Origin of the sequence: Acinetobacter sp. YH16044 (assembly GCF_013417145.1) — a bacterium.
Taxonomy (GTDB): Bacteria; Pseudomonadota; Gammaproteobacteria; order Pseudomonadales; family Moraxellaceae; genus Acinetobacter; species Acinetobacter amyesii.
Map to the genome: position 1 here is coordinate 57672 of NZ_VPEK01000007.1, position 57671 is coordinate 115342.

49 protein-coding genes and 1 pseudogene (2 of these 50 cut by a window edge) are annotated in these 57671 nt (G+C 40.5%); 26 read left to right on the forward strand and 24 right to left on the reverse strand.

What is annotated here, in order from left to right:
* The 3 genes in view from murB to FTV38_RS06665 are tightly spaced (at most 22 nt apart) and all read left to right on the forward strand, a layout consistent with a single transcriptional unit that may run on beyond the window.
* A protein-coding gene (gene murB / locus FTV38_RS06655) for a UDP-N-acetylmuramate dehydrogenase (RefSeq protein WP_180022008.1) crosses the window boundary here: on the forward strand, positions 1-406 show its 3' portion. 629 nt of this gene lie to the left of the window's left edge; 406 of the gene's 1035 nt are visible here — the last part of the coding sequence; its start codon lies off the left edge, out of view; it ends in the stop codon at positions 404-406.
* 22 nt (positions 407-428) lie between these two features.
* Positions 429-1568: a YdcF family protein gene (locus tag FTV38_RS06660; protein WP_168377748.1), complete on the forward strand. Its 1140-nt coding sequence runs from the start codon at positions 429-431 to the stop codon at positions 1566-1568.
* The gene (locus FTV38_RS06665) at positions 1568-2611 is read left to right on the forward strand and encodes an alpha/beta hydrolase (RefSeq protein ID WP_168377747.1); all 1044 of its coding nucleotides are present in this window, start codon (positions 1568-1570) and stop codon (positions 2609-2611) included. Before FTV38_RS06660 ends, FTV38_RS06665 begins: the two co-directional genes overlap by 1 nt.
* A 450-nt stretch (positions 2612-3061) precedes the next feature.
* On the opposite strand, the gene FTV38_RS06670 is transcribed toward FTV38_RS06665, so the two are convergent.
* Both FTV38_RS06670 and FTV38_RS06675 read right to left on the reverse strand, forming a co-directional pair.
* On the reverse strand, positions 3062-4732 hold the full coding sequence (locus FTV38_RS06670) for an FMN-binding glutamate synthase family protein (protein WP_180022009.1): 1671 nt from the start codon (positions 4730-4732) through the stop codon (positions 3062-3064).
* 837 nt (positions 4733-5569) lie between these two features.
* Positions 5570-6568, reverse strand: a complete 999-nt coding sequence (locus FTV38_RS06675) for a YafY family protein (protein ID WP_180022010.1) — start codon at positions 6566-6568, stop codon at positions 5570-5572.
* A gap of 260 nt (positions 6569-6828) precedes the next feature.
* Between FTV38_RS06675 and FTV38_RS06680 the strand changes: the two genes are divergently transcribed.
* From FTV38_RS06680 to FTV38_RS06695, 4 genes are read left to right on the forward strand one after another with little or no spacing between them, the layout of a single operon-like run.
* Complete coding sequence (locus tag FTV38_RS06680; protein WP_180022011.1) at positions 6829-8376, forward strand: circularly permuted type 2 ATP-grasp protein; 1548 nt, start codon at positions 6829-6831, stop codon at positions 8374-8376.
* A 22-nt stretch (positions 8377-8398) separates the two neighbouring features.
* On the forward strand, positions 8399-9001 hold the full coding sequence (locus tag FTV38_RS06685; RefSeq protein WP_180022012.1) for an alpha-E domain-containing protein: 603 nt from the start codon (positions 8399-8401) through the stop codon (positions 8999-9001).
* Positions 8998-9777, forward strand: a complete 780-nt coding sequence (locus tag FTV38_RS06690) for a transglutaminase family protein (protein WP_180022013.1) — start codon at positions 8998-9000, stop codon at positions 9775-9777. The genes FTV38_RS06685 and FTV38_RS06690 overlap by 4 nt, the downstream gene beginning before the upstream one ends.
* A 17-nt stretch (positions 9778-9794) precedes the next feature.
* Positions 9795-10529, forward strand: coding sequence for a proteasome-type protease (locus FTV38_RS06695; RefSeq protein WP_168377741.1), 735 nt, complete (start codon positions 9795-9797; stop codon positions 10527-10529).
* A gap of 81 nt (positions 10530-10610) precedes the next feature.
* Here FTV38_RS06695 and alr read toward each other — a convergent pair whose 3' ends face one another.
* The 12 genes from alr to ppsA all read right to left on the reverse strand — a co-directional run bounded on the left by alr (position 10611) and on the right by ppsA (position 23457).
* The gene (gene alr / locus FTV38_RS06700) at positions 10611-11684 is read right to left on the reverse strand and encodes an alanine racemase (protein ID WP_180007907.1); all 1074 of its coding nucleotides are present in this window, start codon (positions 11682-11684) and stop codon (positions 10611-10613) included.
* Between the two features lie 48 nt (positions 11685-11732).
* A complete protein-coding gene (gene dnaB / locus FTV38_RS06705; RefSeq protein WP_078188586.1) occupies positions 11733-13172 on the reverse strand; it encodes a replicative DNA helicase in 1440 nt (479 codons plus the stop codon).
* Between the two features lie 238 nt (positions 13173-13410).
* Positions 13411-13857, reverse strand: a complete 447-nt coding sequence (rplI, locus tag FTV38_RS06710) for a 50S ribosomal protein L9 (RefSeq protein ID WP_078188585.1) — start codon at positions 13855-13857, stop codon at positions 13411-13413.
* Between the two features lie 9 nt (positions 13858-13866).
* Positions 13867-14094, reverse strand: a complete 228-nt coding sequence (rpsR, locus tag FTV38_RS06715) for a 30S ribosomal protein S18 (RefSeq protein ID WP_004278792.1) — start codon at positions 14092-14094, stop codon at positions 13867-13869.
* 12 nt (positions 14095-14106) lie between these two features.
* Positions 14107-14493 carry a 30S ribosomal protein S6 gene (rpsF, locus tag FTV38_RS06720; RefSeq protein WP_004696436.1) on the reverse strand — a complete coding sequence of 129 codons (387 nt, stop codon included), beginning with the start codon at positions 14491-14493 and terminating at the stop codon, positions 14107-14109.
* A gap of 518 nt (positions 14494-15011) precedes the next feature.
* Entirely contained in the window at positions 15012-15890 is an 879-nt protein-coding gene (cyoE, locus tag FTV38_RS06725) for a heme o synthase (protein WP_180022014.1), read from the reverse strand.
* Between the two features lie 10 nt (positions 15891-15900).
* Positions 15901-16227, reverse strand: a complete 327-nt coding sequence (locus tag FTV38_RS06730) for a cytochrome o ubiquinol oxidase subunit IV (protein WP_078188582.1) — start codon at positions 16225-16227, stop codon at positions 15901-15903.
* Positions 16227-16847, reverse strand: coding sequence for a cytochrome o ubiquinol oxidase subunit III (gene cyoC / locus FTV38_RS06735; protein WP_078188581.1), 621 nt, complete (start codon positions 16845-16847; stop codon positions 16227-16229). The genes FTV38_RS06730 and cyoC overlap by 1 nt, the downstream gene beginning before the upstream one ends.
* A 4-nt stretch (positions 16848-16851) precedes the next feature.
* The gene (cyoB, locus tag FTV38_RS06740; RefSeq protein ID WP_067767311.1) at positions 16852-18840 is read right to left on the reverse strand and encodes a cytochrome o ubiquinol oxidase subunit I; all 1989 of its coding nucleotides are present in this window, start codon (positions 18838-18840) and stop codon (positions 16852-16854) included.
* 3 nt (positions 18841-18843) lie between these two features.
* The gene (cyoA, locus tag FTV38_RS06745; RefSeq protein WP_078188579.1) at positions 18844-19911 is read right to left on the reverse strand and encodes a ubiquinol oxidase subunit II; all 1068 of its coding nucleotides are present in this window, start codon (positions 19909-19911) and stop codon (positions 18844-18846) included.
* 302 nt (positions 19912-20213) lie between these two features.
* Entirely contained in the window at positions 20214-20996 is a 783-nt protein-coding gene (locus FTV38_RS06750) for an RDD family protein (RefSeq protein ID WP_180022015.1), read from the reverse strand.
* An 82-nt stretch (positions 20997-21078) separates the two neighbouring features.
* A complete protein-coding gene (gene ppsA, locus FTV38_RS06755; protein WP_180005234.1) occupies positions 21079-23457 on the reverse strand; it encodes a phosphoenolpyruvate synthase in 2379 nt (792 codons plus the stop codon).
* A 153-nt stretch (positions 23458-23610) separates the two neighbouring features.
* Between ppsA and FTV38_RS06760 the strand changes: the two genes are divergently transcribed.
* Positions 23611-24447 (forward strand): pyruvate, water dikinase regulatory protein, encoded by an 837-nt coding sequence (locus FTV38_RS06760; RefSeq protein ID WP_168377735.1) that lies wholly within the window; start codon positions 23611-23613, stop codon positions 24445-24447.
* Between the two features lie 999 nt (positions 24448-25446).
* Here the strand turns inward: FTV38_RS06760 and FTV38_RS06765 are convergent.
* From FTV38_RS06765 to FTV38_RS06785, 5 genes are all read right to left on the reverse strand, one after another.
* Positions 25447-26019, reverse strand: coding sequence for a flavoprotein (locus tag FTV38_RS06765; RefSeq protein ID WP_180022016.1), 573 nt, complete (start codon positions 26017-26019; stop codon positions 25447-25449).
* Between the two features lie 263 nt (positions 26020-26282).
* Positions 26283-26759 (reverse strand): inner membrane protein YiaA, encoded by a 477-nt coding sequence (gene yiaA, locus FTV38_RS06770; protein ID WP_180007913.1) that lies wholly within the window; start codon positions 26757-26759, stop codon positions 26283-26285.
* A gap of 233 nt (positions 26760-26992) precedes the next feature.
* Positions 26993-28000, reverse strand: coding sequence for an LLM class flavin-dependent oxidoreductase (locus FTV38_RS06775; protein WP_180022017.1), 1008 nt, complete (start codon positions 27998-28000; stop codon positions 26993-26995).
* A 178-nt stretch (positions 28001-28178) separates the two neighbouring features.
* Complete coding sequence (locus tag FTV38_RS06780) at positions 28179-28694, reverse strand: hypothetical protein (RefSeq protein ID WP_180022018.1); 516 nt, start codon at positions 28692-28694, stop codon at positions 28179-28181.
* Between the two features lie 289 nt (positions 28695-28983).
* Positions 28984-29412 (reverse strand): glycine zipper domain-containing protein, encoded by a 429-nt coding sequence (locus FTV38_RS06785; RefSeq protein WP_078193959.1) that lies wholly within the window; start codon positions 29410-29412, stop codon positions 28984-28986.
* 368 nt (positions 29413-29780) lie between these two features.
* On the opposite strand from FTV38_RS06785, the gene prfA reads away from it, so the two are divergent.
* Together prfA and prmC are read left to right on the forward strand one after the other, a co-directional pair.
* Positions 29781-30869 carry a peptide chain release factor 1 gene (gene prfA, locus FTV38_RS06790; RefSeq protein ID WP_180022019.1) on the forward strand — a complete coding sequence of 363 codons (1089 nt, stop codon included), beginning with the start codon at positions 29781-29783 and terminating at the stop codon, positions 30867-30869.
* Positions 30869-31687 carry a peptide chain release factor N(5)-glutamine methyltransferase gene (prmC, locus tag FTV38_RS06795; RefSeq protein WP_180010360.1) on the forward strand — a complete coding sequence of 273 codons (819 nt, stop codon included), beginning with the start codon at positions 30869-30871 and terminating at the stop codon, positions 31685-31687. Before prfA ends, prmC begins: the two co-directional genes overlap by 1 nt.
* Positions 31688-31763: 76 nt before the next feature.
* Here prmC and FTV38_RS06800 read toward each other — a convergent pair whose 3' ends face one another.
* Together FTV38_RS06800 and FTV38_RS06805 are read right to left on the reverse strand one after the other, a co-directional pair.
* Positions 31764-32117 (reverse strand): hypothetical protein, encoded by a 354-nt coding sequence (locus tag FTV38_RS06800; RefSeq protein WP_078188566.1) that lies wholly within the window; start codon positions 32115-32117, stop codon positions 31764-31766.
* A gap of 200 nt (positions 32118-32317) precedes the next feature.
* Positions 32318-33352: an AraC family transcriptional regulator gene (locus tag FTV38_RS06805; protein ID WP_180022020.1), complete on the reverse strand. Its 1035-nt coding sequence runs from the start codon at positions 33350-33352 to the stop codon at positions 32318-32320.
* 141 nt (positions 33353-33493) lie between these two features.
* On the opposite strand from FTV38_RS06805, the gene FTV38_RS06810 reads away from it, so the two are divergent.
* The 3 genes from FTV38_RS06810 to FTV38_RS06820 all read left to right on the forward strand — a co-directional run bounded on the left by FTV38_RS06810 (position 33494) and on the right by FTV38_RS06820 (position 37661).
* Positions 33494-34264: a 3-hydroxyacyl-CoA dehydrogenase gene (locus FTV38_RS06810; RefSeq protein WP_180022021.1), complete on the forward strand. Its 771-nt coding sequence runs from the start codon at positions 33494-33496 to the stop codon at positions 34262-34264.
* A 319-nt stretch (positions 34265-34583) separates the two neighbouring features.
* Positions 34584-35720: an acyl-CoA dehydrogenase family protein gene (locus FTV38_RS06815; RefSeq protein WP_180022022.1), complete on the forward strand. Its 1137-nt coding sequence runs from the start codon at positions 34584-34586 to the stop codon at positions 35718-35720.
* A 297-nt stretch (positions 35721-36017) separates the two neighbouring features.
* A complete protein-coding gene (locus FTV38_RS06820; protein WP_180022023.1) occupies positions 36018-37661 on the forward strand; it encodes an AMP-binding protein in 1644 nt (547 codons plus the stop codon).
* Between the two features lie 98 nt (positions 37662-37759).
* On the opposite strand, the gene FTV38_RS06825 is transcribed toward FTV38_RS06820, so the two are convergent.
* A complete protein-coding gene (locus tag FTV38_RS06825; protein WP_257220683.1) occupies positions 37760-38959 on the reverse strand; it encodes a multidrug effflux MFS transporter in 1200 nt (399 codons plus the stop codon).
* Positions 38960-39030: 71 nt separating this feature from the next.
* On the opposite strand from FTV38_RS06825, the gene FTV38_RS06830 reads away from it, so the two are divergent.
* The 7 genes from FTV38_RS06830 (at position 39031) to FTV38_RS06860 (ending at position 44243) form a co-directional block, all read left to right on the forward strand.
* Positions 39031-39633, forward strand: a complete 603-nt coding sequence (locus tag FTV38_RS06830) for a TetR/AcrR family transcriptional regulator (protein ID WP_180022024.1) — start codon at positions 39031-39033, stop codon at positions 39631-39633.
* Between the two features lie 104 nt (positions 39634-39737).
* Positions 39738-40517 carry a HesA/MoeB/ThiF family protein gene (locus FTV38_RS06835; protein WP_180022025.1) on the forward strand — a complete coding sequence of 260 codons (780 nt, stop codon included), beginning with the start codon at positions 39738-39740 and terminating at the stop codon, positions 40515-40517.
* Positions 40518-40575: 58 nt separating this feature from the next.
* Entirely contained in the window at positions 40576-41874 is a 1299-nt protein-coding gene (locus FTV38_RS06840; protein WP_078193949.1) for an AarF/ABC1/UbiB kinase family protein, read from the forward strand.
* An 83-nt stretch (positions 41875-41957) separates the two neighbouring features.
* Complete coding sequence (gene folB, locus FTV38_RS06845) at positions 41958-42338, forward strand: dihydroneopterin aldolase (protein ID WP_180022026.1); 381 nt, start codon at positions 41958-41960, stop codon at positions 42336-42338.
* Complete coding sequence (locus FTV38_RS06850; protein ID WP_180022027.1) at positions 42295-42744, forward strand: 2-amino-4-hydroxy-6-hydroxymethyldihydropteridine diphosphokinase; 450 nt, start codon at positions 42295-42297, stop codon at positions 42742-42744. Before folB ends, FTV38_RS06850 begins: the two co-directional genes overlap by 44 nt.
* Positions 42745-42906: 162 nt before the next feature.
* On the forward strand, positions 42907-43485 hold the full coding sequence (locus FTV38_RS06855; protein WP_257228720.1) for a DedA family protein: 579 nt from the start codon (positions 42907-42909) through the stop codon (positions 43483-43485).
* 77 nt (positions 43486-43562) lie between these two features.
* A complete protein-coding gene (locus FTV38_RS06860; RefSeq protein WP_180022028.1) occupies positions 43563-44243 on the forward strand; it encodes a hypothetical protein in 681 nt (226 codons plus the stop codon).
* 69 nt (positions 44244-44312) lie between these two features.
* Here FTV38_RS06860 and coq7 read toward each other — a convergent pair whose 3' ends face one another.
* Together coq7 and FTV38_RS06870 are read right to left on the reverse strand one after the other, a co-directional pair.
* Positions 44313-44948, reverse strand: coding sequence for a 2-polyprenyl-3-methyl-6-methoxy-1,4-benzoquinone monooxygenase (gene coq7 / locus FTV38_RS06865; RefSeq protein ID WP_180022029.1), 636 nt, complete (start codon positions 44946-44948; stop codon positions 44313-44315).
* Positions 44949-44951: 3 nt separating this feature from the next.
* A complete protein-coding gene (locus FTV38_RS06870) occupies positions 44952-46271 on the reverse strand; it encodes an MFS transporter (RefSeq protein WP_180022030.1) in 1320 nt (439 codons plus the stop codon).
* 177 nt (positions 46272-46448) lie between these two features.
* On the opposite strand from FTV38_RS06870, the gene FTV38_RS06875 reads away from it, so the two are divergent.
* The 6 genes and pseudogenes from FTV38_RS06875 to rapA form a co-directional block, all read left to right on the forward strand.
* Positions 46449-49190, forward strand: a complete 2742-nt coding sequence (locus tag FTV38_RS06875) for an autotransporter assembly complex family protein (protein ID WP_180022031.1) — start codon at positions 46449-46451, stop codon at positions 49188-49190.
* Positions 49191-49211: 21 nt separating this feature from the next.
* Positions 49212-53732, forward strand: a complete 4521-nt coding sequence (locus FTV38_RS06880) for a translocation/assembly module TamB domain-containing protein (RefSeq protein WP_180022032.1) — start codon at positions 49212-49214, stop codon at positions 53730-53732.
* Positions 53733-54070: 338 nt separating this feature from the next.
* Positions 54071-54401: pseudogene (locus tag FTV38_RS18045) on the forward strand (IS3 family transposase); the annotation flags it as partial.
* A 119-nt stretch (positions 54402-54520) separates the two neighbouring features.
* Positions 54521-55225, forward strand: coding sequence for a phosphopantetheine-binding protein (locus FTV38_RS06885; protein WP_180022033.1), 705 nt, complete (start codon positions 54521-54523; stop codon positions 55223-55225).
* A gap of 133 nt (positions 55226-55358) precedes the next feature.
* Complete coding sequence (locus tag FTV38_RS06890) at positions 55359-56003, forward strand: RluA family pseudouridine synthase (RefSeq protein ID WP_180003800.1); 645 nt, start codon at positions 55359-55361, stop codon at positions 56001-56003.
* A 141-nt stretch (positions 56004-56144) separates the two neighbouring features.
* Positions 56145-57671 carry the 5' portion of an RNA polymerase-associated protein RapA gene (gene rapA, locus FTV38_RS06895; protein ID WP_180022034.1) on the forward strand. 1311 nt of this gene lie beyond the right edge of the window, so the window shows 1527 of its 2838 coding nt (coding positions 1-1527); the start codon lies at positions 56145-56147; its stop codon lies beyond the right edge, outside the window.

A 57671-nucleotide genomic window follows, 5' to 3' on the forward strand; every position in this document is an offset into this window, starting at 1 on the left:
ACAACAACAAGTCATTCATATCCGTCAAACCAAACTTCCAGATCCGAAAGAATTTCCAAATGTCGGAAGTTTCTTTAAAAATCCTGTGATTAGCCAGCAAGCCTTTGACCAAATTGCGCTGCAATTTCCAAATTTACCCCATTATCCACAACCGAATAATGCGGTAAAACTGGCAGCTGGCTGGTTGATTGATCAAGCGGGTTGGAAAGGGAAATCTGTGGGTTCAGTGGGTATGTTCCATAAGCAAGCTTTGGTGTTGGTCAATTATCAGGACGCCACGCTGCAAGATGTACGTACAACTTACAAAGCTGTACAACATGATGTTTTTGAAAAATTTAATATTGAACTACATCCTGAGCCTGTATTATTTGATACAAATGGCTTGATTCGATCTCACGCAGATTAATAAAAACATAGGTTTTAGATTTATGCATAAAACACATTGGATGGTTCGCTTAGTACAAATTGCCGCAGTGCTATTTGTACTTTTGGGCTGTCTGATGATTTTTATCTATACGCCGTTTTATTCTAAATTGATCGTTAAAAGTTTAAATTATTTCGTTCCTGTAGAAGTCAATCAGCTCGCAGCGCAAAGTCAAAAACTCGGTGCTTTGAGTGATGATGATAATTATGAGCCGGGTTCTGACTTATGGATCGCGCGCCAAGCGTATTTAAAACTCATGGAGCAAGCCATACAGTCTGATGAGCCTCAAGACTTGACCCTTATACAAGCGCGTTATAAGGCTTTACAGCAGCTCATTGAAGAAGAACATGAAAAAGAAATAAGTGATAATCAAAAGGACATACCGAAAGTTCCTTTGCTGAATCCTTCTGCATCCGAGGCGGCATCCTCTGAAGCAATGGCGGAAAATCCTGCTCAAAAAATGAAAGAGCTGCTCGAACTCAATAGTGCGGAAAATAAAGGACTCATGACGCAATATACAGAGTTCTTAAAAACTCATGAAATTGAACAAGCTGCTTCAGAAGCGGAACCGATCGATGATGAAACCTATCTTGATCTAGCCAAAATGAAAGATAAAACCCTGAAGCAGCCAACCGCAGATCCGTATGCGATCGTGGTGTTAGGTGGTGGCTTAACTTTAGATAAAAATGATAAAGATATCGTGGTGAATGACTACACACGACTTCGACTGGAAAAAACACTCGATGTCGAACGCACACATAAGCTACCGATTGTACTGAGTGGTGTGGAAGCACCGTATATGCAAGCTTGGTTAAAGCAATATGATGTCGATGCGAAATTGCTTGAAAACCGGAGTATGAATACTTGCGAAAATTCACGCTTTAGTTCGTTACTTTTACAGAAAAAAGGCGGCGCACCGACGGTTATTTTAATCACCGACCAATATCATATGCCTCGAACACGGCGTTTATTTGCATTAAATGGTATCGAAACCGTTCCTGTTGTTGCACCTATGCCAACGACATTAACCACATGGCGACCAAGTGAAAAAAATTATGACCATAGTCGTCGTGCCAATTATGAATTATTAGCTACCTTACGTGACGTTTGGTTTGGCTCAAGTGACTGTCGGGAGGTCCCATAATGTCAGATATCCCATTTCTTAATCCTTCGATCCTTAAACAATTAGATCTTCCTGTTCCAAGTCGAGAATTAACCCCACAATTATTAGAACCGCTAAATTTAAATCGGCCGTTTGAGCCTAGTGTCGAAATACAATCTTATCGACGACTCTACGGCTTAGATGCCTTGAACTGCGAACATTGGCAAGGCTATGTAGAAATGCCTTTGTTCAAACTACATGTACAAGTGTTTCAACCGAAACTAAAGGCTGAAACAGATGTCATTAAAGGCACTGTATTTTTATTACATGGTTATTTAGAGCATAGTGGAATATATCAGCCGATTATTCGTGAGCTCTTAGATCAAGGTTTTAGTGTTTTGACCTATGATTTACCGGGGCATGGTCTAAGCAATGGCTCGCCAGCCAGTATTCAAAACTTTGACCATTACCAACAAGTTTTGGAAGCGGTATATCGTTATGTGAAACATGCAGCTCAATTACCGACACCGTGGTTAGGGATTGGGCAGAGTACGGGTGGTGCGATTTGGCTGCATCATCTGTTAGATTTTGCTGAACATCGCAAAAACCCTTATGTCGAACGGGTTTTATTATTATCTCCGCTGATTCGTCCTGCAAAAACGGCATGGTGGCATAACTCGGTTGGATTAGGCATTATTCGTCGTATTAAACGTGAAGTGCCACGTCATTTTAGACGGAATAATCACAACCCTGAGTTTTTACGTTTTGTACGTTTAAAGGATCCTCTACAACCTCGAATGATGGGGATGGATTGGATTTTGGCCATGTCAAAATGGATGCAGGAAATGGAAGAACGACCTGCGTGTCGTATTCCAGTGTGGTTAGCTCAAGGCGCACAGGATCAAACGGTGGATTGGCGTTATAACATTGAGTTTATACGTCGTAAATTCCGTTTACAGACGCTTCTCATGCTTGAAGAAGGTTCACATCAGCTGATTAATGAACGTGCCGATATTCGTGCTGCATTAACAGGTTTGATCCCGGCATTCTTGCATGCTCAATCGAATAGTAAGTCTTATTACTAACTGATGTTACGCACTAACATCAGGAGCGTAATTTGATTCAAATAAAAGTACGATACGCGGGAAGTTCATCCGCAAGTGTTTGAGACAGGACTACTTCTAATCAAAAATGTTTTTGCAATACTTTGAATAATTTGACGCTAGTGAACGAGTTTTGTCGGTGAGGTGCATTGCACCGCAAGATGGTTTCCTTGCGAAGCTTTGCTTCTCATTTTGCCTAATGAGAAACATCGTTTCGTAAGAGTACCTCCAGCCGAAGGGTAATCCCTTTATTTAAGCCCTAGATGTAAGACTCCGTCGAATAGGCTTAAAAATTATTTTAAAAATGCGTATTTACTTTTACGCGCGTAACATCAGTTACTAATTGACGATTGAGCACAGCTTACCTTAATCAGTGTGATGGATCTAGACGAAAAAAAGAGGCGTGGTCGCCTCTTTTTTATGCGGTAGGGATTAGAACTTTTCTAGATGTGCCATATTCCACATACGGAAATAGAAGTTTTCTTCATCTTTATTTTCACAACTGAGCAGCTCACCATCTTTTAACCAAAAATGTAGCTGTGCATAGTTTTTAATTTCACGGTTATTAATGCGCTGCGCTAGATGGTGTGCACGGATATCCGATGGATGTTGTAAACCTGCTGAGGCAATAAGTTCAGATAAACCATGCATGGTGTTTTTGTGGAAATTAAAAACACGTTCTGCCTTTGTAGGAACATGAATGGCTTTTTGACGGTCTTTGTCCTGTGTTGCAACCCCAACAGGACATTGGTTGGTATGACAGCTTTGAGCTTGAATACACCCGACTGCAAACATAAAGCCACGAGCTGAGTTCACCCAATCTGCGCCAATCGCCATGGTACTGGCAATATCAAAAGCACTAATAATTTTACCACTGGCACCGACTTTAATTTTTGCACGTAAGCCTGCACCAATTAGGGTGTTATTGACAAAGAGTAGGCCTTCACGCAGTGGCGTACCCATATTATCGATCAATTCAATCGGCGCAGCGCCAGTCCCACCTTCAGAACCATCCACTACGATAAAATCAGGTGTAATCCCTGTATGTAACATGGCTTTTACGATACTCATAAATTGCCATGGTTGCCCGATACATAGTTTAAAACCTACAGGTTTACCTTCTGACAGTTCGCGCAATTGCTGAATAAATTGCATCATTTCAATAGGGGTGCTAAAGGCAGGATGGCTAGATGGAGAGATACAGTCATGTTCACGGCTGACACCACGGATTTGAGCAATCTCTTCGGAAATTTTGTCTTTAGGTAAAATGCCACCATGGCCTGGTTTTGCACCTTGAGATAATTTGATCTCAATCATTTTGACTTGAGGGTGCTTGGCTTGTTCAGCAAAACGTACAGGGTCGAATTGACCATCAATCGTACGGCAGCCAAAGTAACCACTACCGAGTTCCCAAACAATATCGCCACCATTTTCCAAGTGATAAGGACTAATACTGCCTTCACCGGTGTCATGGTAGAAATTGCCCATTTTTGCGCCTAAGTTTAAGGCACGAATGGCATTGGCACTTAAGCTACCAAAGCTCATCGCAGAGATGTTTAATATTGATGCGCTATACGGTTGCTTACATTGCTCATTGCCGATGTTAATACGGAATGTTTCAGGAATGGCAGGAATGCAAGGTGACAAGGAGTGATTGATAAAGCGGTAATCATTTTGGTAAACATCAACAATTGAACCAAATGGTTTATCTGCATTTTGGTTTTTTGCACGTTGATAGACCAAGCTACGTTGCATACGAGAAAAGGGCAGTGCATCTTGATCAGATTCAATAAAATATTGGCGAATCTCAGGTCGAAATTCTTCAAATAGAAAACGAAAGTGCCCCATGATGGGGTAATTTTTTAAGATCGAATGTTTGTTTTGTATGACGTCATACAAACCCAATAAGCTCAAAAGCCCAGTAATGACCCAGATGCTATTCAATAAGGTTTGTGGAATAAAATATTGAATATAGCGAGGGGAATAACCTAAATGAAAACTCGAAATGAGTAGGAAGATAAAAATACAAGCAAACCAAATGGAATGTCGAGAGAAAAAAGTATTTAAAAGTTTATGTCTGATAGTTTGTGCTGGACTTGGCATGTTTTAAAAAATCTTATGAGCTCAGTTTCTATTAATTTGCCGAGTTTATGTACAATGCTCAAGCGTTAATTTGTTGATTCAGTGTAGCTTTATAAAAATAGTACATAAGAATTTTTAAATTTTCATTTAAAGCCAAATCAGATAAGAAAAGCAGAAATGTTCTTTAAGAAAATTTATGAAAAGTAGCGCGGTTCTTGTTATTTCACAGTGTACAAAATGGAGGTTAAAGTGATTTTACTTTCTAAACACGAGGTGCTGAATATGACTATGAAATCTATTCGTTATAATAATGCCGACCTAGCCTGCCTATGTCAGTAATTGATTATAGCCATGAGAAATTAGCGCTACGGCATAAGGTATTCAGCAGATACTTATGCTGTAGTTCCTTTGACCTAAACGACTAAAATTACAAAAATATTCTAAGAAATTATCCAGTCCCAGCGTTGGGACTTTTTTATGTGTTGATATTTTAAGGGAAAATCTAAGCATAAATAATGTACTAGATATTCATTATGCGTTAGAAGTTGTCACCTCAAATAAAAGAATGATACGCGGTAAGGTCATCCGCAAGTGTTTGAGACAGGGCTACATTTATTTAAAAATGTTTTTGCGATACTTTGAATAAGTAGACGTTAGTGAACGAGTTTTGCGGATGACAATGGTTTTGGGTACTTTTGCCGAAACAAAAGTACCTCCAGCCGAAGGCTAATTCCTTTATTTAAACCCTAGATGTAAGACTCCGTCGAATAGACTTAAAAATCATTTTTAAAATGCGAAATTACTTTTATGTGCGTAACATTAGTTAGTATTTAAGGTAGCAGAAAACCTTAGATCGGTTTAATCATTGCGTTGTTGTACAACTATAGCGACTTCTTCAGGTTCAATTTTGTGAATCTTTTTCCCAAAACTACGCAGCCACCATGTTAACTGAGATGTAAATGGTACTGTTGCACTAACTTCAACCCAGCCATCTTCGGTTTTTTGAATCACTTGATCTTTACTTAGCTGACTTTCTTCAAAATAAACCGCCTCTGCTTCAGACATGGTTAATTTGAGTTGAATCATTTCAGTCGGCTTATTGAAGTCCACGCGGAAACCAAGTGCTCCAGAGTCAATATAGGCATCAATATCAAAATCGACAGGATGTAATGCACGTGAATTTAAGACCGTAGCTGATTTAAAACGATGTAAAGCAAAGGTTTGGATGTCCGTTTTGTCATGACGGGTGCATACCAAATAAATAATCGCACCTTTTTGGACCAACGCCAGTGGATTTAAAATATAGGTCTTTTCTTCGCTTTGTTGTCCACGACCTTGATACAGGCATTCAAGTTGTTTGTCTTGTAGTAAGCCTTCATAAATCGATTGTTGTGCGGCTTTTTCAACTACAGGAGGAATCAATGGCTGAGTAGCTGGCACGATCCGCACGCGGTTAATCCACTGACGGACATTATTTTGCGACGACAGACTTCGACGTGCGAGGTCAAACCAAGGATTCATTTCTTCAATTAAGCTTGGCGGAAGCAAATGCTTTAGATGCTCCTCAACCATCATAAAGGTGACCGCTTGTGAGCTGGTCATATGAGGCAGGCTTTGAATCGGTGCATCAGAACGCCAACGCCAGCCTTGCGGCGTTGTTTTACTGCTCTCAATTGGGAAACGTAGAGAAATTTGATTTAAGTCACGCTGAATGGTGCGTAGGCTGATATCAATGCCTTCACGGTTCAGTATTTCTTGTAATTCACGGGTACCCATCCACTTACCTGTGGACAGTCGTGAAAGAATTTGCCACTGACGATAGAGGCTGTTCGACGTTTCTTTTTCTTGTGAAGACATAATCTAGTGCTTGAACTTGGACTTAAATGAATAAAATGATGCTGTGGGACACAATAAGAAATCTTCCTGCGTTAAGCAAGTCTTCATCTAAAAAAACTAAGATGATTTTAATAACGCAATTTGACACAACTTGAGCAGTTACATGCTGTACCACTTTGCAAAAATGATGCATAAATAATCAAAGAGAAGCAGCATATGTATTGATGGCATATATATTGCTTTATCTGATTTACAAAACATGACAAAAACATGGAGTTGCTATGCTGAAAGAAAATCGTAATACAACTTCAAATGGAATTGAGGGTTATGAGGCAAAGTTGGTTAATACTTCTGTCTCTACATTAAAAACTTTACCACTTGCTCGAGGATATGCGCTGTTTAATCAATTCAATTCGGATTTTTTTAATGAAATGCGCGACAGCAAAACGGTAGCTAAAGAATCATGCCAACGGATAGAGCAGTGGTTATCACAGCATACGCTTGATGAATTGAAGCAACTAAATCAGGTTGCAAAACAACATTTTCTCTATGAAGGCATTACTTTTACAGTGTATGGCGAAGATGAGGGCATTGAACGCACCATACCTTATGATCTTATTCCGCGTGTGATTGCACGAAAGGAATGGAATAATTTATCTCTAGGCTGCGCACAGCGCGTGAAAGCACTCAATCTGTTTTTACATGATGTCTATCATCAACAAGATATTTTAAAAGCAGGAATTATTCCTGAACTGCAAGTCTTAACCCATGAAGCCTATTTGCCACAAATGTATATGCATGGGCTAAAAGGTAAAATTTATAGCCAAATCAGTGGCATTGATATCATCCGAGATCAATCAGGCGAATTTTACGTCCTTGAGGATAATCTTAGAACACCGTCTGGTGTGTCGTATATGCTAGAAAGCCGTAAGATCAGTCAAAAACTGATGCCTGAACTTTGCCAGCAAAGCAACATCATGGGGATTGAGCAGTATCCGCAGCTTTTACGTGAAATTCTTGCAGAAAATGCCTACGTCGATAACCCGTTTATCGTGGTTTTAACCCCAGGGCGTTTTAACAGTGCTTATTATGAACATGCTTTTTTGGCAAGGGAGATGGATGTACCCTTAGTGACATCGCGTGACCTTTATGTAGAAAACGATAAGGTTTATGTGAAAACCATTAAAGGCCGACAACAGGTTGATGTAATTTATCGTCGTGTGGATGATGCTTTTCTCGATCCATTATGTTTCAAACCTGACAGTACTTTGGGCGTAGCAGGGCTCATGTCAGCGTATATGCAACATAATGTGGTCATTGCAAATGCACCGGGAACAGGCGTAGCAGATGATAAATCGATTTATCCATATGTGGATAAAATGATTCATTTCTATTTAGGCGAACAAGCGATCCTGAAAAATGTGCCGACCTATCAATGTCGTGAGCAGAACGACTTGGACTATGTGCTGTCGAATATCGAAAAATTGGTGGTCAAAGAAGCACAGGGTTCAGGTGGATACGGCATGCTGATCGGTCCACAAGCCTCTTTACAAGAATTAAATAGCTTTAAAGATAAGGTGGCCGCAGCACCACATTTATATATTGCACAGCCGACTTTAAATTTATCTGTCAGCCCAACCCTAAGTGAGGCCGGTGTTTCGGAACGCCATATCGATTTGCGTCCATTTGTACTGAGCTCTCCATATCGAACTGAAATTGTGCCGGGTGGCTTAACTCGTGTCGCGATGCAAGCAGGTTCATTGGTAGTGAATTCTTCGCAAGGCGGCGGTATTAAAGATACGTGGGTAGTAGATGATTTACGCTCATAGCACTCCAGTGAAGGAGCAAAACATGATTTTATTAAACAGTAATGCAGAACATATATTTTGGCTGGGACGTTATTTAGCACGTACTCAATATTTATGCAGTATTTTTCCATTTCAAGATGTCGATACAGCATTGAACTATGCACATGCTTTTTGTTTACCAGCCTTCGATGCCGACTCAATGAATAAATTGGTTTTAAATGCGGAGCAGCCGGCGTCATTTTCCAGCCAATTTCAATATGCACAAAGTAATATTCAGGATTTAAGGGGTGTACTTTCAGCAAAAAGTTATGCAGAACTCAGCCGTTTAATTCGTAATGCGAGTGATAACCCGGGTTATATCTGTGACGTGGTAACAGATTGCCAAGATGTTTTAGAGTCCGAATCTGAAGATGTATTTTTATTTTTTAGTTTAGGACAAGCTATAGAGCAGCTTGATCGCCAGTTACGCATGCAGCAGGACATTCAACACACCCTAGCGAAGATTGAACATATTGTCATGGCTTTGGTTCAGTTTGGCTGGGAAAGCGTGCAAGAGGCATGGCAGGCACTAAAGCAACAACCGAATAGCCAAAATTTTTACCATTTCAGTGATCATATCCAAAATATGTTTGAGGTGGCTGTATGAGGCTCATGATCAACCATCAGACCCATTATGTTTACACTGATGTGGTTAGCAGAAGCATTCAATATATCAAAATGACCCCATCCACTAATGCGCATCAACAGGTGCAAAATTGGGATGTGAGTGTGCCGGGGCAACGTGATATGCAATTGGATACTTTTGGTAATGTGTGGTTGACCACAACGCAGCGCGAACCTTATCTGCAAATGACCATTATGGCGCAGGGCATCGTAGAGATGAATTTGAGTTCAAATGATTCAAATGCGGATGATTTAAACCCGAAATTATTTTTACAGCCAACGCCGAGTACGCAGTGCGATATTCACATGAAAAGTTTTGCCGATTGTTATGTCCCTCGTATCAATCGTGCCAATCTGATTCGTTTGGCTGAAGCGATATTGGCGCATATTCCCTATGTTTCGAATCAGACATCTGTACATACTTCTGCAATAGATGCTTTTCATTATAAGCAGGGGGTATGTCAGGATCATACTCATGTCATGATCGCAATGTGTCGCTATTTGGGTATTCCTGCACGATATATTTCTGGGTATTTATTTGTACCGAATAGTAGCCATCTTGCTAGTCACGCTTGGGTAGAAGTCTATATCGAAAATAAATGGTATTGTTTTGATGTCAGTAATCAGCTATTTACACCACAATCACATATTTATATCGCGATTGGGCGGGATTACTGGGATGTAGCTCCTGTTCGAGGTGTTCGTGATAAAGGTGGTACTGAGTCAATGAGCTCAATTGTACAAGTGTTGAGTTGTTAATCATTTGAGGGATAAAAATGACCTATTGTTGTGCATTACGATTAAAAGATGGCATGGTATTTATCAGTGATACACGGACAAATGCAGGTGTTGACCATATTTCAGTTTTTCGCAAACTTTATTCCTTTGGTATTGTGGGTGAGCGATTTATTACCATCCAAACCTCTGGAAATTTAGCCACAACACAAGCGGTCATTGGGCATTTACAAAATCAGCTAGAGGTCAAACAAGAGCCGAATTTATATAGTGTAAATACGATGTTCGAAGTGGCTGAATTGGTCGGGCATACCTTAAAAAAAGTCATCTCAGATGTCACCTCAGATATTTTAGAACAAAGTAATTATTACTGTAGTTTATTGGTAGGCGGTCAAATTGGCAGTGCGGATATGCAGTTATATAACATCTATCCACAAGGCAACTTTATTTGTGCAACACCTGATACCCCATATTTTCAAATTGGCGAAAGCAAATATGGCAAGCCGATACTCGACCGAACTTTGCGTTACGATATGCCACTCGATGAAGCAATGCGTTGTAGCTTAATTTCTTTTGATTCAACGATACGCTCAAATGTGTCAGTGGGTATGCCTTTAGATGCTTTGGTTTATAAAAAGGACAGTTTAGAAATACCAAATGGTAAGCGCATTTATGAAGAGGACCCATATTTCACCATGATCAGTAAAGGCTGGTCAGAAGCATTGCGTCAGGGTTTGATTGAATTGGCAAAACCAACAGCTGACTATTTTCAATAACCATTTGATCAACAAATCGATCAATTTAAAAAGTGAATAAAAAAAGCCCAGATTTGATCTGGGCTTTTTGATTTGGCGTAATTAAGCTAATTTACGTACAGGGCGCGCGCTCATACGGCATAATAATTCATAGCCAATGGTTCCGTTCGCTTCTGCAACGTCATCAACCAGACGATCTTTGCCCCAAAGCTCAACTTCAGTGCCTATCGGTGCATGCATACCGGTGATATCAATCGCAATCATATCCATGGCAACACGGCCAATCACACGCGTTTTCTGTCCATGGATGGATACATAGTTTTGTTTAGGGAAGGCACGTGGATAACCGTCACCATAACCAATCGACACAATCGCAAGATTCATTTCTTGTTCTGCAACGAAAGTCGATCCATAACCCACAGATTCACCAGCTTGAATGGTATTTAAAGCAATCACTTCAGCGGTAAAGGTCATCACCGGTTTAAGATCTAATGCTTCTACAGAACGGTCTGAGAAAGGTGTCGCGCCATATAGCATGATGCCTGGGCGAACAAAATCAAAATTCAGTTCTGGCCATTTGAAAATCGCAGCCGAGTTACAGCACGAACCCATGATTGGCGCACAAGCTTCTTTTACGTGTAAGAATTGTTCACGTTGTTGGTCATTTAAAGGATGATTTTCTGCGTCGGCATTGGCAAAGTGCATCGCCAGTACGCAAGTAAAACCTTCCGCCTTTAATGCATTGATGACATCAATAATTTCAGGCACTTTAAAACCTAAACGGTTCATACCGCTGTTGAGTTTGACCCAAACTTTCAGACCTTGAGCGATATAGGCCTCTTTATGCGCACGTAACCAATCTAGTTGTTGCTGATGATGCACCACACATTCAATTTTTTTATCGATGATAATTTGCATTTCATCATCTGAGAAAATGCCTTCAATCAACGTAATGGGTTGTTCATAACCCAGTTCACGAATTTCTAAGGCTTCTTCTAGGCAGGCAACACCGAAGGCATCACTGTCTTTTAAGGCTGCTAAGCAGTCTTTAACTCCATGTCCATAAGCATTGGCTTTCACCATACTTACAATTTTAGCGGTTGGGGCAAGTTGTTTGACACGGTTTAAATTATATTGAAGTGCTTGTTGATCAATATAAACTGTAGCTTGGCGCACCCTAAATACTCCTACAGGGTCGATGAATTAATGGATGATAAAAAGTCTTTACTCTTCATCATCATACTGAGCATAAAACTCAGGGGAGAGGTTACTAAATTTGGTGTATTGACCTTCAAAGGCAAGACGCACAGTACCAATTGGACCGTTACGCTGTTTACCAATAATAATTTCTGCAGTACCCGCTTCTTTAGATTCTTTGTTATAAACCTCGTCGCGGTAAATAAACATGATCAAATCGGCATCCTGCTCGATTGCACCTGATTCACGTAAGTCGGACATCACAGGGCGTTTATTAGGACGGTTTTCCAGTGATCGGTTCAACTGTGACAGTGCAATTACTGGGCAGTGCATTTCTTTAGCCAGTGCTTTTAAGCTTCGGGAAATTTCTGAGATCTCGCCAACACGGTTATCGCCCATACCGGGTACTTTCATAAGCTGCAAGTAATCTACCATGATACAGCCAAGTTTACCGCCGTGCATTTTGGCAATTCGGCGCGCGCGGGCACGTACTTCCGTTGGAGGTAGTGCAGACGAGTCATCGATATACAAATTCTTTTCTTGGAGATGCACAATGGTACTGGTTACTTTCGACCATTCATCTGCATCCATTTTACCTGCACGTAAATGCCCTTGGTGTACACGACCGAACGAGGATATCAAACGCATTGCAATCGAGTCCGCGGGCATCTCCATAGAGTAAACTAGAGCGGGCAGGTTGTTATTAAACAGCACACTTTCAACCAAGTTCATGGCAAAAGTAGTTTTACCCATCGATGGACGAGCCGCTACAATAATTAAATCGCCTGCTTGCATACCTGAGGTTTTATTATCAAGTTCAACAAATCCAGTAGTTAAACCCGTGATACTACCTTCAGTTTGTGAAAGTTCATTCAACTTATCAAAAACACTGGCAACGACAGAGTTAATGGCTTTAGGGCCTTGTGCTTTGGCGTTATTGTTGTGTTGTTCGGCAATCGAGAAAATATTGGTTTCTGCTAGATCTAAAATTTCACTGACCGTACGACCTTTGGTGTCATAGGCATTTTGTAAAATCTCCGAGCTGACTTTAATCATGCTGCGTAAAGTGGAAAATTCTTTAATTTTTGCAGCATAAGTTTCAAGGTTATAGAAACTTGAAGGTGAATCTGACATGAGTTGCATCAGATATTCTTCGCCACCTGCAGCATCGAGCAAGTTTTGTTTAATCAGCCAGTCATTGACCAAGACCGCATCATAAGGTGAGCTATCTTTTGATAGTTGATCGATTGCTCGGAAAATATATTTATGACGGGTCGCATAAAAATCAGCTTCAGTCAGTACATCACCCACTTGCTCAAATGATTCTGCAACGGTCATCAGTGCAGCAAGCACAGCTTGTTCAATCGCAAGGTTATGGGGTGGGGTACGAAACTCTTTCAACGAACTTTGTTCTGTGGTTTTTGCTGTTGGCGTAGAGTTTGGCTTGCTGGCATTCGCCTGTGACATAAAAATCCCTGATGCTGAAACCATTTAATGTGATGGAAATGGGTGCTAATTACAGTTTTTTCAACTCTTCATTAAACTGAAATGATAGGCGTTTTCTACAGAAATGCGAACAAGTATTTCCGATTAATTCGTCACACATTGAATTGAATGAAGAGTTGAAAATGTAAAAAAGTGGAGCACTATTTTTTTACAGATAAAAAAAGAGCATGCGTAAGCATGCTCTTTTCTTTGCAAGAAATTACTCAGCTACGATAGTAACTAGAACTTCTGCAACAACATCATGATGCAATTGGATTGCGATGTTGAATTCACCAGTGTTGCGAAGCGCACCATTTGGTAAACGAACTTCTGCGCGGTCTACAACAAGACCAGCATTAGTTAACGCGTCAGCGATGTCACGAGTACCGATAGAACCGAATAGTTTACCTTCGTCACCAGCTTTAGCAGTGATTACGATGTTAACTTCGTTCAATTGGTCAGCACGTGCTTGAGCAGCAGCTAATACTTCAGCTTCTTGTTTCTCAAGTTCAGCACGACGAGCTTCAAATGCAGCAGTGTTAGCTTCAGTAGCAGCAACTGCTTTACCTTGAGGGATAAGGAAGTTACGGCCGTAACCAGCTTTAACTGAAACTTTATCGCCTAATTTACCAAGGTTTTTAATGCGTTGTAATAAGATAATATCCACAGCTCAACCTCACTTATGATTGTCAGTGTAAGGGATCAAAGACAAGTAGCGAGCTTGTTTGATAGCAAGCGCTAATTGACGTTGGTAACGAGCTTTAGTACCTGTAATACGGCTAGGAACAATCTTGCCGTTTTCAGTGATGTACTGTTTTAAAGTGTCGATATCTTTGTAGTCGATGTACGTAACGTTCTCAGCTGTAAAGCGGCAGAACTTGCGACGACGGTAAAAACGTGCCATGTTATGTTCTCCTTATGCTTCAGCAGAGTCTTGAGCTTGTTGTGCTTCTTCACGTTGAGCTTTACGCGCACGTTTTTCTTCAGCACTCTTAGCCAATAGTGACTCTTCAGTGATAGCGTTTTCACGACGGATGATAAGGCTACGAATGATTGCATCGTTGTAACGGAACAATTCTTCTAGCTCATCAAGAGTAGTTTGACCACACTCAACATTCATAAGAATGTAGTGAGCTTTGTGGATCTTGTTGATTGGGTAAGCCAATTGACGACGACCCCAGTCTTCAAGACGGTGGATTTGACCTTCAGCTTCTTTGATGTGAGTTAGGTAACGTTCTACCATACCCACAACTTGATCGCTTTGGTCTGGATGTACCAATAGTACGATTTCGTAGTGACGCATTGTCAGCTCCTTACGGTTTAGGCAGCCCCAATCATTAATTGATTGAAGCAAGGAGTCACAACCAAAGTTGTGTCGCAATAATTGCGAAGCGTGAATTCTAGAGCGTTTAGGTTTGAAATACAAGGTATACGCCTAAAAAGGCTTAATTATTTTGTGGTTTAATGACTATCTTTAGGACACAACTAGAATCGGATGCAGATTGTAAAATAGGATATTTGTTCTCAATCTTGGGGAGCTTATCTTGTATTTTATGAGTTAAGAACATATAGACGTTGTAATGATATAAATTTGATTTAAATTAAAGGTCTTTTGTCATATTTGATTGTAGATATCGCTTTGAATGCTAGTACGAATATGAAATATTTTTGTACTTGTCTGAAATTTATTGTACATGGGTAGATATTGGGAGAATCAGCGTTAAAACAGTTTTAGTGTGTATAGCAGTATTTCGACTTAAATTTTTGCTTTGCATTGAAGATATCTAGAAATAAAAAAGATAGAGTAATACTCTATCTTTTTTAAAAAAATACAATTGGCTTTAGAGGGGCAGTGGAAGTAAAATAAAAAATTAAACTAATCACTGTGATCAATTTGACCGAAAACATGAAATATTGTTTTGCCCAAACTTGATCATCTTCAGCTTTGAATCCTTGAATGGTTAAATAAATCCAATACAGACTTAAGGCATTCAGGACAATCATATAAATCCAATTGGCATAACCATAAAAGTATAAACCGTTCATGGTGATGCAGAACAAAATCACGTAAACCAAAGATTCAACCTTGGTTCGATGAATTGAACGTGCTACAGGTAAAATTGGAATTCCTGCATTTTTGTAGTCATCAAATCGGTAAACTGCAATTCCCCAAGAATGAGGCATTTGCCAAAATGCATAACCAATAAAAATCAGTAATGCACCTAAATCAAACTGGTTTGCAACTGCCGTATACCCGATTACAGGTGGCGCTGCGCCAGAAAGACTGCCGATAATGGTTTGATGGATTGTTGTTCGTTTTGTCCATAAGCTATAAAAACCAACGTATACGACAAAACCAATAACAGCAAAAAGAAAAGCGTAAGCATTTACCCAGAACCATAAAATGCTAAAACCAATTACACCTAAAACTAAAGCAAAAACTAAAGCAACAGGAATCGAGATTGATTTTTTAACCATCGCACGATTTTGTGTGCGTTGCATTTTTGAGTCGATGTCTTGGTCAATAACGTTATTGACAACACATCCAGAAGCGACCACAAAGAGGGTGCCTAAGAGGGTAAGAAGCAACAGAAGGAAATCTACAGAACCTTGGGCAGCTACAAAGTAGCCACCCAAAGCGGTAACAAAGTTACCAAAGAGAATTCCTGGTTTAGTCAGGAATAAATACTTTTTCAGCATGACGACCAGTTTAGATCATCATGTTGAAGTGAAGGTAGTTCATAATCCACACAGAACCTACTAAAAGGATAGCAATTGTGAGGATTGTATAAACAAATGCAATCACGTTCCAGCGTTGCTCTGAAGAAGAGTTCATATGCAGGAAGTAAACTAACTGAATAAGAACCTGAGCAACCGCAGTAATCGCGATTACGGCAACCAATAGACCGCGGCTAAAACCACCTGCCATTACCATACCGAATGGAATTACGGTAAGTAGAACAGAAAGGATAAATCCGATTGTATATTGTTTAACGTTACCGTGAGCTGCACCAGCAGAGTTATGATCGTGACTCATTAGATAACTCCCATCAAGTAAACAACGCTGAATACGCAGATCCAAACGATGTCAAGGAAGTGCCAGAACAAGCTTAGGCAAGCAAGACGACGAGTGTTTGGAAGTGTCAAACCATATTTCTTGATTTGGAACATCAACACAAGCATCCATACCAAACCAGAAGTTACGTGAATACCGTGCGTACCAACTAAAGTAAAGAACGCAGATAAGAACGCACTTGTGCTTGGGCCATGACCAGCATGAACTAAATGATTGAACTCATAAAGCTCCATGCCAATGAAGGCTGCACCAAATACCCAAGTAACTGCTAACCAAGTTAAAACTTGACCAACATTTTTCTTGTATGCTGCAAGAACAGCAAAACCAAAAGTTACAGAAGAGATAAGAAGGGCGAAAGTTTCAGTTAAAACGAAACCTAAAGATTCACCAAACAGCTCTTGTGCACTTGGCGTACCCACTGGAACGTGGCTACTTAATACAGCGAACGCGATGAAGAGTGTCCCGAAAAGAACCAAGTCACTCATCAAGTAAGTCCAGAAACCAAAGACAGTGATGTCAGTATCATCGTGATGATGATGTTCGTCATGTCCGTGGTTGTCGTGATGAAGTACTTCAGCCATTGTCTTAGTCCTTCTTCAAATGTTTTTCAAGAAGCGCGTAGCGTTCATTTTCAATACGTTCAACTTCTGCAGCTGGAACATAGTAGTCAACTTTCTTAGTGAAAGAAGAAACGATGAAGCTGATAATTGAAGCAATGAAAGTTACAACGACTAACCACCAGATATGCCAGATTAATGCGAAGCCCATAACTGTAATAAACATTGCAATTACGAAACCTGCCGCACGGTTTGTAGGCATATGGATGTCTTCGTATGTAGTTGGCTTAGCGTAAGCAACACCATTTTCTTTGTCAGTCCAGAAAGTATCAATACCATTGATCTTTGGAAGATAAGCAAAGTTATAGAATGGTGAAGGAGATGAAGTAGCCCACTCAAGAGTACGACCATCCCAGATATCGCCAGTAACGTCCATGTTGTCTTTGCGTTGAAGGAAACCAACAACGATTTGCATAACAAAACAGAAGATACCGATAGCAACCAATACAGAACCAAATAAAGCGATCGCTAAGTACGGATCCCATTCAGGGTTGTCATATGTATTCAAACGACGAGTCATACCCATGAAACCAAGGATATAAAGTGGCATGAATGCAAAGTAGAAACCGAAGAACCAGAACCAGAACGCTGCTTTACCCCAAGTTTCATTCAATTTCCAACCAAACATTTTTGGCCAGTAGAAAATGATACCCGCGAACATCGCGAACACTACACCACCAATAATTACGTTATGGAAGTGAGCGATAAGGAATAAAGAGTTGTGTACTAAGAAGTCCGCTGGTGGAACTGCCATTAATACGCCTGTTAAACCACCAATACCGAAAGTCACAAGGAAGCCAAGTGTCCAAAGCATTGGAGTTGTATAGGTGATGCGGCCCTTGTACATAGTGAATAACCAAGAGAAGATTTTCACACCAGTAGGGATCGCAATGATCATGGTCATGATACCGAAAAACGCGTTAACGTTGGCACCAGCACCCATTGTAAAGAAGTGGTGAACCCATACAACTAGTGAAAGAACACCAATTGCTACAGTTGCGTACACCATTGATTTATAGCCGAACAACGCTTTGCGTGAGAACACAGCAGTAACTTCTGAGTAAATACCAAAAGCTGGTAATACCAAGATGTAAACTTCCGGGTGACCCCAAGTCCAAATCAAGTTTACATACAACATTGGGCTACCACCCATGTCATTTGTAAAGAAATGGAAGCCGAAGTAACGGTCAAGTGAAAGCATTGCAATAGTCGCAGTCAAAACTGGGAAAGTTGCAACGATAAGCACTACAGTAACTAATGCAGTCCAAGTGAAAATAGGCATGTCCATAAGTTTCATGCCAGGCGCACGCATTTTAATGATGGTAACGAAGAAGTTAACACCAGTAAGAAGCGTACCTAGACCAGAAACCTGAAGTGCCCAGATATAGTAGTCTACACCTACACCTGGAGAGTATTCGATGCCAGAAAGTGGAGGGTAAGCCATCCAACCTGTTGCAGCGAATTCACCAATTGCAAGAGAAGCCATCATTAAGCCCGCAGCGCCGGCGAATAACCAGAAGCTAAGAGAGTTTAATAATGGGAATGCTACGTCACGCGCACCAATTTGAAGTGGTACAGCAACGTTCATTAAACCAACAACTAGACCCATTGCTACGAAGAAGATCATGATTACGCCGTGGGCAGTAAAGATCTGGTCATAGTGTTCTGGGTGTAAGTAACCTTCACCGCCACCTTTTGCAAGGAACAGTTGAAGACGCATCATAATCGCATCGGCAAAACCACGCACAAGCATGACAATTGACACGAGGATATACATGATACCAATTTTTTTATGGTCTACAGATGTGAACCATTCGTTCCACAAGTAGCCCCATTTTTTAAAGTAGGTGATACCAGCAACAACTGCGATACCGCCAAGGATCATCATTGCAACAGTAACCAACACGATTGGATCGTGTGGAATTGCATCTGGTCCTAACTTACCTAATAAGCTCATGTCTTATTCCCCTGCAACAGTCGCATGTTCAACGCCTGCATGAGCTTCAGAAGCAGCAGCTTCGTGTCCAACAGTAGCTGTATGATCAGCACCGTGGTAGTTACTCATGTATTTATTGATCACTGATTCGAACAATTTAGGTTCTACTGAAGAGTAATAAGTCACTGGATGTGGCTTAGTAGGGTAAGGCTTCATTGCTTCAGCTTTAGCCTTTTCTTCAGGAGTAGTTGCTCTAGCAACTAAAGCTTCGATCTGATGTTTAGAGCGGTCGCCGTCTTTAAGAGTTTGGAATTCAGCTTGGTCTAAAACAGTTTTTTGAACTGCTTGTGGATTCACTGAAGTACCATTACCAGCTTTAACAGCAGAAACCCATTCAGCAAACTGAGTATCTGTCACAGAGTGAGCGCGGAAGCGCATTTGTGAGAAACCGTAACCTGAGTAGTTAGATGAGAAACCACGGAAGCCTTCAGCAGGACTAAGTTCGTCAGCTAAAAGGTTCAGGTGAGTTTGCATACCCGCCATTGCATAAATCTGACCACCTAACGCAGGGATGAAGAATGAGTTCATCGTAAAGTTAGATGTAATACGAAGCGATACCGGAGTTTTCTCTGGGAAACGCATTTCGTTTACAGTCGCGATGCCTTGTTCCGGGTAGATAAAGATCCATTTAAATTGTTCAGCAATAACTTGAACTGTTAATGGTGCTTTTTCTGATTTTAATGGTTTGTATGGATCGTACTCGTGTGAGCCCCACCATGTTAATGCCGCTAAAATACCAATAATAATGACAGGAATACCCCAAACTACAACTTCAATTGCAGTCGAGTGTGCCCAAGTAGGTTTATAGTCTGCATCTTTATTTGACGCGCGATATTTCCAACCAAACCATAACGCCATAAGTGCTGATGGAATAACGACCAACAACATTAGGTAGATCGCAGTAAGCATGAGGTTTGATTGACCTTCAGCAACTGGACCTTTTGAGTTTAGAAGTACCATATCACCACCACACCCAGTTAAGAGTGCAGCGATCGCAGATAAAGACAATACAGCTAAAATTGTTTGTCTCATTTTACAACCTCGGTGAAGAGTCCCATTCCCTAAATTTAAAATTTGGGATAGCGAATAAAGTGTCGCATGATTGTGATTTTTTCAGACATGAAAAAACAGTCACAATGATGCGACACCGCTACGTTGTAGGGCATTATGCCTGATATCGGCAAACTAAGCTATACATAAAGATGCTTTAAATGACTGTATTAAAACCCTATTTTGCTAGTCAGGATTGTATTTTTTTTATCTAAATTTTATTTTAATTTCAATATAATGCACAAAAAAGGGATGAAAAAATCATCCCTGAATAAAAGTGAAAATTATTGGTTTATTACCTTGGTTTTTGCCAATTTGTCATGCAAGGTTTGACGCTTCTTGCCGAAAATGAAAACGGAATCGATGATTACGCTTAATGGCATTGATAAAAAGTTCAGGAAAATAAATAAAACACTGCGTAAAGTGAAGCCACGCATGAGGTTTACAGGTTGACTGGTTTCGGCATCTACAATTTTAATCTTGGTGATTTTTTTACCAATGCTTTGACCTGATTTAGCAATCAAATATGCTTGAATGAAAAGCATAATGAAGAGATACGCAAACATTGCAATCCAAGCTTGGTTGGGAAACATTTCAACCATTTGTGTTTGTAGTGCTTGTAAAACATTGGGGTCAGCATTTGGGGTCATCACAGCTTGCATAAACTGTTCATTTAGATTGGTAAATTGTGTCTTTTCACTTGGATTAAAAAATGCCGTTAAGATAAAAGTTGCCGGTATCCAAAGGAGTAAATCGACGATTTTAGCCAGGACACGTTTAGGAATACTTGCTAGGCTAGTTTGCTCTTGTACCGCTTGAGACTGTGCGTAGGTATTTGATGGTGTAGTTGCAGTTTGATTTGATTCGAATGCTGTTGGTGCAGTATATCCTGCAGGCATATAAACCAACTGACCTTGAGTGAGTTCACCCAAAGCTTTCCATTCGGTCATACCTTGGTGCCAAACCAAGTCCGTGAGTAACACTTGTTGGCTCGCGAGCATTTGGTTAAGTTGTTCTAAGGTGTAGGGACCAGCTTGTTGGTTATTTCGTGCCAAGTAAATCTGCATAAAACTAAAATCTCAAAAAACGTCTGTAAAAGTATAAATAAAAAAAAAGACCCACATGTGGGTCTTTTTTTAACACAGTTTATTAAGCTTGTTGAGCTTTTTCTTCAGAAAGGAAGAACCAAGTGTCTAATACTGAGTCTGGGTTAAGCGAAACAGACTCAATGCCTTGTTCCATTAACCATTTAGCTAGGTCAGGGTGATCTGAAGGGCCTTGACCACAAATACCTACGTATTTGCCAGCTTTACGACAAGCATGGATTGCCATAGAAAGAAGTGCTTTAACGGCTGGATCACGTTCATCAAATAGGTGAGAAACGATACCAGAGTCACGGTCTAGACCGAGTGTTAACTGAGTTAAGTCGTTAGAACCGATAGAGAAACCGTCGAAGTGTTCAAGGAACTGTTCAGCCAACAAAGCGTTAGTTGGAAGTTCACACATCATGATCACTTTAAGACCATTTTCACCACGTTTAAGACCGTTAAGCGCTAACAATTCAATAACACGTTTCGCTTCAGCAACAGTACGTACGAAAGGAATCATGATTTGAATGTTCGTTAAGCCCATTTCGTCACGTGCTTTTTTCAGTGCGCGGCATTCAAGTTCGAAGCAGTCACGGAAGTTGTCAGACACATAACGGCTTGCACCACGGAAGCCAAGCATTGGGTTTTCTTCTTCAGGTTCGTATAACTTACCACCGATTAAGTTTGCATATTCGTTTGACTTAAAGTCAGACATACGAACAATCACTGGTTTGTCAGCAAACGCTGCAGCAAGTGTAGAAATACCTTCAACTAGTTTTTCAACATAGAATTCGATAGGAGATGCATAACCCGCAGTACGTGACATTACAGCAGCACGAGTTTCACGTGGTAGGCTGTCAATGTTAAGCAATGCTTTAGGGTGTACACCGATCATACGGTTGATGATGAACTCAAGACGAGCAAGACCAACACCTTCGTTAGGAATTTGAGCAAAGTCAAATGCGCGGTCAGGGTTACCTACGTTCATCATGATTTTGAACGGAAGTTTAGGCATAGATTCGATAGAGTTGCGTTGGATTTCAAAGTCCAAAGAACCTTCGTAAATAAAGCCTGTGTCACCTTCAGCACAAGAAACAGTCACTTCTTGACCGTCAGTCAATACTTCAGTTGCATTACCACAACCTACGATTGCAGGAACACCAAGTTCACGTGCAATAATTGCAGCGTGACAAGTACGACCACCACGGTTAGTGACAATCGCAGCAGCACGTTTCATTACTGGTTCCCAGTCTGGGTCAGTCATGTCAGATACAAGTACGTCGCCGTCTTGAACTTTGTCCATTTCTTTGATTGAAGTCACGATACGAACGCGACCAGAACCAATACGTTGACCGATTGAACGACCTTCACAAATCACATTACCTTTTTGTTTAAGAAGGTAGCGTTCCATTGTGCCCACGTTTTGGCGGCTCTTCACAGTTTCAGGACGTGCTTGAACGATATAGATTTGGCCATCATCGCCATCTTTCGCCCATTCGATGTCCATTGCTGAACCGTAATGGTTTTCAATGATCAATGCTTGTTTAGCAAGTTCTTGAAGTTCGTGGTCATTTAAAGCGAATTGTTGACGATCTGCTTTTTCAACGTCTACAACAACCACTGATTTACCCGCAGCGCCTTCTTCACCATAAATCATTTTTTGGTGTTTAGAACCAAGGTTACGACGTAATACAGCGTGTTTGCCTGCATTTAGAAGTGGTTTAGATACATAAAATTCGTCAGGGTTAACTGCACCTTGTACAACCATTTCACCCAAGCCATAAGATGCTGTGATGAAAACTGCGTCGCGGAAACCAGATTCTGTATCAAGTGTAAACATTACACCAGCTGCACCTGTTTCAGAGCGAACCATGCGTTGAACACCTGCAGATAACGCAACGACGTCATGTGCGAAGTTTTGGTGTACACGGTAAGAAATTGCGCGGTCGTTATAAAGTGAAGCAAATACTTCTTTAATCGCAATAAGGACGTTGTCGATACCACGGATGTTCAAGAAAGTTTCTTGTTGGCCAGCAAATGAAGCATCTGGTAAGTCTTCTGCTGTTGCAGATGAGCGAACGGCAACCGCGATATCAGGGTTGCCGTTTGAAAGAGCTGTGAAAGCCTCACGAATTTCTGTTTCAAGTTCAGCAGTCAGCGGAGTGTCTACAATCCATTGACGGATTTTTGCACCAGTTTCAGCAAGTGCATTTACATCGTCAACATTGAGTGCAGCAAGTTCAGCGTTAATTTTAGCGTTTAGGCCACTTTGCTCGAGGAATTCACGATATGCTTGAGCTGTAGTAGCAAAACCACCAGGAACAGATACACCAGCATTTGCTAGATGGCTGATCATTTCACCTAATGATGAGTTTTTACCACCCACGAGTTCTACGTCGTGTTTCCCTAATTTTTCTAGACCAATTACGCGCGCTTCCAAAGTTGTTACTCCACTTTTGCAGTATTAATCACTATCTTGGCATGAAATTATAACAAATTACTTAGCATTCTAAATTTACTAAGTGACAGTCATGTAAGATGGTTTACTATAAAGATTATATAGCACTAAGACAAATTTTGGAGGAGAATTTTAATGTCAGAAGGTAAACAGATTCAGCGTAGTGTTTTCTTTGTTTCGGATGGGACAGCGATTACCGCAGAAACGCTTGGTCATTCACTGTTAGCCCAGTTCCCTCATGTAGATTTTGACATTCATATTATTCCTTATATTACCTCTGAAGAAGCGGCTACAAATGTGGTTGCAGAGATCAATCTTAGAGCGCAGCAAGACGGTCAAAAGCCTTTGGTGTTTGACACCCTTGTTGACCCGTATGTGCGTGACATTATTAATACGGCAGATGCGGTAAATCTTGATGTTTTTGAAGGGCTTATTAGTAAATTGTCTGACGAGTTGGGTACTGCGCCTACGACTTTAGTCGGTCAAACCCATGCAGTAACAGATTCTGAGTCTTATAAAGCACGTATTGATGCGGTGCATTTTGCTTTAGATAACGATGATGGGGCACGTACTCGTCATTATGACAAAGCCGACTTAATTTTAATTGGCGTGTCACGTTCGGGTAAAACACCGACTTCCATCTATCTCTCTTTGCAATTTGGTATTCGTGTAGCGAACTATCCGTTGACAGAAGAAGACTTGGATGACAACCGTTTACCTGCAGTTTTACGTGAGCATAAACATAAGTTATTTGGCTTGATGATTGATGCAGAGCGCCTTGTAGCAATTCGTTCAGAGCGTAAGGCCAATAGCCGTTATGCAAGTTTTAGTCAGTGCCAAATGGAACTACGTGCGATTGAAGGTATTTATATTTCTGAAGGAATTAAATACTTAAACGTGTCTGAAATGTCGATTGAAGAAATTTCTACACGTGTTTTACAAATGACAGGACTGAAGCGTCGCATTGGTTAAGTGTAAATTGAGCCACTTCGGTGGCTCTTCTGATGATAATAAATTACTGTATAAATTATATAAAAATAGTATTAATTTTTGGCTTGTCATACTTTTAATGAATGATAAATATTTAAGATATTGATGAAAATTTTCCTCAATATTTAGACTTAAATTTTAAGCAATTTTTGCATTCATTTGTGTACCAGTTCGATGAATTTCTTTGCCTGGAAATTTATAAAATATGGCCAAATTGACAGCACAAATCTTTTAAAATAATCCGTGTTTTGTTGTATTTTTATCTATGAATTAAGCCTGAATAATCCACTTGATATGAGTTGTATAAATACAAGATTTAGCTAATATGGTTTAATATTTAATCAATTTTTCAAAAATACTGATTTAAATGCTAAAAAAATAGGCAGAAAATAGAATAAAAAATAATCAAACAGTCGCTTTTAGGTGTTAAATCTCAAGAAATGGCATCATTTATTTAATTGATGTGGGTGGGGAATGCTCGAATTGAGACTATTTAGGCTTTAAAAGCAGATATGAAGTGATATTAAAATTGGATTTTTAGCAGTTATTTTCTTATTGAATATAGATTAGAACATAAGTAAATGTCGGCTGAATATGAGCATCGGTATAAATTTTCCAACTTATAGTTAGGGATTAAAAGAGTGGTGTAAGACAAAATTAAGCGACTGAAAATTTATTAGTTTGAAATAAAATTTTCATGAAGAATTGATCATAACTATTCAAAATTGCACGTCTATAAACTCGCTGTAGCTGCTGGTGCAGGTCGGAAGCATGATTTAAGTCTGAGAGCTGAAAAAGCATGTAGCACGATTAAAGCTATTTTCATTTATGGATTTTTAAGAATCCTTAGCCTTATCGAATGAAAGTATCCAATATAGTAGGGGAGCTACCAAAAGCCGCCAGAGATGGCTTTTGGTGTTGTGAGTTTTGATCAATCGGATAAATTATAGTAAATGTTATGTGAAAATCATTTCATTGTAATTACTTTTCTTTAGGCTGGTTAGATTCGCTGCGCACAATGACATCACACTCAAACGTATGCTCATCTAAAGCCGTGATTGAATTACTCTGAATTTTTGCAATAGGCCAAGTGTTTAAGATGCAGTTGGGCTGCTGTAATGCTGCATAATAATGATCCGATTTTAGGAAGGTTTTGTTCTGAATTGCGGTATTTGGACTGAGTAAATGTCTTAACCAATGGTTCGGCACTTGATCTTCTAAAAAGCGAATCGCCAAAATACTCTTAATACGATTGCTAAATAAACGTCGATTTTTTGCAATCAGTGGATGTTGAATTAATTTATTCAATAGACGTTCAGTACGCGGTAAAACAAATTGCGGTTTGATTTGATAGACCATGATGTTATCTGCAACCTGACATAGATGATGTAGTTCAGAGACCACATGCTGATCTATCCCAATAATGGCGATTTTTTGATTCTTAAAATCATAATCTTTGATCTGTTCTGAACCGATGATCGTTCCACGAAAGTGTTCAAAATTCTCTAGATGATTATTAAAAATATGGTGGGTTGCATCCTGCTTGTTGGCCATATTTATTCCTTATCTTTTGTTTTTTTAGTTGAGTCTTAGATAGGAATATATTCTGTGATGGGCCAGTTGGGGTAAAGCGTTATTTCAGTCTGATGAGTCATGCAATTTGTGTAGAATCGATTTGCTTGGCCCTTGTCATTTATAGATTTCTAGGAGTGAACTGATTTTTTTATGCGTTGTAGTTCATTAACCGCTCAAGCAGATCGATAAAACAATGAGCGACCTGCATGAACAGCTTTTGAGATCTATAAATTTTGTGAGTTTTAAAGTGGTTCATCATCTGATGAGTTATAGTCAAGCTGACTCGTGGTTGAATGCTTAAGTTCGGGTTGGTCGGTATGTGTACGTAAATAGTCCATATCACGAATATTTTTTTGTACAGCAACTGCACCAAACAAACTCATTAGGAAAGCCATCATGTAAAACCCTTTTTCACTTAATGCCAGTTCAGCATTCCATAGACCAATGGCAAGAAGTACGAGGCAAATAATGACGGATGCCCAGCACAGTCCAAAGTAGATTGCAGTGACATGCATTCCTTCTAAACGGTCACGAATGATTTTTTGTAGTGAAACCGATGAAAATAATCCATAAAGCAATAAAATGAGATAAAAGCCTTTTTCATTCAGCATCATATTTGCATTGAATAAACCTATGCAAAACACTACAGCGCCTAAAATGAGTGCACACCAACTTGCTGCGATAAATGCGGGTGTGGGTTTATTAATATATTGGCTCATTTGCTTATTTTTCTCTTTGATTTGCTTATGTTTAATATTTATACAGGAATAAAAATGAGTAAAGCAATTATTTCGTTGAAGCAATGATGGTTTTTAAGTACAGGTTTGGTCGTTGTTAGCCGAAACCATATTATCTGTTGACTGCTATCCGTCTAAAGAACCACAAAACATGTAGTCACAATTCTGCCTTTAGACGGATTAAACGCTTGGATTAGATTATTAAGCTTAGAGTCTTAAGCGAGATCATTTTTGATTTGCATTAAACGTTCGAAATTTTCAATGCGCTTATCGGTATCGTAAATGTCGCAGGTGAAAATAAACTCATCAACGTCATATTTAGTGAGTAGGTTTTCTAAACCTGTTCGAACAGTTGCATTTGAACCGACTTGTCCCATAGCGTAGAAATTATCAACAGACAGCTTTTCTGCAGCAGACCATAAGCCTTGCATACTGTCGACCGGAGCTTTGAGTTTTAAACTTTGACCACGCATTAAACCTAAAACCCGTTGGTAAGCACTCGTTGCTAGATATTCTGCTTCTTCATCTGTTTCAGCAACAACCGTTGGTACGCCCATAGACACATAAGGTTGATCTAAATATTTGGATGCTTGGAAATTTTCACGATAGAGCTGAATTGCTTGTCCAAGCATGCGTGGTGCGAAATGTGAAGCAAATGAATAGGGTAGACCTAAACGTGCAGCGAGTTGTGCACTGAACAGACTTGAACCTAAAAGCCATACAGGAACATGTGTATTTTGTCCCGGTGTAGCAATGATGCGCTGCTGTGGCTCAGGTGCTTTAAAGTATTGCAATATCTCAAGGACATCTTGTGGAAATTGATCTTCGGTTTCCTGACGGCCACGGCGTAATGCACGCATGGTGGTTTGGTCGGTACCCGGCGCACGACCTAACCCGAGTTCAATGCGGCCGGGATATAACGTTTCAAGTGTGCCAAATTGTTCAGCGACAACCAAAGGTGCATGGTTAGGCAACATAATCCCGCCTGAACCGAGCTTGATGGATTGTGTATTTGCTAAGAGATAACCGAGTAAAACCGCAGTTGCAGAACTTGCGATGCCATCCATATTGTGGTGTTCGGCTAACCATAGACGCTCATAGCCAAGTTGTTCCGCTTTTTGTGCTAACTGGAGTGCATGTTTGAGTGAAAATTCGATGGTTTTATCATCTCGAACTGGTGCGAGTTCAAGTATTGAAAATTTTGTATCGGCTAGAGTACGCATGTTTTCTCTCAGAGATCTTTATATCGAAATAATACGATATAAATAGCCTAATGTATATCGAATAAATTCGATATGGTCGTGGGGCTGTGTAAAAAGTCAACTTTAGATATACCTAAAGTTTTTTATAAACAAAAAAAGCACCCGAAGGTGCTGATTTTTTTTCATTGAAATATATCGATTAACGTTTACCGTTTTTGTACCAACCTAAGTGACGACCATTGTCTCCACGGTAGCCTCGGTCATTGTAACTATAATTATTGGTACGATAGCCACGGTTGTTATAACGACGGTCATAGCGATCATCATAACGGTCATTATAGCGACGGTCTTCAGAGACTTTTTTACCTAGTGCAGAACCACCGGCTGAACCAAGTGCAGCACCGATATAACCACCGTTTGTGCCACCCATGTTTTTACCTACAGTATAACCACCTGCACCACCAAGTGCGCCACCAATGATGGCACCATTACGGTCACGTTTGTTTGCCGATGCTGCAGCACCTGCACCGCCACCAATTGCTGAACCAATCATTGCGCCAGTTTGGCCGCCAACTTGGTTACCGATTGCTGCACCAACAACACCACCTAAAGCAGATGTTAATGCAGTATTGGTGCTATTACCTGCATGTGTTGCAGTCATAGTAAGCGCTGAAGCGGCAATTGCTGCACTGAATAGAATTTTATTAATTTTCATTTTTAAACTCCTTACGAAGCATGATGTTTATCTGTTGATATCAATATATGAAAACACATAGCGAATATTTGGAGCGTGATGTGAAATAAAATACGTGTTCCGTTGCTGCAATGTAAATTTTGCACTTTATTTCTACATGATTGATGACTTGGTTGGAGAGAAGGCAAATCTACATATGTATGAGCTGCAATAAATAAAGTTGTATTTATCATTTGAAAAAAGGCGATACATAAAAAAAGCACCCGAAGGTGCTATTTTCACTATTCAATAAGGACTCACTAATTTTGAATTAGTGACGACGACGGTAACGTTTTTTGTATTTACGTTCTTGGTGTTTGTCGTAAGCTTTGTCTTTAGAGATTTTATTACCTAGAGCAGCACCACCAGCAGCACCTAGTGCAGAGCCGATGTAACCACCGTTTGTACCGCCCATGCTTTTACCAACAGTATACCCTGTACCACCACCTAAAGCACCGCCGATAGCAGATTCTGTACGGTTGCGTTTATTACTTGCTACCGCAGCACCACCAGCACCACCAAGAGCGGCACCAATTGTAGCGCCGGTATTACCGCCCATGTTTTTACCAATTGCAGTACCTGCAACACTACCTAATGCACTAGCTGCAGCAACGCGTGTTGTACTATCTGCATTTGCAGACACAGTGAACATAGAAGCAGTTGCTAGAGTGGCTGTCATTAAAAGAGTATTCAGTTTCATAGTTCACTCCATGTCCTTCATAAACGCGAGGACTTTTTCATAATCATTTCGATGGCAGTAAATGTAACAAAACTATTCGCTGTAAATATGGAGAGCTTTCTCTTTATTTGGTGATTTGAGTGTCTAGTTTGTATAAGTTTTATTAATATTGTGAAAAAAATGGTCGAATGCAGAAAATCTGTACGACTTTGTGGAGAAAGGTAGGAGTGATGAAGTTCACACTTTGATATTTAGGGTCATTGATAGGCCAAAAAACAATATATATGTCATTTCAGACCCATTATCGGTACACTAGCGCCATTATTTTGAATTTTGGCATATCCGTGAAAGTTTAGCGGTAGAGCCTGTGTATTGAGATTTTTTGAAAAATGAAAGAATCGTTACGTTTACGATTAGATCAGCTCTCTGACCGTCACGAAGAATTAAATGCATTACTCGCAGATGTAGAAGTCATTTCAGACAATAAACGTTTCCGTCAGTTGTCTCGTGAGCATAGTGATTTATCTGAAATCACCGAAGTTTGGAAAAAATACCGTCAAGCAGAAGAAGATATTGAAACTGCTGAAGTGATGATGACGGATCCAGATTTCAAAGAAATGGTCGTTGAAGAAATTAAAGAAAATAAAGCTTTGATTGGTCAGCTTGAAGCAGACTTAAACATTCTGATGATTCCAAAAGATCCGAATGATGCGAACTCTGCCTATTTAGAAATCCGTGCCGGAACGGGTGGTGACGAAGCTGCCATTTTCTCGGGTGACTTGTATCGAATGTACAGTAAATATGCTGAATCACAAGGTTGGCGTATTGAAGTGTTGTCTGAAAATGACGGCGAACATGGCGGTTATAAAGAAGTAATTTGCCTCATCAATGGTGAAGGCGTATATGGCCGCTTAAAATTTGAAAGTGGTGCGCATCGTGTACAGCGTGTTCCTGCAACTGAGTCACAAGGTCGTGTGCATACTTCGGCATGTACTGTTGCGATTTTGCCGGAAATTGATGTAGACACCAGTGTAGAAATTAATCCTTCAGAACTACGTATTGATACCTATCGTGCATCTGGTGCGGGTGGTCAGCACATTAACAAAACTGACTCTGCTGTACGTATTACCCATATTCCAACGGGTACAGTTGTAGAATGTCAGGACGAACGTTCACAGCATAAAAACAAAGCCAAAGCGATGGCGCTATTGGTTTCTCGTTTAGAAAATGCTAAACGCGCAGCGGCAGATGCAGCGACGTCTGAAATGCGTCGTGACTTGGTAGGTTCTGGTGACCGTTCTGAGCGTATTCGTACCTATAACTATCCACAAGGTCGTATGACTGATCATCGTATTAACTTAACACTGTATAAGTTAGATGCAGTGATGGAAGGTGATTTGACTGAATTGCTAGATAGTTTGCATCGTGAATATCAAGCCGATCAGTTGGCATTATTAGCACAGCAGAATGGTGGCTGATGAATATTGCACAGGCTTTGGCCTATCGTGGTGAACCTGAAAGTTATGAACGTCAGGAAAATGCGTGGTTGTTAGAGCACATCACCAAGATTGATTCTTTTGATTTAATCCTGAAAAAGGATCAAGAATTAACAGCTGAGCAAGAACAACTCTATGTTGAAAGTCTTGCTCGTATTGCTGCGGGTGAGCCTTTGGCTTATGTCACAGGTTCTCAGCCATTTTGGACGCTAGATTTAAAAGTGACTAAAGACACTTTGGTGCCACGTCCTGATACCGAAGTGCTCGTTGAAACTGTACTGCGTTTAGAACTTCCTGAAGATGCTCGTGTGGTGGATTTAGGAACAGGAACTGGCGCTGTAGCCTTGTCATTAGCCAGTGAGCGTCCAGAGTGGTCAATTGTAGCTTCGGATATTTACGAACCTACCTTGGAAGTTGCTGAGTTTAATGCCAAAAAGCATGATCTTGAACATGTGCAGTTTGTCTTAGGTTCTTGGTTGAAACCTTTTGGACGTGCTTTCTTTGATGTAATTGTGTCAAATCCGCCGTATATCGATGTTGATGATGTACACATGAAGGATTTGGCGACAGAGCCTGAACGTGCTTTGGTTGCAGACAATCATGGACTTGCAGATCTTGAACAAATCATTCTTCAAGCCAAAAAACATTTAACCGTGAATGGTTGGGTGGTGCTCGAACATGGTTATGACCAAGGGGAAGCAGTCAGACATTTGTTCTTACAGGCTGGATATCGAAATGTTCGGACTGTAAAAGATTATGGTGGTAATGACCGTGTCAGTTTAGGTCAGTGGCAACATTGATTTGGTATTAGAGATAGTCAGAAATAAAGCGCATTGAATGCGCTTTATTTTTTTGTTTTTGATATTCGATCAATACTTACATTGGGTAGTCTTGTAAGCTATCGAAAACTTCAACTTGTTCTAAAGCTGCTGTTTCTACTGCAAGACAGTAAGCAATAATTTTTGCAGTTGCATTCACTAAATTTTCATCTTTTAGATTTGCACCTGCTTGAATTGCTTCAATGTCATCCGCTTGGATATCCAGTGCATGAGCAACTTCAACTGCATTTTCAGTGCTAAAAAATTGTGAGATCAAATTTTGCAAATCGATATCTGCGACAGTTTTAAGCTGTTCATGAAACAGTTCATCAATTGCGTCAATCTGAGTGAAAAGGGAATCTGAAAAGTTTTGAACAAGTTGTTGTTCAAGAACATCAATCATCTTAAGCATAGGATAGCCTTTCAAGGAGATGCAGGAGAATTGAAAAATAAATAAGCAAAGTGCTTTAAATTGAGTGAAAAATAACCTAATTAGACTAAAGTAGCAATCGTTCAAGGATGAATGGTCAGTCTATTTATTGAATATTTTTAAGTTATTGATTTTCTATTAATTAGATGAATATTCAATTTATAAATAGCGAATATCAAATTCTAGGCCTTGAATTCAGGCGCATTATTTTGTCGATACGCACCGGGACTGACGCCTGTCCATTTTTTAAATGCCCGATGAAAAGCACTCGGATCATGAAAATTTAGTTCTTCACTGATATCTTGCAAACTTTTATCGGTATGGGTTAAAAAATCGATGGCAGTATCACGTCGGATATCATTTTTGAGTTGTTGATAACTCACACCTTCACTTTTAAGACGGCGATGCATGGTGGCTTCCGACATATTCATTTTGACCGCCAACTCATAAAACTCTAACCATTCGGCAGGAGAAACGTCTAACAGTTGTTTACGAATTTGGCTACTGAGCGCATACGGGTTTTTAAAGCGCACCAAAAGGTTTTCAGGCGTTTGTTGTAGGAATTGATACCATGAACGTGTGTCTTGTTTGATTGGCAGGGTTAAATAACTGGCATCTAGCTGAATATAGTTTTGACTGGCTTGGTAATGAATATTTTCACAAAAGCGAACTTTATAGTCGTGATCATCAAGCGGCGCATCACATTTGAATTGGATTTGATTTAACAAAATTCGTTGTCCACTCAGCCAGCACAGTAGCGTATGGATGAGCATTAAATAAGTTGCATAGCTGAACATGCGTTTAGGCGCATGTTGGTCATAGATCACGATATAAGCAAAGTGATCTTCAATAGTTAAATCACTATGCAAGTCATCTAAAACCAGATTTAAAAATTGTAGGATTTGCTTGAGTGCATCACCCAAGGTGCTGTTATGCATGACCATTTTCGACAGTAGCTTAAAACTGCCACGTCGCATGGCATGCCGATCCATGCCAAAAAATTCATCATCCATCACATCTGCAAGATGAGTCCATAAAGCCGCATATTGAGAAACAGAAACTCTGGTTTTACGCGATAGCAGTAACTCTGAGGGTATACCAGACTTATGCAAAATAGCAGAAATATCAAAGTGCTTTTTTTGCGCATCGTGTAATGCTTCATGCACCAAGTCGATAGAAATCGTCCCTTTACTGTATTCGAGTCCATGCTTCGGCATATGTTCGGATAGGTCCTTGTTCAGAATTGTCCAAATACATCAGAAAAGATGCAACATTTGGAAATTGTACTGAATAAATTCTCTGTTTACTCTGCATCTTAAGTCGAATTTAAAACAAGACATCATAAATAGGGAAATGCTATGGACATTAAAGGAAAAGTTTTCGTCGTGACCGGTGGTGCATCGGGTTTAGGCGCTGCGACAGCAACACATCTGATTGGCTTGGGTGCCAAAGTGATTATTGTGGATATGAATCATGAGCATGGCGAAGCAATGCAACGTCAACTGGGTGATCATGCCAAATTTGTTCAATTGGATGTCACTGATGAACAAGCGGTCTGCGCTTTCTTTGCACAAGTTGAAGCGGAATTTGGTCAACTTAATGGCTTAGTGAACTGCGCAGGTATCGCACCCTCTGCAAAAGTTTTAGGTCGTGACGGATTACATGATTTGGCGATGTTCCAAAAAGTATTAAATATAAATGTTTCAGGTACATTCAATATGCTGCGCTATGCGGCACAACTGATTGCTAAATATGAATTAAAAGCGGGTGAAGAAGAGCGTGGCGTGATTGTGAATACGGCGTCGGTTGCGGCTTTCGATGGTCAAATTGGTCAGTCGGCTTATGCAGCATCTAAAGGGGCAGTGGTTGCAATGACATTACCTCTTGCGCGTGAGCTTGCACGTGAATCAATCCGTGTGATGACCATTGCTCCGGGCATTATGGAAACGCCGATGCTCAAAGGCTTAGCACAAAATGTACAAGATGCTTTGGGGCAAATGGTGCCATTCCCTCCACGTTTAGCAAAACCACAAGAGTTTGCAAAATTAGTGACGCATATTTTTGAAAATGCCTATCTCAATGGCGAAGTGATTCGTCTTGATGGCGCGATTCGTATGCAGCCTAAATAGTTATTTATTAAAACTGCTTATTCTGGCTTCTACGACGGAGTCTGATCGAGAATAACTTCGTTGACAGTAGCTCATCTCGTTACTTTTGTTTCGGCAAAAGTAACCAAAACCATAGTCATTTGTAAAACTCGTCATCAAGTATTTATTGATTTACAGATTACACAAACATTAGAGATTAATGGCGTCCTGCCTCAGACAGTTGCAAATGACGTCGTCGTGTATCCAACTTTGCTTTAATACAGCCAAAGAATTTTTAATTCCGCAGTTATCCAAAAATTAAAGCTATACGCGCTATAAAAGATTTAGAAAAGGAAGTCCCATGATTTTAAATGATGAACAAAAAATGGTTCAGGACATGATGCGAAGCTATTCGCAAGAAAAACTGAAACCAACGGCTGCTGAGCGTGACAAAACGGCAGCATTTCCTGCACAAGAGCTAAAAAAACTTGGTGAGCTAGGTGCTTTAGGCATGACGGTTTCGGATGAATGGGGTGGTGCAGGTTTAGACTATGTGTCTTTGGTTGTTGCCTTAGAAGAAATTGCTGCAGGTGATGGTGCGATTTCCACAATTGTCAGCGTACAAAACTCCCTGCCATGTGGCATTACGCAACGTTATGGTACTGAAGCACAAAAAGAAAAATACTTAAAAAAATTAGCCACTGGCGAATGGTTAGGTTGTTTTTGCCTAACAGAACCACAAGTGGGTTCAGATGCGAGTGCATTGGAATGTAAAGCGGAGCGTGATGGTGATGAGTGGGTGTTAAATGGCACCAAGCAATTTATTACCACAGGAAAACATGCTCAAGTAGCCTTGGTTTTTGCGGTAACGGATAAATCTGCAGGTAAAAAAGGGATTTCGTGCTTTTTAGTACCAACGGATGCGCCGGGTTATATCGTATCGCGATTAGAAGACAAAATGGGTCAGCATTGTTCCGATACAGCAACTATAGTTTTAGATGACTGTCGGATACCTGCCGATAGTCTTTTAGGCCAAGAGGGTGAAGGCTATAAAATTGCCTTATCAAACCTAGAGTCAGGTCGAATTGGCATTGCAGCGCAGTCTGTGGGTATGGCACGAGCAGCATTAGATGCAGCCGTTGAATATGCCAATGAACGAAAGGCATTTGGGGTGGAGATTGTACAGCATCAGGCCGTGGCATTTCGCCTCGCGGATATGGCCACCCAAATTGAGGCAGCACGCCAGTTAATTTTCCATGCAGCGACGTTAAAAGATGCCGGTTTTCCATGCTTAAAAGAAGCCTCGATGGCGAAACTTTTTGCATCGACGATGGCTGAACGGGTGTGTTCAGATGCCATTCAAATCCATGGAGGCTACGGTTATGTATCTGATTTCCCAGTTGAACGCATTTATCGTGATGTACGTGTCAGCCAAATCTATGAAGGTGCATCGGACATTCAACGTCTGGTGATTGCACGTGAAGTCACCAAAGGATAGGTGATTAAAAAATAGACTTTGGTCGATGTTCAAACCCTGCAATGGCGTTGATGGTTATGGAAATTGCAGGGCACATCCAAACATGGTTATCTAGGTATACACAGTCTAAGAATAGATTGTTTAACAAAGTATAAGTTTCAAAACTAAAAAACCGACATTGCAATCGGTGTATGGAATAGCAGTAAAGGCGGATGTGGCAAAGGAATCGTCACTAGTACGCAGCGGTACAACAACAAGATGAATAAACCTCAAAGTCTTGCACTTTGAATCATAGAGAACCGGATAGGAATTGTCGTCATGAAGACACTAGAACAAGCATATCGTGATTTTAATTTTGAAAAGATGGTTACAGAACAATTGGTCGGTACGCCAAGTTCAATCAATGCTTATGATGAATGTTGTGGGCGCTATGTTGGGCAAAATAGAACTGCGCTGATCTGGGAAGGTAAAAATGGTGAATCTGAGCAATGGACTTTTGAGCAATTAGATTTAGCTTCTGCACAATTGGCAAATTATTATCAGCGCATTGGATTGAAAGCAGGTGATTGCATTGCAGGTCTATTACCCCGTACAGCAGAGTTATTGATCACCGTATTGGCAACATGGCGTATAGGGGCAATTTATCAGCCTTTATTTACGGCATTTGAGTCCAAAGCGATTGAGCATCGGGTGCAAACTGCGGGAACAAAGCTGATTGTAACCAACACTGAGCAACGATCAAAACTCAATCATATTGATTTACCACATATTTTAACCGTGCATGCCGATCAAGCGATTCAGACAGATCCTGACTTTTGGTCAGAGCTGCAACTTCATGACACCGCATATAACTCAGTACCCCGTTCTTTTGATGATGAATTTTTAATGATGTTTACCTCAGGGACGACGGGTTTAGCCAAGTCTGTACCTGTGCCACACAAAGCGTTGTTGGCATTTAAAGGATATATGACACATGCGGTTGATTTGCGTGATGAAGATTCATTTTGGAATTTAGCAGATCCGGGTTGGGCTTATGGTTTGTACTATGGAATTGCAGGGCCTTTAAGTTTAGGGCACAGCATTATTATGGATGAACGTGCTTTTAGTGTTGATCACGCACTTCAAGTCATCAAAAAATATAAAGTCAGCAATTTGACCGGTTCACCAACGGCTTTTCGTATGTTCTTTGGGTTTAAAGAAAAATTTGATGAATCCATAAAATCACATTTACGGGTTGTGAGTAGCGCAGGAGAGCCACTAACTCCCGAAGTGATTCAATGGTTTAATCACGACTTAAACGTCAATATTTATGACCAATATGGACAAACGGAACTCGGTATGGTGATTGCAAATCATCATGCTTTAGAACACTACAAAAAAGTGGGTTCAGCCGGTTTTGCTATACCGGGACATCGTTTCGCGGTGCTTGATAAAGACCATCAAGAAATTGAACGTGGTGGGATTGGAACATTGGCATTAGACTGGTCGCAATCTCCACTCATGTGGTTCACGGGCTATGGCGGCAATAACCGTAAAGCCTTTGTCGGGAACTACTATTTAACTGGTGATACTGTTAGGTTAAATGAAGAAGGCGGCATTGATTTTGTGGGTCGTGCTGATGATGTCATTACAACGTCAGGCTATCGTGTAGGGCCTTTCGATGTGGAAAGCACATTATTAGAGTGCGAAGAGGTTTTAGAATCGGCAGTTGTCGGTAAGCCTGATCCTGAGCGTACAGAATTGGTCAAAGCTTTTGTGGTATTGAAACCACAATATCAAGCAAGTTCAGAACTCATGGATAAGCTACAAGCCTATGTGCGATCTCGTTTATCCAAGCATGCTTATCCAAAAGAAATTGAATTTGTAGATGGGTTGCCTAAAACATCGAGTGGAAAAATCCAACGTAATCTGTTGAAACAACAAGAAGTGGCCAAAGCACAATTAATGCAAAAGGTCAGTTAAGTTTAGGCTGAGATAGATTAAAGGAAAGGCTGCGTAAATGCAGCCTTTTTTGATTTGCTTATTTAAGTTGGATAATAATTATTTTTGAGTTTGCAATTTTAATGCTGAGACATCGGTAAATGTTTTGGAAAGCTAATGAGGCAAAGCTGTGCAGAAATAAGTGCACAAGCAAACATGATTGTGACTAAACCTAAGCTGCCAAAATTACTAAATTTACCGGTTAAAGTTGTAATGATCGCACCAAAGCCAAATTGTAAAGCACCTAATAATGCAGATGCTGTACCAGCATTTTTATGCTGAAACATAAGAGCCAAATGGCTTCCGGTAGGCATAATGAAACCTAAAAGTGCAACGGCGATAAATAGTGCGCTACAGAAGAATATTAGATTTGAATAGCCTGAGCATTGTGCAAGGAGCAATACAGCCATAATGAGTAAGAAACTGCTGTTCATGATTTTATAGGCATTCAGTGGTCCAAATTTTTCATGCACTTTGGGGTTAAAGATTGCAGCAGCAATTAAACCAAATGCATTGAATGCAAAGAGCAGGCTAAATTGGGTAGAACTCAACTGATACTCACTGATAAATACACTGGCTGAACCAGCGATATAGGCAAAGAAGCCAGCTTGTGCAATACACAGTGTGAGTGAGTAAATGATGAACTTACGATCCCTGATAATTTGCCCATATAATTTGATGGTTTGTGAGAGCTTGAATTGTTGACGCAATTCCACTTGACGTGTTTCAGGGAGTAGCATTGCAACGGCTGCCAATACAATCGCGGCATATACGGCTAAAAAAATAAAAATATTTCGCCATGAACCTAAAGCCTGTAAGCCATCGCCAATTAGAGGTGCAGCCACCGGTGAAAGGCCTAATATCGCCAAAACCATTGACATCATTTTGCCCATTGCCGGGCCTTGAAACTGATCTTTGATAATCGCAAAGGCAATCACCATCCCAATTGAACCACCTAAACCTTGAATAAAGCGAATCCATTGTAATTGTTCAACGCTTTGTGCAAATGTGCAGCCGATCGAGCCTAAAATATAAATCCCTAAACCTAAGTAAATAAGCGGCTTACGGCCAAATTTATCCGATAGTGGGCCATACATCAGCTGGCCAAGCATTAAACCCACAAAAAATGTCATCAAACTCAGTTGGATCGCACCTTCGCTACTCCCTAAAGATGTTGCCATAACGGGAATGCTTGGTAGGTACATATCAATACCTATCGGGCCGATGGTTGCGAGTAATGCAATGAGTATGGGCATTGCACGTGTATTTGATGCTGTCATAATGTGGTTGGATCTTGTGGAAAGCAGCGCATTCTGAAACTTATCGGTTTCCTAAGTCAAAGAGAGCAGCATTGGCAAAACTAGGCCGTCCTTTGGTCATGTCGGCAGAACAGCGGCGTGCAGAAATTTTTTCTATTGCAGAACAACTCTTTGGTGAGAAGGGCTTTGAAAATGTCACCATGTCTGAAATTGCGACCGCAGCAGGTATGTCTAAAAAAACGCTATATGTGTATTTTTCTGATAAACGTGAACTGCTTATTTCATTGGTTGAGTCGTCCTATATCTGGACTGAAGATGCTTTTGATGCCAATAGTTTAGATCGTGTGTTGGCCTTGCAGAATCAGTTGAAGAAAATCGCTGAGCATGTCCTGTCCGAGCGGCATATTAAGTTGTGCCGACTGGCGATCGCAGAGCGTGTTGGTGTTGATGGAATAAGTGATACTTTTTATGAAAAAGGTATCGCCAAAAGCCGAGATCATTTGATTCATACTGTGAGTCATATTCCAAGTGCCCAATTTGTATTGAACTTAAATGCAGATATCATGGCGGATATGTTATTTGGTGCAACCATTTCGAAGCCTTTCGTCGATTTACTATTTTTAAATCAGCAGATCGATATGCAGCAGGTAAATACGGCAATTGAACAAAGTATTCAGGCTTTGTTTAAAATGTGAATGCCTAAATTTTCATAGCAAAATTGAATGTTTATTTTCGTCCTTATCTTTGGATTGCTCGTTATAATGGCCTCGGTTTTATGTTTTAAATGAGATAGCAGAACATGGATGCACAGCTCGATCTAGATTCAGACATGGAATTAAGTGATGATGAAATGCATTTATACAGCCGTCAAATATTGTTGGATGGTTGGGACATCGATGCGCAAGAGAAGCTAAAACTTGCCAATGTACTCATCGTGGGGTGCGGTGGAATTGGGTGTACCACAGCCGAATTATTGGCACGTGCAGGCGTTGGCCAAATCACTTTGATCGATGCAGATCGCATTGAAATCAGTAATTTGCAACGACAAATCGCCTATACAGAACACGATGTAGGATTTTATAAAGCTGAAATTTTGGCTAAACGCTTACAAGCGATTAACCCGCATATTCGTGTGCAAAGCTATACCACAAAATTAGATGAAAGCAACGCAAAGGCATTGATTTCACAGCAAGATTTGGTTCTCGATGGTTGTGATAATTTCAGTACACGGTATTTGGTTAACGCAAGCTGTGTAGAAAATAATGTGGCGCTGATTAGTGCTTCTGCAATTGGCTTTCAAGGGCAGTTATTTATGGTTGAAGCCGATGCTGCTTGTTATGAATGTTTATTTCCAAAAGAACAACATGCCAGTGAAAGTTTACGCTGTGCAGACTCGGGTGTACTTGCAACGACACCAAATGTTATGGCAAGTTTGCAAGCACATCATGCCTTACTCTATTTGGGTTTGGGGACGACAGCACTGAAACAAAAGCTTTTGTTGTGGGACGGTCGGTCAATGAAGCAAAAAATTCTCGCTTTTGAAAAAGATCCCGATTGTCCAATCTGTCAGGCAAGATAAAGCAGCAAGTCCTTATTTTTTTGCTACACTCACGTTAATTATTTTTTTCTAAGACATTATGAAAAACAATATCTGGTTAGATGGAATTCGCTCGGTTGCCCGAATGGGTGAGACCGCAGTCGTTGCGGCAAAAGCCGGCTTTAAATATGCAACTGAAAAACCAAGTAACGCAAAATTAATGCGTGAAACTTTTGAATCACTAGGTTCAACCTATATTAAATTAGGTCAATTTATTGCCAGTACACCTTCTTTATTTCCACGTGAATATGTAGAAGAGTTTCAAGGCTGCTTAGATCAGACACCGTCATTGCCGTTTAGTTATGTGCAGCAGGTATTGGCTTCAGAATTTGCTGGCCGTAATTTAGATGAAATATTTGCTTCAATTGATGAAAAGCCTTTGGCTTCTGCATCGATAGCACAGGTACACGCTGCTAAATTGGTCAGTGGTGAAAATGTTGTTATTAAAGTGCAAAAACCGGGTGTCGAGACGATTCTCTATACAGATTTAAACGTTTTACATTGGGCAACCAAACTAGTTGAAAAAGCTGTACCTAAAGTCAAATTTGCTTCACTTGCAGATATCGTTGAAGAAATTAAAGTTCGCATGGTACGTGAAGTGGACTTTATTGAAGAAGCTCAAAATCTTGACGACTTTGTGAATTATCTGAACGTAACTCAAAACAAAGCCGCAACAGCACCAAAGGTTTATCACCAATATTCAACACGTCGTGTCTTAACCATGGAACGTTTATACGGCGTGCCATTGACCGATTTTGACGTGGTCAAGAAAGTCGCTAAAGATCCATCGCAAGTTTTGGTGACAGCGATGAATACATGGTTTGGCAGCTTGATGTTATGTAATAGTTTCCATGCAGACTTACATGCAGGCAACCTGATGTTGCTTGAAGATGGTCGAGTTGGATTCATCGATTTTGGTATCGTGGGCCAGTTGAAACCTGAAGTGTGGACAGCATGTATTGCGTTTATGGATGCCCTACAAAAAACTGACTACAACTTGATGGCTGAAAATATGCTGAAAATGGGCATGACGGCTGTCAAAATTGACACACAAGTCTTAGCTGCCGACTTAGAGCGCTTATTTAGCGGTGTGCTTTTGGCCGATCCGCAAGAGTTATTAACCTCGAATCCTGCCGATTTGAATGACATCATGATGGATATGGTACAAGTCGGAGAGCGTCATGGTATTCGCTTCCCACGTGACTTCGCTTTATTATTCAAACAAATGTTGTACTTCGATCGCTTTATGCGCATCCTTGCGCCATATACCGATATTTATGCAGACCAGCGTATTCAGATGGTGCAGACTATGGATCCTAATTTATTGTTGAAGCAATAATTTAGCCGCAAGATATAAATAAAATCCTCTTGCTTAAACAGGAGGATTTTATCGATGTTTAAGATTTTATTTTGAGTGTAAGAATGGACGCAATTATCATTGAAGGTTTGAAAGTTGAAACTGTAGTCGGCTGTTTCAATTGGGAGCGTCAGATTATTCAGCCTTTGATGCTCGACCTCAATATTCAAACCAGTTTAGCGCAGGCGGCTCAGTCAGATGAGCTTGAAGATACCTTGAATTATGCTGAAATTTGCGAAATATCAGCCAAAGTCATTCAAACTGCTCAACCTAAATTGATCGAACATGCAGCAAAACTGGTGATTGATGCACTTTTTGCTACCTATGACAGCATTGAATCTATTATGATTAGCATCCGGAAGCCTGCCATTATCGCGCAAGCCAATTCTGTAGGAATTCGTCTTGAACGCCACCGAAACGATTTTCGCCATAGCTCTGGCGAGTAATTTCAATCCCAAACCGCATTTTCAACAGGCTTTACGTCAAATTCAGGCTTTGGGTCATGTTGAATTTTCCAAAATTTATGTGATTCCTTGTCGTGATGGCATTGGGGCGGATTATTGGAATGCAGCTTGTTTGGTGAAAAGCAGTTTATCTGTAGATGAAATCAGCACCTTACTGAAAAAAATGGAAGCAGACTCAGGTCGTGTTCGTCCGTCTCATAATATCGCTTTGGATCTGGATCTGATCGCGTGGGGCGAAAGCTTAGCGTACATGCAGTTTAATCCGAAAAAACTGCCTTTAGCACTCGATGTTAAAATTCCAATGTTCGATATATGGAAAAATAAGATGTTTGAACATCCAGCACATCAATTTCCTATGGTGAGTTGTCAAAAAGTTTTAGTGGATTGAGTGAATGAAACGGAATGTTTTTAACGCACATGAGTGATATTTCAAACTGACCTAACTATGCTAGATAAACAATAACAAAAAATATTCAAATCCTGTCATGGTATGCGCTAGCGTATAGGCTGTCGCAGGATTACATTATCTTTTTAGCTTCAAAATAATGATATGAACTGGACGGATCTGATTCAGCACTATGGCTATATTGCGATTTTTATTGGCACATTGTTTGAGGGAGAAACAGTGCTGATGATAGGTGCCTATGCCGTACATCAACACATACTTCATTTTCCAATGTTGATTGCAGTGGCGATGCTGGGCAGTTTTATTGGCGATCAGTTTTATTATCAAATGGGCGCTCGCTATGGGCAAAAACTTATCCAATCAAATGCGGAATTTGCACAAAAATTCGATCGTGCGAGCCAGTTTATTGAACGTTATCCTATTTTGACTATTTTATTTATGCGCTTTGCTTGGGGTTTTAGAACCATTTTACCTATTGCAGTCGGTGTGCGTACTTATCCTGTTTGGAAATATGTGCTGATTAATCTGGTTGCCTGTTTTATTTGGGTAATGTTGGTCGCAACGATTGGCTTCCAAATCAGTCATTATTTACATCTGTTTTGGGCGAAAATGTTGTCTTATCATCAAGATATTTACATCGTTATTGCCGTTATTTTATGTATCGTATTCTTCCGTGTGCTCTATACGATGTTGAAGTGGTGGCGTAAGCATCATCAACATTGATAAAGTGAAAGTGGTTGATCTGATAAAGTCGTCAAAACATAATTAAAAGATTTAAAGGGATATTTAGTGAGAGCAATATGGGCTTAGGTTATGGTGCGGGTGCGGGAGGTTTCCTTATTATTTGCTTTGCGATTTTGGTGCTATTTATCGTCATTGCAATTTGGTTGAGTTGGAATAATTGGTATAAAAAGCAAAAAAATCGACCATATAAAGTAAATGCGGCACTTAAAATTGGTTTATCTGGCGTATTGTTTTTCCCTTTATTTGTTGCAGTAACGCTTGGATTGTTCGTGATTTCAGATCTTATTTCTGACTATGCAGAGTGGCAGCATCAAAAGAAAATTCATATACAGTTGCAGGAACCCTTAAACTATGGAGAGGTTGTACTGCCTGAAGGCACGTGGATTAACCGATCATTTGAAACCGATTATACTCTGGAACAGATGACTGATATTCGTCAAGGTTTGACATCGGCTCGTTTTCCACAGCCGATTCAAATAGCTAGATTTGATGTTATTGCATTTGAGCTGCATCGTCATTTATTGCTTGAGTTGGTACATGATCAAACCGTTATGTTGAATAACCAAAAAGAAATTTGTCCGGCAGGATGGCTACTTGAGTTAGGTGGAGCAGGTTATCCGTCCACTGCACAACGTTATAGTTTGAATTTTGATTGGTTTACACCAAGTCGATGGCAGCCTATAAACTGTTTTGATGGTGAAGGAATTATTGTATTAAAGTCAAAAGATTTCTCATAAAAAAGCCTGCATCATTGCAGGCTTTTTTTTCACTATTTATAAAACTTAACGACAATCATTAGAAAATCATTAAATGTAATAACTGGTTTTGGTCATCAGCTTTGAAATACCAGTCATGGCAATACGAACTGGAACAGGAAGGTCTACACCACCTGCATTGAGTGCTGTATCACGGTGATGCAGCTCATCTTCATTCATTTGCACTAAGATTTTACGTGAACGTTCGTCTTGTTCAGGAAGTTGGCGGATGTGATCTTCTAAATGCAGGCTCACTTGACGCTCAGTTTCAGCGACAAAACCTAGGCTGTAATTATCACCGGCAATACCTGCCAATGCACCCATCCCAAAAGAAAGGCCGTACCAAACAGGGTTGAGCAGACTGGTATGGCTGTCTAATTCTTTTAAGCGGTCTTCACACCAAGCCAAATGATCTTGTTCTTCAATCGCAGCGTGTTCCATTTCACGGCGGACATTTGGCAGTTTAGCGGTGAGTGCTTGGCCATGATAAAGCGCTTGGGCACAAACTTCACCACTATGGTTGACACGCATTAAACCCGCCACATGACGTGCTTCACTGACTGCAAGTTGAGTCTTTTCAGCAACAGACGGATTTTCACGATGTGCAGCCGTTGCTCCGGGAACTAAACTACGTAAGGCCTGATCAAATGAGTGAATAAGTTTGTCGACACCTGTAAATTGACGCATGCATTAATCCTCCAGAGAGACTTGCGTAGTTTGAAGCAAAGGTTTGATGCGTAATAGCAGCCAAATACAAAAAATTGCACTGAGCACTGCGGTTATACAAAAAAGTATTTTAATATCAATCTTTAAAACACTCAGAATGATAATTGAAAATATAGCAGAAGATACCATAAATACCGCATTTAAAATGTTGTTTGCGGCAACGACTCGCGCACGATGTGAGCGTGGGGAGTAAGCTTGCATCATTGCATAGAGTGGAACGATGTAAAATCCGCCACTAATGCCCAATAAAGTCACGGCAATCATGACATGGTAATAGCCCCAACCTTGATGAAAAACTTCTGAAAGGGTAATAAGTGGGCCAGTTTGAGTAGGGACGAGGGTCAAACTAAAGGCTAAATACAGTGCAAATACCGTTAAACCTACAGCACCGATGGGAACCATCTTAATATTGACTTGAGTGCCGCCCAATTTACGACAAAGCAATGAACCTACGCCCACACCCACAGAGAAAAAGGTCAATAGCAAGCTAACGACATTTTCAGAGGCATGTAGATTTTGCTGAGTCATTTGTGGAATTTGGGTAAGGTAGGTTGCACCATAAAACCAATACCACGAGTTCCCCAATAAAATAGTAAAAATCAGCGGCAAACTTTTGGCATATTTCATCGTTTGGTAACTAGTTCGGAAAAAGTTCCAATCGATTTTTAAATCTGGTGTAGTAACATTTTGCTTAAGAATAAAACGACTGGTGATATAACCTAAAATGGCGATGGTCATTACGGTTAGGCTGATCCACAATAAATTGCCTTGTGATGAAGCAATCACAGCACCACCCAAAATCATCCCAAATAAAATCGCCATGGATGTTGCAGATTGGAACAGCGCATTGCCTGACATTAGCTCATTGGGTTTTAAAATTTCAGGCAAAATCGCATATTTGATTGGACCAAAAAATGTCGAATGGGTTCCCATCAAAAATAGAGCCAACAATAACAACCATAAATGACCGGTCAGAAAGCCAATGCTGCCGATGACCATGATGATAATTTCTAAAATTTTGATACCACGGACAAGTTGTGAACGTTCAAACTTATCTGCGATCTGTCCCGCTGTCGCTGAAAAAATAAAGTAGGGTAAAATAAACAATAATGCAGCTAGATTGTTTAGCGTGCTGATGGGTAATGCCTGTTGTTGGATTAATCCATAGGTGATGACCAACAATAAAGCCTGTTTATACACATTGTCATTGAGCGCCCCAAAAAATTGGGTCAAAAACATAGGCAGGAAGCGGCGTGTACCTAGCAGATGTTCGTTGTTATTCATAAGTGTCTTGCTACATTAAGTTTTATTAAGAAATGTGAGTGATTGGTAAAATCTCTAAAAAATCATGTAATATGTTTTTTGAGTTTGGAGATGGCGAAAAACCAATAGATATAAGATCTTTAGCTCTATATCTGGTTGACTAAGTCCATTACATAATGAAATTTGTTAGAGTTTGCTATGCCTGCAAAAATCAAGTTTAAAAAAACATTGCTTCATCACAGTATAGCTCACTGCATACGACAGCATCATAGCAATAAAAGTCTATATATGAGCATCTTTTTGACCTTGTGTGCTCAGCATAGTTTCGCCCAAACTCCCGCAGAAACGGTTGCAACATCTGCAGATACAAAAGCAGAGATTGTTACTGAAATCAAGGATGAGGCTGTAAAGCAAGGGCTATCGACGCCTGAAGCAATTGAAAAAATTGAAAATATAAATGAGCCGGAAGAATCTGTTGATAGCATGAAAATGCTGCAAGAACAGCAGCAAGCAGGAACACAACTACAAGAATTTAAACCCATTGAGTTTGAAGATTTAGAAAACTTACCCGTGACACCTGTTGATCAAAACATGGCGAATGAAATCTTCCAAGTTGCTGAAGAAGCCAAACGTCAAGCACAGGAGTACCGTGCAACACAGCAAACAGAAATTGCTGTTGCGGATATTACCCAAAAAGAGTTAACGGAAATTAACCAAGCGCCAGTCAATATTGATCAGCTCATGGGTGAAATTCGTTCGGATAATGAAATTACCGCGACACGAAATGAAAATGCCAATACTCTGCAAGAGCTGCATAACCCAACAGTTGAGGATGATGGAGAGCCAGGTATTTTCAAGCGCTTATTATATAAAGTACGTCCGCCACGTCAGATGAATACGGCAAAAGTGCCACGAATTAGTGCGGATGTTGAAATTACCTCAGCACATAACACCAGTCAAACGTCGAGTAAGGCCTACGGTGCGGCACTGGAAGATCTCAAAGCCAATATTAAAGGTAAGCTTTCAGGTTTTACTCAAGAATCCTTTAGTGATTTTCCATCGGCTTTGCCTCAATTACGTAGCTTGTCCAATCAAGCCGCGCAAGCCGTGGGTTTCTATCAATCAGAATTCAAATTTGAAAAAGTCTCTGACAGCAAAGTTCGTGTATTGGTTACACCAAATACGCCTGTGCAAATTGAAAAACAGAATGTTGAATTTTCTGGGGCTGGGGCGAACCAAGCTCAGTTTCAGGTGATTGGTGTATTACCAGATCAGGAAGACGGTGACATTCTTAATCATGGTAAATACGAAACCACGAAACGCCGAATCAATGAGGCAGCGACCAATAACGGTTACTTCGACTCGTATTGGCGTTTACATGATGTAAAAGTGGCGCAACCGCAAAATACTGCCGATATTAATTTGCGCTTTGAGACGGGCGAGCGTTATAAGCTTGGCGCAGTTGAATTTAGAATGAGCGATTCGAATGCAGAGTTTCCATTGGATCGCGATATTTTAGAAAGTTTGGTGACGTGGAAAGACGGTGCTGACTATACTTTCTGGCGTGTGAATGGTTTGGCTAATAACTTGACCAACTCTCGCTATTTTAACTACACCTTGGTTGATTCAATTCGACCAGACCCGATTGAAAAGCCACTTGAATTGCCCCCGGATATTCAAACCTTGGTCGATCAAAATCAGTTGTCTGAAAGTTCACAAGTAGTGAAAGACAAAACGGAAGTGATGTCGAATAAAGAAGTGACGCAAAAAGTGGTTAATGAAGACCAATTTGCGGGGGTGAATGATGCAGAGCAATCCTCTAAATTACGCAGTTTGCAAGATACGCAAGATGCCAAACAAGCAGAACAAGATCGCTTAAAAGCGCAAGCACGCGAAGATAAAAAAGTCCCTGTGATCGTGACACTGAATGCAGACAAGCTGAATAGTGCAGAAATTGGTGCAGGTTTTGGTACTGATACAGGCACACGTGTTCGTGGCCAGTATCGCCGTGCCATTGTAAACAAACGTGGTCATTCTTTTGACGCCAACATGGAAGTATCCAAAATCCGTCAATCGATTGATGGTCGCTATAACATCCCATATAACCACCCATTAAATGACTATGTCAGCTTAGTCGGTGGTTATGAACGTGAAGAACGTGATGATGTCGGTCAAGGTGTTAATCTTTCCATTGAATCTGCTGTAGCGGGTGTGGACCGGATTATTAAAAACCCCCGTGGTAGTTGGCAGCATACATTTGGTTTACGTTATCGTTTGGACCGTATTACTGATGACGGACTTAATCCTAGTGATGACATTCCAGATGCATTCTTGGTGAATACCAACAATGAACAACAGTCCTTGATGTTTGGCTATGAAATTTCTCGAACCGACTCTGATAAACGTGTGAATCCAAGTAAAGGGATAAAGCAAACCTATAAAGTTGAAGTCGGAAGTGAAAGCTTACTTTCGGATGTTGATATGGCGATCTTGAATGCGGGCTGGCGCTTTATTTATTCATTGGGTGAAAATGATAATCACCAGTTCGTGGGGCGCAGTGATGTAGGTTATATTCTGACAGAGAACTTTGATAAAGTTCCTTATAACTTACGCTATTTTACCGGTGGTGACCAAACCATTCGCGGCTTTGACTATAAGAGTTTAGCGGCTGAAGAAGATGGCTATAAAATTGGTGGTCAAGTTTTGGCAACTGGCTCATTAGAATATAACTACCAATTTAAAGAAGGTTGGCGCGCTGCGGTCTTTAGTGACTTTGGTAATGCGTACGATAAAGACTTTAATACACCGACTGCATATAGCGCAGGTGTGGGGATACGTTGGGCTTCTCCAATTGGCCCAATTCGTTTAGATGTCGCTACCGGACTTTCTGACGACAGCAAACCAATTCGTTTACATTTCTTTATTGGTTCACAATTATAATTTTTAGGTGATGTGTTTTTTATGACTGAACAAGAACAGCAAGAACCAGAAAACGAAACGCCGGTAGAGCAACTGCCGAAGAAGCGTCGTATTCTTCGAAGTGTCATTTTGACCTTCGTGTTCGTGCTTATCTTTTTGGTGGCTGCATTGGCGGTCATGTTCTCTACAGACAAAGGCAGTAAGTTTTTACTTGACCGTGTTCTGGAACGTCAGCAAATCATTCACTATGAATATGAAGGTGGTAACCTGTGGCGGGGCATTATTCTACGAAATGTCCTCGTTACGCTAAAACCTGTCGATGTAAAAATTGACCGTGCCGATATTACACTCGGTTGGCGCGCCATTATTAATAAAGAAATTCATTTAAATAAGGCAGATGTGAATAATCTGCAAATTATTACCAAGACCCCACCTAGCGATAAACCTTTTGTATTTAGTGTAATCCGTTTGCCGTTCGTACTTCGTGTCGATCATGCAGATTTAGATCATATGTTGATTAAAACCCATAGTTCAGGTGTGGATTTTTATGATATTGAATTAAATGAAGCGCTTTGGTCAGGGACGGAATTAAAATTTGAAGATACCCGTATGGATATGGGCTATTTATCTGTGCGCCAAGCGTCTGGGAATATGAAATTTGAAGGCAAGTATCCGCTAAATGCTGTGGGGATTGTCAACTTACCTTCACTACGTGAAAGCTTGAACATTCATGATATTCAAGTGGTGGCTAAAGGATCTCTTGATACGATTCAAGCTGGTGTGGCAACTCATACCCCAGATCTTTTAACTGGTTGGGCTGTGGTTCATCCAATGCGTCCACATGTTCCAATGTTTGGTGCACTCAAATTTAAAAACTATCATTTACCTTTACTGACGGAGCAAAAGCTTTTTGCTAAAAATGGTCTGGCAAAATTCAAAGGGGATATTCAGCGTCTTAATTTAGATTTAGACACGGACCTGAGCGGTGCCAATATCCCTGAAGGTAAATATACTGCGCTCATGAGTACGGACTTGGTCAACCAACTTGATATTACTAACCTAAATGGACAAGTAATGGGCGGCGCTGTCAACTTGGGTGGCGTGGTGAGTTGGAAAGATCAGGTCACTTGGGATGTAAGCGGTCGTTTAGATAAAATTAATCCAAAACATAAGCTGATCCCGCAGGTGGTTCAAGATTTTCTACCTGTAAATTTAAACAGTAAGATTGCGTCTAAAGGGACCCTTGAAAAAGGCATGCACCTGACGGCGTTGGTGGATTTTGACCAATATGAAACTTGGAATTTAAAACTCGATCAAGCGCCGGCCAAAAATAATAAAGCTCAGCCGATGCTGATGGATGTGTCTTGGAAAAATATAGACCGTGCAGTGCCATATGTTGGATGGTTGAGTAGTGATTCGGGCAATGTGCAATTGGCGCTTACAGAAGGTCAGCAGAATATTAATGTGGCGACCACAGTGTCAAGACATGAAAAAGGTGCTCTGCCTGCTGGACAATATCAAGCCAAACTGAATCTGAAAAATAACAATCTCAATGTCCCTGCCTTTAGTTATGTGGCCGACAAAGGTCAGCTCAAAGGTAATGCAGTTGTAGAATTGCCTGATCAAAAACGTATGCTGAAATGGCAAGCCAATGTACAAGCACAGCAGTTCAATCCGCAAACCATCGTAGCTGCTGCGCCTGTCGATCAAATTACAGGGTCATTAAAAGCCAATGGTTATGCAAAACCAAATCAACAGATTATTCAGCTGAATAATATTGATTTGTTAGGCCGACTAGCACAGCAAAATGAAACAGTTCATTTAACAGGTAAATCTACTGCTGCGCTGACTTTCCATGATGAGAAACAAGGTGGAGGCTTTAAAGCTTTTGCTGTGAATTATAATGGTGGCCTCAATGCAAGCCAAGTTGCCGCAAGTAAAGGCAGTTTGATTTTCAAAGTATCGGGTACACCTGAATTAATTAAAATAGCCGAGCTACGTCATGATGGCGTGGCAGGTAAAATTTCTGCCAATGGACAAGTTTTACTACAAAAAGCCATTGGTTGGGATATCAATGCATCACTGGTGCATTTTAAGCCGCATTACTTTGCCTCAAATGTACGGGGTGAATTATCTGGAAATTTAAAAACCAGTGGTGTGTGGTCAGATACGCTAAAACGTATTCAAATTGAACGTCTGAATTTGGCAGGTATGATCAATAACAAACCTGTCCGTGGTCAAGGTAACTTGGCGATGGTGATTAATTCAAATCAATCTGGTTTTATGCCAAAACAGTTTGAAGCGAATAATTTACTGTTGGCTTATGCCAATAACCAAATTCAAGCCACAGGTAATGCACAAAATTTACAATTGAAAATTAATGCACCGGCATTATATGAAATTTATGCAGGCCTACGTGGACGTGCTTATGGCTACTTAAATGTTCAAGCACAACCACGACTGCAAGCATCTGCCAATATCGCAATAGATGATTTTGCTTTTAATAATTTATTCAGTGTGAAAAAAATACGGGTGCAAGGCGAGTTGCCAACTTCTGCGACTTCACCAAGTTTATTAACGGCAACGATGGATAATTTACGCAGTAACAACCGTGAGATTGTGAAAGGTCAAATTTCACTAGCAGGAACACGTAATGCGCATTTATTAAAAGTCAGTGCTGAAAATAAATTATCAAAATTTTATGTGCAGTTAGCTGGTGGTTTTAACGCACAAAATAATTGGCTTGGTCAGATTCAAAAAGGCGATTTTGACTCCTTACGTACCCGTCTTGTGCAGCGTCAAAATGCATCGATTATTTACAACACTGCACAGTCTGACTTATTTGTTGGCGCACATTGTTGGATGAGCCAGCAAAGTGAATTATGTTTTGATCAGCCGATTCGTGTGAATAAAAACCGCGGCAATGTATCCTTTGTGACAAAGAACCTAGACTTAAATGATTTTGCAGCATTTATGCCTGAAGGCCTGGCGATCACGGGTAAAGTGAATGGTTATGCGAAAGCGTCTTGGGCGAAAGGTGCAAAACCTAAAATTGATGCACGTTTAGTGACTCGTGACGGTTTACTCGGTTTAGCGGCTGAAGATCCACAGTATTTAGCATCCACTTTAAAATATGATGAAGTAGGTTTGATTGCGAAAAGTGTCACTGAAGGGCTACAAATTCGACTCGATACCAAAGCTCCTGATATTGGTACAGGTTATGCCAATATTATTATTGATCCGTATAAAGCCAATAAACCGATCCGCGGTGAAGTGGCCTTTAACCAAGTTCAATTGAAAATCTTAAAACCATTTATACAAGATGTCCGTTCAATGGGCGGTACGGTGTCTTATGCGGCAAAAATTAGCGGAACATTGTCACAGCCTTTAATGGATGGTGAGATTCGAGTGAAAAATGGCTCGATTAGCATGATTTCATTACCTGTGAACTTGACCAATATTCAGTTGTATTCTGCTGTACGTCAAAACCACGCGACGATTGATGGTGCATTTAATAGTGGTCGTGGTGTGGGCAAATTAACCGGAAATATTGACTGGAAAAATGATCCACGTATCCAGTTGAATTTAACGGGTAATGAAATGTTGGTCCGTCAAGCACCATTGATCACCGCTGTTGTAACGCCTGATTTATCATTAGATGTGCTGCCTTTCAGTAAGAAATTAACATTAAAAGGTAAAATTGATGTGCCGCGCGCATTGATTTCGATGCCGGAATCTTCTGCAACAGTGGTTGGGGTATCTTCAGATGTACGTGTGGTACATGAAGGTGATAACCAACTTGAGATCTTAAAATCGGCACGTCCTTGGGATATTCGCGCTGACGTACAGGTGAACATTGGTAATCAAGTGATTTTCCAAGGTTTTGATAGTCGAATTCCACTGATTGGTCGTTTGAATTTGACACAACGTGGGTTAGAAACAACAATGCGTGCCAATGGTGCAATCGGTGTTTCTCAGCGTGTGAAAATCGAAGCTTATGGTCAAAGTCTGGACTTGAACCGTGCGATTGCCCGTTTTAATGGGCCATTGGCGAACCCTACTTTAGATATTGATGCCAATAAAGCCGTACAAGGCAGTACCGTTGGTGTTCGTGTGACGGGTACAGCATCAAGTCCTGCAATTCAGGTGTATAACGATGCAGGTCTGTCTGAACAAGAAGCCTTAAATGCCTTAATTACAGGTCGTATTAATGAAGGAAGTTCAGGTTTAAGTCAGGCGGAAGGTTTCCGTTCTGATGTGAACAATACGATTGCTGCAGCGGGTATTAGTATGGGCTTGGGTGGTACACGTGCATTGACCAATCAAATTGGTCGTACATTTGGTCTGAGTGGTTTGGCATTGGATGCTCAAGGAACAGGGGATGATACTCAGGTTTCTGTGACGGGTTATATCACACCTGACTTATTCATTCGTTATGGCGTCGGAGTATTTACACCTGTGAATAAATTGACCTTACGTTATCAAATGAATCAACGTTTGTACTTGGAAGCGAGTCAGTCTTTAGAGCGTGCAATTGACTTGTTTTATAATTGGCGTTTCTAAGGTGTTGAATTATAAGTGATAATCTAAGGTTTTAATAAAAATTCTTGTTTATGGCTGATCTAATAATTTTTAGACTAGACAAAAATAGGTCTATAAAGCGGTTTTGTGTAACACAACCCTTTAAGAAAGATCCTACAATCATACATATTTGAAGTGCTTAAAGCGGGTGTAGAGCTATTAAAAAATAAAAGAGGTGTGTTTCCACAAACAGTAGCTCAAACAATTGGCCTCAAAAAAGTATTAAATTTGTTGAGAGAAGGATCAGGAAATTTGGACAATTGACATAAGTATATTTGTCTCCCTAAATGATGTTGTAAACATCAATATATCAGTATTTTATGGCACATGGACCAAGAAGAAATCATTCAAATGATTTTAAAGCTAAGTGAGCATTTGCTGCGATTAAAGCGGAAAAACACTTGTTGAATTAAGTGCTGAATTTGATTTTATCAAAACCAAATTATCGACTGGGAAAATCAATTGATCGCAGCCTCATTGCAAGCTTTCGATCAATTAAAAGCTCTTATAGAACTGCAAATTGATCTAAAAAAAACTACATGCAAAAATCGGCGAGCAGGCATGAAAAAGTGATTTTTCAGAAGGTGTGTTGAAGAAAATGGGGCGCTTCAACCACAAAAGTTAATTTGCAGCTCACTTCAAATTTCAGTTTTAGTTGTCCAACAAGTGAAATCACCTCCAAGTACATCATCATAAGATGAAAGCCACTTTGAGACTCGGTTCTGCGGTAACATAACTGTTGTTCCAACATGAGTTTTTACCGAGCCTGTATGCTTTACCCAATGCCCAAAAAAATCCAATTTATACCATCTCAAGCGAAATGGCAGCTGGCATCAACACAGTCGGTATTGGTTCTGGTTGGCTTACAAAATTTACGCATGCAGCATGGCATACAAGATACGCAGTTGATGGAAAATTTGATCCAACTGATCAATAAAGCCAAAGCATTAGAGATTCCGATTGTTGATTTATATGGTGATGATTTACTTCAAGGCATGCAGCAGCTCGGTGAATATGTAACAACACACCCGCAGCTGATCTTTACAGGGCAAATCACGCCTATGCTGAAACAGATCTTGCCGCATCTATACAGCGTGACAGAGCAAATCTGTATTGTTGATGATGCAATTGCACTGAATAATCAGGAACAGCATATTCAGTGGGTGGACTCCATTTCAGATCAAGGTATCCATCACATGAGTAGTTATAATCTGTTGCGGCTTTGGAATCTGTCAGCGCCAACGGAATTCGTCTTGTCGGCCAAAGGCATATTATTGGCTATTGCAGAGCAGTTAGATATGGACGCATTGGAAATAGATCCCTTAATCGATTTACGCAGTTATGGGCTCGATTCCATTGCCATGGTCAGCTTAATTGGGTTGTGGCGTGCCAATGGTGCAAACATCCGTTATGAAGACTTTTTAGATGATGCAAGTCTAAAAGCATTGCTAGAAAAATTGCTCAGTACAGACTAAACAAAGCCAATTGGAATTGTTTTTGTTCTAAATCGGAAAATACGTCGGGAAATATGCCTTTGTGCATTGTAATTGTTGGCTAAGCTTTTTATTATTGCCGCCTTGTTTTTCGAGATCAGAACTGGATTGAACTTTGAGTAATTTTCTAACCGAACACCTGATACATCGTGACACTGACTTTATGGTGATCCATAAACCAGCAGGTTTACTCACAGTTCCGGGAAAAACAGCAGATTTACAAGACTGTGTTATCAATCGATTATTAAAAATTGAACCGAATACCTTGCTCATCCATCGTTTGGATCGTGATACCTCAGGTATTTTGGTTTTTGCATTAACCCGTCAAGGGCAAAATCGAATTTCACGCCAGTTCCAAGAACGTCAAACTTCAAAAACATATCAGGCATTGGTTGCGGGTACGCTCGAAGGTGAAGGTACTGTCGATGTACCGGTCATATATGACCCAGAACATCCGCCACTGCATATTGCCGATCCTGCACACAATAAGCCTGCGCTTACGCATTGGAAAGCCACTGAACATTTTGAGATTCAGGGGCAAGCCGTAACACGTGTAGTGTTAACGCCTATTACCGGTCGATCACATCAGCTTCGTGTTCATATGCAATATTTAGGTCATCCTATTGTAGGTGATACTTTGTATGCAACACCTGAGCAACAGCAGCTGATGCCGCGCTTATGTTTACATGCTGAGCGCTTGAGTTTTAACCATCCTGAAACTGAGCAAACAGTGGAATTTCACTGTCCCGTACCATTTTAGGAAAATCATTTAAATCCCTAAGAATTCTGCTCACTATTTAGTGGGCTTTATGTCAAAATATATTGCTTTATGGTCTAGATTTTTGCTCAAATAACGTTCACAGTTTGAGCATAATATTTTCAGACCGAACTTGAGAAAAAGGTGGAAAAATTGCAGCAGTTTGCTATTGGTCAACGTTGGTTATCAGATACAGAAACGGAACTGGGTTTAGGTGTTCTTATTGATGTTGATGAGCGATCGGTCAGCATTTTATTCCCGAAAAGTGATGAAACTCGTGTCTATGCCCGTCACAATGCACCTTTATCTCGTATTGTTTTCAATGTAAATGACGAAGTCCAAGACCAAGAAGGTCAAATTTGGACTGTTGAATCTCTTGAAGACCGTGGTGGTGTGGTTCGTTATAACGCGGTACGTAAACTTGCCGATGGCACAGAAGAGCGTAAAGCACTGAATGAAACACGTATTGGTGCAAGTATTCAGTTAGCAAAACCATTAGATCGTTTGCTTGCAAGCCAAGTGGACTATAAAGAATGGTATGACCTGCGTATCGAAGCACTGCTTCTTCAAGCCAATATGAAGTCTAGCCCTCTACGTGGCTTGGTAGGTTCACGTGTGGGTCTCATTCCACACCAACTGTATATTGCGCATGAAGTGGGTAAACGTTTTGCTCCACGTGTATTACTTGCTGACGAAGTTGGTCTGGGTAAAACCATCGAAGCCGGTCTGATCATTCATCAGCAACTCAAAACGGGTCGTTCAGAACGTATCTTGGTCTTAGTACCTGATTCATTGCAATATCAATGGATGATTGAAATGCGTCGTCGTTTCAATCTTGAGTTCTCATTATTTGACTTGACGCGTACAGCTTCGATTAAAGAACACGATCCAGACCTCAACCCATTCTTAACTGAACAATGCATCATTGCCAGTGTCGATTTGATGATCGACCATGATGACTTGCGTGAACAAGCGCTTGAAGCTGGTTTTGATTTGCTCGTGGTCGATGAAGCCCATCATTTAATGTGGTCAGAAGAAGAAGGCGGCAATGACCGTTATGACCTTGTTGAAGAACTTGCTGAAAAAACTCCGGGTGTCTTGTTATTAACCGCAACACCTGAACAATTAGGTGTGGAAAGTCACTTTGCTCGTTTACGTCTACTTGATCCACAACGTTTTAGTTCGCTTGATCGTTTCTTGGATGAAGAAGAGCAGTATCACCAAACAGCTAAAATTGCTGAAGTGCTGATGTCTGATCTGCCACTCGAAGAAGGGCATTTGGCAGCGATTGAAAGCCTATTAGGTCATCGAATTACTGACGAGCCAGAACAACGATTCCGTGCTATTCATGAGTTATTAGACCGTCATGGTACTGGTCGTATTTTATTCCGTAATACCCGTGAAGCGATTCAAGGCTTCCCAGGTCGTGACTGTCAGCCTGCACCATTACCTGCACCAGAAAACTGGTCTAAAGATGGCAAACTACGTGAACAAATGTGGCCTGAAGAAGCGCAGCTTGATGGCTCGTGGATGGAAACTGACCCACGTGTGATGTGGTTGATGGAACGTCTGCGTACAGACCTGAAACACAAAAAAGTGTTATTGATTGCACGCAGTGGTCCAGTGGTTGAGTCTTTAGAAAATGTACTTCGTTTGCATGCGGGTATTCGC

Bases quoted from the DNA above. Each gene is read 5' to 3' on its own strand.
- FTV38_RS06660 (WP_168377748.1), top strand. From the start codon at position 429: ATGCATAAAACACATTGGATGGTTCGCTTAGTACAAATTGCCGCAGTG.
- FTV38_RS06665 (WP_168377747.1), top strand. From the start codon at position 1,568: ATGTCAGATATCCCATTTCTTAATCCTTCGATCCTTAAACAATTAGAT.
- FTV38_RS06670 (WP_180022009.1), bottom strand. From the start codon at position 4,732: ATGCCAAGTCCAGCACAAACTATCAGACATAAACTTTTAAATACTTTT.
- FTV38_RS06675 (WP_180022010.1), bottom strand. From the start codon at position 6,568: ATGTCTTCACAAGAAAAAGAAACGTCGAACAGCCTCTATCGTCAGTGG.
- FTV38_RS06680 (WP_180022011.1), top strand. From the start codon at position 6,829: ATGCTGAAAGAAAATCGTAATACAACTTCAAATGGAATTGAGGGTTAT.
- FTV38_RS06685 (WP_180022012.1), top strand. From the start codon at position 8,399: ATGATTTTATTAAACAGTAATGCAGAACATATATTTTGGCTGGGACGT.
- FTV38_RS06690 (WP_180022013.1), top strand. From the start codon at position 8,998: ATGAGGCTCATGATCAACCATCAGACCCATTATGTTTACACTGATGTG.
- FTV38_RS06695 (WP_168377741.1), top strand. From the start codon at position 9,795: ATGACCTATTGTTGTGCATTACGATTAAAAGATGGCATGGTATTTATC.
- dnaB (WP_078188586.1), bottom strand. From the start codon at position 13,172: ATGTCACAGGCGAATGCCAGCAAGCCAAACTCTACGCCAACAGCAAAA.
- rpsR (WP_004278792.1), bottom strand. From the start codon at position 14,094: ATGGCACGTTTTTACCGTCGTCGCAAGTTCTGCCGCTTTACAGCTGAG.
- rpsF (WP_004696436.1), bottom strand. From the start codon at position 14,493: ATGCGTCACTACGAAATCGTACTATTGGTACATCCAGACCAAAGCGAT.
- cyoE (WP_180022014.1), bottom strand. From the start codon at position 15,890: ATGCTGAAAAAGTATTTATTCCTGACTAAACCAGGAATTCTCTTTGGT.
- FTV38_RS06730 (WP_078188582.1), bottom strand. From the start codon at position 16,227: ATGAGTCACGATCATAACTCTGCTGGTGCAGCTCACGGTAACGTTAAA.
- cyoC (WP_078188581.1), bottom strand. From the start codon at position 16,847: ATGGCTGAAGTACTTCATCACGACAACCACGGACATGACGAACATCAT.
- cyoB (WP_067767311.1), bottom strand. From the start codon at position 18,840: ATGAGCTTATTAGGTAAGTTAGGACCAGATGCAATTCCACACGATCCA.
- cyoA (WP_078188579.1), bottom strand. From the start codon at position 19,911: ATGAGACAAACAATTTTAGCTGTATTGTCTTTATCTGCGATCGCTGCA.
- FTV38_RS06750 (WP_180022015.1), bottom strand. From the start codon at position 20,996: ATGCAGATTTACTTGGCACGAAATAACCAACAAGCTGGTCCCTACACC.
- FTV38_RS06760 (WP_168377735.1), top strand. From the start codon at position 23,611: ATGTCAGAAGGTAAACAGATTCAGCGTAGTGTTTTCTTTGTTTCGGAT.
- FTV38_RS06765 (WP_180022016.1), bottom strand. From the start codon at position 26,019: ATGGCCAACAAGCAGGATGCAACCCACCATATTTTTAATAATCATCTA.
- yiaA (WP_180007913.1), bottom strand. From the start codon at position 26,759: ATGAGCCAATATATTAATAAACCCACACCCGCATTTATCGCAGCAAGT.
- FTV38_RS06775 (WP_180022017.1), bottom strand. From the start codon at position 28,000: ATGCGTACTCTAGCCGATACAAAATTTTCAATACTTGAACTCGCACCA.
- FTV38_RS06780 (WP_180022018.1), bottom strand. From the start codon at position 28,694: ATGAAAATTAATAAAATTCTATTCAGTGCAGCAATTGCCGCTTCAGCG.
- FTV38_RS06785 (WP_078193959.1), bottom strand. From the start codon at position 29,412: ATGAAACTGAATACTCTTTTAATGACAGCCACTCTAGCAACTGCTTCT.
- prfA (WP_180022019.1), top strand. From the start codon at position 29,781: ATGAAAGAATCGTTACGTTTACGATTAGATCAGCTCTCTGACCGTCAC.
- prmC (WP_180010360.1), top strand. From the start codon at position 30,869: ATGAATATTGCACAGGCTTTGGCCTATCGTGGTGAACCTGAAAGTTAT.
- FTV38_RS06800 (WP_078188566.1), bottom strand. From the start codon at position 32,117: ATGCTTAAGATGATTGATGTTCTTGAACAACAACTTGTTCAAAACTTT.
- FTV38_RS06805 (WP_180022020.1), bottom strand. From the start codon at position 33,352: ATGCCGAAGCATGGACTCGAATACAGTAAAGGGACGATTTCTATCGAC.
- FTV38_RS06810 (WP_180022021.1), top strand. From the start codon at position 33,494: ATGGACATTAAAGGAAAAGTTTTCGTCGTGACCGGTGGTGCATCGGGT.
- FTV38_RS06815 (WP_180022022.1), top strand. From the start codon at position 34,584: ATGATTTTAAATGATGAACAAAAAATGGTTCAGGACATGATGCGAAGC.
- FTV38_RS06820 (WP_180022023.1), top strand. From the start codon at position 36,018: ATGAAGACACTAGAACAAGCATATCGTGATTTTAATTTTGAAAAGATG.
- FTV38_RS06825 (WP_257220683.1), bottom strand. From the start codon at position 38,959: ATGACAGCATCAAATACACGTGCAATGCCCATACTCATTGCATTACTC.
- FTV38_RS06835 (WP_180022025.1), top strand. From the start codon at position 39,738: ATGGATGCACAGCTCGATCTAGATTCAGACATGGAATTAAGTGATGAT.
- FTV38_RS06840 (WP_078193949.1), top strand. From the start codon at position 40,576: ATGAAAAACAATATCTGGTTAGATGGAATTCGCTCGGTTGCCCGAATG.
- folB (WP_180022026.1), top strand. From the start codon at position 41,958: ATGGACGCAATTATCATTGAAGGTTTGAAAGTTGAAACTGTAGTCGGC.
- FTV38_RS06855 (WP_257228720.1), top strand. From the start codon at position 42,907: ATGAACTGGACGGATCTGATTCAGCACTATGGCTATATTGCGATTTTT.
- FTV38_RS06860 (WP_180022028.1), top strand. From the start codon at position 43,563: ATGGGCTTAGGTTATGGTGCGGGTGCGGGAGGTTTCCTTATTATTTGC.
- coq7 (WP_180022029.1), bottom strand. From the start codon at position 44,948: ATGCGTCAATTTACAGGTGTCGACAAACTTATTCACTCATTTGATCAG.
- FTV38_RS06870 (WP_180022030.1), bottom strand. From the start codon at position 46,271: ATGAATAACAACGAACATCTGCTAGGTACACGCCGCTTCCTGCCTATG.
- FTV38_RS06875 (WP_180022031.1), top strand. From the start codon at position 46,449: ATGCCTGCAAAAATCAAGTTTAAAAAAACATTGCTTCATCACAGTATA.
- FTV38_RS06880 (WP_180022032.1), top strand. From the start codon at position 49,212: ATGACTGAACAAGAACAGCAAGAACCAGAAAACGAAACGCCGGTAGAG.
- FTV38_RS06885 (WP_180022033.1), top strand. From the start codon at position 54,521: ATGCTTTACCCAATGCCCAAAAAAATCCAATTTATACCATCTCAAGCG.